This window comes from Stappia sp. G46H5W, from assembly GCF_058448995.1.
Genome location: NZ_JBZFLL010000002.1, coordinates 109,264 through 164,569 on the forward strand (window position 1 = coordinate 109,264; position 55,306 = coordinate 164,569).

53 protein-coding genes and 1 tRNA gene (1 of these 54 cut by a window edge) are annotated in these 55,306 nt (G+C 66.7%); 25 read left to right on the forward strand and 29 right to left on the reverse strand.

Translation table 11 applies throughout. The annotated features are described in order from the left end of the window. Positions 1 to 175: 175 nt before the first annotated feature. The 3 genes from ACVJ6E_RS06145 to ACVJ6E_RS06155 form a co-directional block, all read right to left on the reverse strand. Positions 176 to 892: a pirin family protein gene (locus ACVJ6E_RS06145; RefSeq protein ID WP_120267495.1), complete on the reverse strand. Its 717-nt coding sequence runs from the start codon at positions 890 to 892 to the stop codon at positions 176 to 178. Positions 893 to 924: 32 nt separating this feature from the next. Further along, on the reverse strand, positions 925 to 1,527 hold the full coding sequence (locus ACVJ6E_RS06150) for an alpha/beta hydrolase (protein WP_120267496.1): 603 nt from the start codon (positions 1,525 to 1,527) through the stop codon (positions 925 to 927). Positions 1,528 to 1,600: 73 nt separating this feature from the next. Continuing rightward, complete coding sequence (locus ACVJ6E_RS06155; protein WP_120267497.1) at positions 1,601 to 2,533, reverse strand: VOC family protein; 933 nt, start codon at positions 2,531 to 2,533, stop codon at positions 1,601 to 1,603. 127 nt (positions 2,534 to 2,660) lie between these two features. On the opposite strand from ACVJ6E_RS06155, the gene ACVJ6E_RS06160 reads away from it, so the two are divergent. Next, entirely contained in the window at positions 2,661 to 3,560 is a 900-nt protein-coding gene (locus ACVJ6E_RS06160) for a LysR family transcriptional regulator (RefSeq protein ID WP_120267498.1), read from the forward strand. Positions 3,561 to 3,583: 23 nt separating this feature from the next. Here the strand turns inward: ACVJ6E_RS06160 and ACVJ6E_RS06165 are convergent, their stop codons facing one another. Next, a complete protein-coding gene (locus tag ACVJ6E_RS06165) occupies positions 3,584 to 4,567 on the reverse strand; it encodes an EamA family transporter (RefSeq protein ID WP_158592616.1) in 984 nt (327 codons plus the stop codon). 268 nt (positions 4,568 to 4,835) lie between these two features. Here ACVJ6E_RS06165 and ACVJ6E_RS06170 point away from each other — a divergent pair, with 268 nt between their 5' ends. Beyond that, on the forward strand, positions 4,836 to 5,291 hold the full coding sequence (locus ACVJ6E_RS06170) for a translation initiation factor 2 (RefSeq protein WP_199680993.1): 456 nt from the start codon (positions 4,836 to 4,838) through the stop codon (positions 5,289 to 5,291). 19 nt (positions 5,292 to 5,310) lie between these two features. On the opposite strand, the gene ACVJ6E_RS06175 is transcribed toward ACVJ6E_RS06170, so the two are convergent. The 14 genes from ACVJ6E_RS06175 to ACVJ6E_RS06240 all read right to left on the reverse strand — a co-directional run bounded on the left by ACVJ6E_RS06175 (position 5,311) and on the right by ACVJ6E_RS06240 (position 20,887). Continuing rightward, entirely contained in the window at positions 5,311 to 6,249 is a 939-nt protein-coding gene (locus ACVJ6E_RS06175; protein ID WP_120267500.1) for an NAD(P)H-dependent flavin oxidoreductase, read from the reverse strand. A gap of 34 nt (positions 6,250 to 6,283) precedes the next feature. After that, the gene (locus ACVJ6E_RS06180) at positions 6,284 to 7,078 is read right to left on the reverse strand and encodes an enoyl-CoA hydratase-related protein (RefSeq protein WP_120267501.1); all 795 of its coding nucleotides are present in this window, start codon (positions 7,076 to 7,078) and stop codon (positions 6,284 to 6,286) included. After that, a complete protein-coding gene (locus ACVJ6E_RS06185) occupies positions 7,075 to 8,466 on the reverse strand; it encodes an enoyl-CoA hydratase-related protein (RefSeq protein WP_120267502.1) in 1,392 nt (463 codons plus the stop codon). The genes ACVJ6E_RS06180 and ACVJ6E_RS06185 overlap by 4 nt, the downstream gene beginning before the upstream one ends. Positions 8,467 to 8,477: 11 nt before the next feature. Next, a complete protein-coding gene (locus ACVJ6E_RS06190) occupies positions 8,478 to 9,686 on the reverse strand; it encodes an acetyl-CoA C-acetyltransferase (RefSeq protein ID WP_120267503.1) in 1,209 nt (402 codons plus the stop codon). 41 nt (positions 9,687 to 9,727) lie between these two features. Continuing rightward, positions 9,728 to 11,533, reverse strand: coding sequence for an AMP-binding protein (locus ACVJ6E_RS06195; RefSeq protein WP_120267504.1), 1,806 nt, complete (start codon positions 11,531 to 11,533; stop codon positions 9,728 to 9,730). 11 nt (positions 11,534 to 11,544) lie between these two features. Further along, positions 11,545 to 12,354, reverse strand: a complete 810-nt coding sequence (locus ACVJ6E_RS06200) for an ABC transporter ATP-binding protein (protein WP_120267505.1) — start codon at positions 12,352 to 12,354, stop codon at positions 11,545 to 11,547. Positions 12,355 to 12,359: 5 nt separating this feature from the next. Further along, entirely contained in the window at positions 12,360 to 13,529 is a 1,170-nt protein-coding gene (locus ACVJ6E_RS06205) for an ABC transporter substrate-binding protein (protein WP_120267506.1), read from the reverse strand. Positions 13,530 to 13,565: 36 nt separating this feature from the next. Beyond that, a complete protein-coding gene (locus ACVJ6E_RS06210) occupies positions 13,566 to 14,609 on the reverse strand; it encodes a branched-chain amino acid ABC transporter permease (RefSeq protein ID WP_120267507.1) in 1,044 nt (347 codons plus the stop codon). Between the two features lies 1 nt (position 14,610). Beyond that, positions 14,611 to 15,492 (reverse strand): branched-chain amino acid ABC transporter permease, encoded by an 882-nt coding sequence (locus tag ACVJ6E_RS06215; RefSeq protein ID WP_120267508.1) that lies wholly within the window; start codon positions 15,490 to 15,492, stop codon positions 14,611 to 14,613. Further along, entirely contained in the window at positions 15,489 to 16,370 is an 882-nt protein-coding gene (locus tag ACVJ6E_RS06220) for an ABC transporter ATP-binding protein (RefSeq protein WP_120267509.1), read from the reverse strand. The genes ACVJ6E_RS06215 and ACVJ6E_RS06220 overlap by 4 nt, the downstream gene beginning before the upstream one ends. A 162-nt stretch (positions 16,371 to 16,532) precedes the next feature. Next, positions 16,533 to 17,312: an FCD domain-containing protein gene (locus tag ACVJ6E_RS06225; protein WP_120267510.1), complete on the reverse strand. Its 780-nt coding sequence runs from the start codon at positions 17,310 to 17,312 to the stop codon at positions 16,533 to 16,535. Between the two features lie 291 nt (positions 17,313 to 17,603). After that, positions 17,604 to 19,322 carry an ankyrin repeat domain-containing protein gene (locus tag ACVJ6E_RS06230; protein ID WP_158592617.1) on the reverse strand — a complete coding sequence of 573 codons (1,719 nt, stop codon included), beginning with the start codon at positions 19,320 to 19,322 and terminating at the stop codon, positions 17,604 to 17,606. A 31-nt stretch (positions 19,323 to 19,353) separates the two neighbouring features. After that, positions 19,354 to 20,643, reverse strand: coding sequence for a hypothetical protein (locus ACVJ6E_RS06235; RefSeq protein WP_120267512.1), 1,290 nt, complete (start codon positions 20,641 to 20,643; stop codon positions 19,354 to 19,356). 170 nt (positions 20,644 to 20,813) lie between these two features. Beyond that, positions 20,814 to 20,887 (reverse strand) — tRNA-Gln (locus ACVJ6E_RS06240). Between the two features lie 983 nt (positions 20,888 to 21,870). On the opposite strand from ACVJ6E_RS06240, the gene ACVJ6E_RS06245 reads away from it, so the two are divergent. From ACVJ6E_RS06245 to guaB, 3 genes are all read left to right on the forward strand, one after another. Continuing rightward, positions 21,871 to 22,986 carry a Ppx/GppA phosphatase family protein gene (locus ACVJ6E_RS06245; protein ID WP_491676412.1) on the forward strand — a complete coding sequence of 372 codons (1,116 nt, stop codon included), beginning with the start codon at positions 21,871 to 21,873 and terminating at the stop codon, positions 22,984 to 22,986. Between the two features lie 9 nt (positions 22,987 to 22,995). Continuing rightward, positions 22,996 to 23,694 (forward strand): RlmE family RNA methyltransferase, encoded by a 699-nt coding sequence (locus tag ACVJ6E_RS06250; protein WP_120267514.1) that lies wholly within the window; start codon positions 22,996 to 22,998, stop codon positions 23,692 to 23,694. Positions 23,695 to 23,881: 187 nt separating this feature from the next. Further along, positions 23,882 to 25,384, forward strand: a complete 1,503-nt coding sequence (gene guaB, locus ACVJ6E_RS06255) for an IMP dehydrogenase (protein WP_120267515.1) — start codon at positions 23,882 to 23,884, stop codon at positions 25,382 to 25,384. Between the two features lie 99 nt (positions 25,385 to 25,483). Here guaB and ACVJ6E_RS06260 read toward each other — a convergent pair whose 3' ends face one another. Then, positions 25,484 to 25,720: a hypothetical protein gene (locus tag ACVJ6E_RS06260; RefSeq protein ID WP_120267516.1), complete on the reverse strand. Its 237-nt coding sequence runs from the start codon at positions 25,718 to 25,720 to the stop codon at positions 25,484 to 25,486. 389 nt (positions 25,721 to 26,109) lie between these two features. Here ACVJ6E_RS06260 and ACVJ6E_RS06265 point away from each other — a divergent pair, with 389 nt between their 5' ends. Continuing rightward, a complete protein-coding gene (locus ACVJ6E_RS06265) occupies positions 26,110 to 27,408 on the forward strand; it encodes an RsmB/NOP family class I SAM-dependent RNA methyltransferase (RefSeq protein ID WP_120267517.1) in 1,299 nt (432 codons plus the stop codon). Positions 27,409 to 27,485: 77 nt separating this feature from the next. Here the strand turns inward: ACVJ6E_RS06265 and ACVJ6E_RS06270 are convergent, their stop codons facing one another. Beyond that, entirely contained in the window at positions 27,486 to 28,700 is a 1,215-nt protein-coding gene (locus tag ACVJ6E_RS06270) for a tetratricopeptide repeat protein (RefSeq protein WP_158592618.1), read from the reverse strand. Between the two features lie 245 nt (positions 28,701 to 28,945). Between ACVJ6E_RS06270 and guaA the strand changes: the two genes are divergently transcribed. Then, positions 28,946 to 30,511: a glutamine-hydrolyzing GMP synthase gene (gene guaA, locus ACVJ6E_RS06275; RefSeq protein WP_067216209.1), complete on the forward strand. Its 1,566-nt coding sequence runs from the start codon at positions 28,946 to 28,948 to the stop codon at positions 30,509 to 30,511. A 6-nt stretch (positions 30,512 to 30,517) separates the two neighbouring features. Here guaA and ACVJ6E_RS06280 read toward each other — a convergent pair whose 3' ends face one another. Continuing rightward, positions 30,518 to 31,408: an AraC family transcriptional regulator gene (locus ACVJ6E_RS06280; RefSeq protein WP_491676413.1), complete on the reverse strand. Its 891-nt coding sequence runs from the start codon at positions 31,406 to 31,408 to the stop codon at positions 30,518 to 30,520. A gap of 179 nt (positions 31,409 to 31,587) precedes the next feature. On the opposite strand from ACVJ6E_RS06280, the gene ACVJ6E_RS06285 reads away from it, so the two are divergent. Then, a complete protein-coding gene (locus ACVJ6E_RS06285; protein WP_199680994.1) occupies positions 31,588 to 31,836 on the forward strand; it encodes a hypothetical protein in 249 nt (82 codons plus the stop codon). A 32-nt stretch (positions 31,837 to 31,868) separates the two neighbouring features. Next, on the forward strand, positions 31,869 to 32,273 hold the full coding sequence (locus ACVJ6E_RS06290) for a hypothetical protein (protein WP_120267519.1): 405 nt from the start codon (positions 31,869 to 31,871) through the stop codon (positions 32,271 to 32,273). A 106-nt stretch (positions 32,274 to 32,379) separates the two neighbouring features. On the opposite strand, the gene ACVJ6E_RS06295 is transcribed toward ACVJ6E_RS06290, so the two are convergent. Next, positions 32,380 to 33,840, reverse strand: coding sequence for an MFS transporter (locus ACVJ6E_RS06295; RefSeq protein ID WP_120267520.1), 1,461 nt, complete (start codon positions 33,838 to 33,840; stop codon positions 32,380 to 32,382). 85 nt (positions 33,841 to 33,925) lie between these two features. Between ACVJ6E_RS06295 and ACVJ6E_RS06300 the strand changes: the two genes are divergently transcribed. Continuing rightward, entirely contained in the window at positions 33,926 to 34,768 is an 843-nt protein-coding gene (locus ACVJ6E_RS06300) for an MmyB family transcriptional regulator (RefSeq protein ID WP_120267521.1), read from the forward strand. 21 nt (positions 34,769 to 34,789) lie between these two features. Here the strand turns inward: ACVJ6E_RS06300 and ACVJ6E_RS06305 are convergent, their stop codons facing one another. Further along, the gene (locus ACVJ6E_RS06305) at positions 34,790 to 35,695 is read right to left on the reverse strand and encodes a LysR family transcriptional regulator (protein ID WP_120267522.1); all 906 of its coding nucleotides are present in this window, start codon (positions 35,693 to 35,695) and stop codon (positions 34,790 to 34,792) included. A gap of 160 nt (positions 35,696 to 35,855) precedes the next feature. Here ACVJ6E_RS06305 and ACVJ6E_RS06310 point away from each other — a divergent pair, with 160 nt between their 5' ends. Both ACVJ6E_RS06310 and ACVJ6E_RS06315 read left to right on the forward strand, forming a co-directional pair. Then, positions 35,856 to 36,185, forward strand: a complete 330-nt coding sequence (locus ACVJ6E_RS06310; protein ID WP_120267523.1) for a nuclear transport factor 2 family protein — start codon at positions 35,856 to 35,858, stop codon at positions 36,183 to 36,185. Positions 36,186 to 36,250: 65 nt separating this feature from the next. Continuing rightward, positions 36,251 to 37,018: an SDR family oxidoreductase gene (locus ACVJ6E_RS06315; protein WP_491676442.1), complete on the forward strand. Its 768-nt coding sequence runs from the start codon at positions 36,251 to 36,253 to the stop codon at positions 37,016 to 37,018. A gap of 112 nt (positions 37,019 to 37,130) precedes the next feature. Here ACVJ6E_RS06315 and ACVJ6E_RS06320 read toward each other — a convergent pair whose 3' ends face one another. After that, positions 37,131 to 37,814: a GntR family transcriptional regulator gene (locus ACVJ6E_RS06320; protein WP_120267525.1), complete on the reverse strand. Its 684-nt coding sequence runs from the start codon at positions 37,812 to 37,814 to the stop codon at positions 37,131 to 37,133. Positions 37,815 to 37,963: 149 nt separating this feature from the next. Between ACVJ6E_RS06320 and ACVJ6E_RS06325 the strand changes: the two genes are divergently transcribed. The 4 genes from ACVJ6E_RS06325 (at position 37,964) to ACVJ6E_RS06340 (ending at position 42,862) form a co-directional block, all read left to right on the forward strand. Beyond that, a complete protein-coding gene (locus tag ACVJ6E_RS06325; RefSeq protein WP_147421812.1) occupies positions 37,964 to 39,685 on the forward strand; it encodes a thiamine pyrophosphate-binding protein in 1,722 nt (573 codons plus the stop codon). 79 nt (positions 39,686 to 39,764) lie between these two features. Then, positions 39,765 to 40,751 carry a tripartite tricarboxylate transporter substrate binding protein gene (locus tag ACVJ6E_RS06330; RefSeq protein ID WP_120267527.1) on the forward strand — a complete coding sequence of 329 codons (987 nt, stop codon included), beginning with the start codon at positions 39,765 to 39,767 and terminating at the stop codon, positions 40,749 to 40,751. Positions 40,752 to 40,842: 91 nt separating this feature from the next. After that, positions 40,843 to 41,337, forward strand: a complete 495-nt coding sequence (locus ACVJ6E_RS06335; protein WP_158592619.1) for a tripartite tricarboxylate transporter TctB family protein — start codon at positions 40,843 to 40,845, stop codon at positions 41,335 to 41,337. A 1-nt stretch (position 41,338) separates the two neighbouring features. Further along, entirely contained in the window at positions 41,339 to 42,862 is a 1,524-nt protein-coding gene (locus ACVJ6E_RS06340; RefSeq protein WP_120267529.1) for a tripartite tricarboxylate transporter permease, read from the forward strand. Between the two features lie 153 nt (positions 42,863 to 43,015). On the opposite strand, the gene ACVJ6E_RS06345 is transcribed toward ACVJ6E_RS06340, so the two are convergent. Next, entirely contained in the window at positions 43,016 to 43,936 is a 921-nt protein-coding gene (locus tag ACVJ6E_RS06345) for a LysR substrate-binding domain-containing protein (RefSeq protein WP_120267530.1), read from the reverse strand. A 135-nt stretch (positions 43,937 to 44,071) separates the two neighbouring features. On the opposite strand from ACVJ6E_RS06345, the gene ACVJ6E_RS06350 reads away from it, so the two are divergent. From ACVJ6E_RS06350 to ACVJ6E_RS06380, 7 genes are all read left to right on the forward strand, one after another. Next, positions 44,072 to 44,542, forward strand: coding sequence for a TRAP transporter small permease subunit (locus ACVJ6E_RS06350; RefSeq protein WP_120267531.1), 471 nt, complete (start codon positions 44,072 to 44,074; stop codon positions 44,540 to 44,542). Continuing rightward, positions 44,539 to 45,837 carry a TRAP transporter large permease gene (locus ACVJ6E_RS06355; RefSeq protein ID WP_120267532.1) on the forward strand — a complete coding sequence of 433 codons (1,299 nt, stop codon included), beginning with the start codon at positions 44,539 to 44,541 and terminating at the stop codon, positions 45,835 to 45,837. Before ACVJ6E_RS06350 ends, ACVJ6E_RS06355 begins: the two co-directional genes overlap by 4 nt. Positions 45,838 to 45,892: 55 nt before the next feature. Next, positions 45,893 to 46,882 carry a TRAP transporter substrate-binding protein DctP gene (gene dctP, locus ACVJ6E_RS06360; protein ID WP_120267533.1) on the forward strand — a complete coding sequence of 330 codons (990 nt, stop codon included), beginning with the start codon at positions 45,893 to 45,895 and terminating at the stop codon, positions 46,880 to 46,882. 68 nt (positions 46,883 to 46,950) lie between these two features. Then, positions 46,951 to 48,051: an FAD-dependent oxidoreductase gene (locus ACVJ6E_RS06365; RefSeq protein ID WP_120267534.1), complete on the forward strand. Its 1,101-nt coding sequence runs from the start codon at positions 46,951 to 46,953 to the stop codon at positions 48,049 to 48,051. Then, positions 48,026 to 48,331, forward strand: a complete 306-nt coding sequence (locus ACVJ6E_RS06370) for a (2Fe-2S)-binding protein (protein ID WP_491676414.1) — start codon at positions 48,026 to 48,028, stop codon at positions 48,329 to 48,331. Before ACVJ6E_RS06365 ends, ACVJ6E_RS06370 begins: the two co-directional genes overlap by 26 nt. Continuing rightward, complete coding sequence (locus ACVJ6E_RS06375; RefSeq protein WP_120267535.1) at positions 48,324 to 49,724, forward strand: FAD/NAD(P)-dependent oxidoreductase; 1,401 nt, start codon at positions 48,324 to 48,326, stop codon at positions 49,722 to 49,724. Before ACVJ6E_RS06370 ends, ACVJ6E_RS06375 begins: the two co-directional genes overlap by 8 nt. Continuing rightward, entirely contained in the window at positions 49,721 to 50,062 is a 342-nt protein-coding gene (locus ACVJ6E_RS06380) for a RidA family protein (protein ID WP_067216159.1), read from the forward strand. Before ACVJ6E_RS06375 ends, ACVJ6E_RS06380 begins: the two co-directional genes overlap by 4 nt. Positions 50,063 to 50,118: 56 nt before the next feature. Here the strand turns inward: ACVJ6E_RS06380 and ACVJ6E_RS06385 are convergent, their stop codons facing one another. The 3 genes from ACVJ6E_RS06385 to ACVJ6E_RS06395 form a co-directional block, all read right to left on the reverse strand. Continuing rightward, positions 50,119 to 51,435 (reverse strand): M20/M25/M40 family metallo-hydrolase, encoded by a 1,317-nt coding sequence (locus ACVJ6E_RS06385; protein WP_147421813.1) that lies wholly within the window; start codon positions 51,433 to 51,435, stop codon positions 50,119 to 50,121. 32 nt (positions 51,436 to 51,467) lie between these two features. Then, positions 51,468 to 52,283 (reverse strand): aspartate dehydrogenase domain-containing protein, encoded by an 816-nt coding sequence (locus tag ACVJ6E_RS06390; protein WP_120267537.1) that lies wholly within the window; start codon positions 52,281 to 52,283, stop codon positions 51,468 to 51,470. A gap of 148 nt (positions 52,284 to 52,431) precedes the next feature. Then, a complete protein-coding gene (locus ACVJ6E_RS06395) occupies positions 52,432 to 53,307 on the reverse strand; it encodes an ABC transporter substrate-binding protein (RefSeq protein ID WP_120267538.1) in 876 nt (291 codons plus the stop codon). A gap of 119 nt (positions 53,308 to 53,426) precedes the next feature. On the opposite strand from ACVJ6E_RS06395, the gene ACVJ6E_RS06400 reads away from it, so the two are divergent. After that, positions 53,427 to 54,455 (forward strand): phosphotriesterase family protein, encoded by a 1,029-nt coding sequence (locus tag ACVJ6E_RS06400; RefSeq protein WP_120267539.1) that lies wholly within the window; start codon positions 53,427 to 53,429, stop codon positions 54,453 to 54,455. A 20-nt stretch (positions 54,456 to 54,475) separates the two neighbouring features. Here the strand turns inward: ACVJ6E_RS06400 and ACVJ6E_RS06405 are convergent, their stop codons facing one another. Then, a complete protein-coding gene (locus ACVJ6E_RS06405) occupies positions 54,476 to 55,153 on the reverse strand; it encodes a GntR family transcriptional regulator (RefSeq protein WP_199680995.1) in 678 nt (225 codons plus the stop codon). A gap of 121 nt (positions 55,154 to 55,274) precedes the next feature. On the opposite strand from ACVJ6E_RS06405, the gene ACVJ6E_RS06410 reads away from it, so the two are divergent. Next, on the forward strand, positions 55,275 to 55,306 hold the 5' end (the start) of the coding sequence (locus ACVJ6E_RS06410) for a GntR family transcriptional regulator (protein WP_120267541.1). 613 nt of this gene lie beyond the right edge of the window; 32 of the gene's 645 nt are visible here — the first part of the coding sequence; it begins with the start codon at positions 55,275 to 55,277; its stop codon lies beyond the right edge, outside the window.

A 55,306-nucleotide genomic window follows, 5' to 3' on the forward strand; every position in this document is an offset into this window, starting at 1 on the left:
ACCCCTTTGATTGGGTTGTCGAGGAAGAGTTCCGGTCTTTCCGCCAATTCTGCGAAGTATTTTCCGAGCCTGGGCGACAGGCAACGGGATTTTGCATCGCACACACCTTTGCCGGTGGTGCGTGGCGCCGATCCGGACCGGTCTCCGGCCCGGATCGGCAGTCCCGCAAGGCGGTTCAGGCGGCGGCGCGGCGGGCGCCCATGTCGAACAGCAGGGCGCGGCCGTCGGTCTGCCAGAGGAGATCGCCGATCTCCTCTTCGCCGACCTGCAGCCCGTCTCCGGCAACAAGCCGCTCGCCCTCGACCGTGGCGATGCCTTCCACCATGTGGAGGAAGAGCCTGCGCCCGCCGGCAACGGGAAGCGTGGTGGCATCGCCCGCCAGCGGTGTCGCGATCGACACGCGGGTGTCGGACAGGAGCTTGAGCGGGGCCTCTCCTTCCTTGCCGCTGGCAAGAAGGGACCAGGTCCGGGTGGTCTCCGCCGCCGGCAGGTCGACCTGCTGGTAGGTCGGCGCGCCGCCGGTCGTGTCCGGGATCAGCCAGATCTGCAACACATGGGCGGGCTCGCTGTCTGAGGCGTTCATCTCCGCATGGCGGATGCCGCTTCCCGCCGACATGAGCTGGAGTTCGCCAGCAGCGATCTCCGTCTCGTTGCCGAGCGTGTCGGTGTGGCGCAGCCGGCCCGACAGGACCATGGTGAGGATGTCCATGTCGGAATGGCCGTGCTCGGAAAAGCCGGCGCCGGGAACGACGTGGTCCTCGTTGATCACCCGAAGGGCGGCGTAGCCCATCCGAGTGGGATCGCGGAAGCCGCCGAAGGAGAAGGTGTGCCAGGCGTCGAGCCAGCCGCTCTGCGTGCGGCCCCGGCTCATGTTCTCGTGGATCAGGACCATCGTACCGTCTCCTTTGCAGATGCGGCTGACGGCTATTTCAGGAAGCCCACCAGCGCGTCGATTTCGTTCTGTCGGAGCTCGTGCCCGCCCTCATGGACGGCGAGCGTGATCTCGGCGCCCTGGGCCTTGAACCAGTCGATCAGGGCGCTGGTCGCGGCCGGAGGGCAGATCGGGTCCCGCTGGCCGGCGGAAATCAGCACCCTGCGCCCGGAAAGACCAGGCTGGGGCGCGGGTTCGAACGGGATCAGCGGATGCAGCAGGGCGATCCGGTCGAACAGGTCCGGCCGCAGGAAGGCGACCGAGGCCAGGATGTTGGCGCCGTTGGAGTAGCCGAAGCCGTAGACCGGGCGGCCCGGATGGGCCTTGCGGTGGGCCTCGACGAAGGTGGCCATCGCCTGCGTGCGGCGGGCAAGGTCGTCCATGTCGTAGACGCCTTCGCCGGTGCGGCGGAAGAAGCGCAGCGCTCCGTGCTCCGACACATCGCCGCGCGGGGCAACGAGGCCGGCGCCGGGCAGGGCTTCCTCCACGAAGCGGGCGAACTGATGCTCGTCGCCGCCGGTGCCGTGGAAGGCGAAGACCAGCGGCGCGCCGGGAGCCGGCTCCGTGGTCAGTGCGTGATAGGTATCCGTGGTCATGACGCAAATCCCAGATGGACCGAGGGAGGAGCCTCCCGCACGGCCCTCGGGAGCCGTGCGGGAGCGTGGGATGTCAGTCCCGGATCGGGCTGAGGATCTCCTCGATCTGCGCGCGGAACTGTTCGTAACGGGTCGGCAGCTTCAGCGCCTCGCCGAGATGGGCAGTGTCCTCGTCCCGGTCGAAGCCGGGCTCGTTGGTCGCCACCTCGAAGAGGATGCCGCCGGGGGTGCGGAAGTAGATCGCCCAGAAATAGTCCCGGTCGATCACCGGCGTGACCTGGTATCCCGTGTCGAGCAGGGCCTTGCGGACCTCCAGCTGGGCCGCCCGGTTCTCCACCGCGAAGGCGATGTGATGGACCGAGCCGGCACCCTGGCGGGCATGGCCGGCGGAGGGCGCTTCCTCGATGTCGATGACATCGGCGCCGTTGCCGCCCTCGATGGCGAAGCGGGTCCAGTTGCCGCTCCGCTCCACCTCGCGGTAGTTCATGAAGCGGAGCAGCTCGGCCGTGCCGCCGGCATCCTGCAGGCGGAAGGCCGCGCCGCGGAACCCCTGGATCGCCTCGGCCGAACCGACGCCGCCGGCTGTCCAGCCGAGGCGCTCATCGTCCGTCGTCTCCACCAGAGAAAAGCCGTCGCCGTCCGGTCCCTTGAAGCGCAGGCGCTTCTCGCCGAAAGCCTCGTACTCTTCGAGACCGCCGACGCCGAGGCCGGACAGGCGCTCCTTCCAGTAGGGCAGGGAGCCCTTCGGAACCGCAAAGTAGGTATCGCCCACCTCGCCGACGCCGGGCCGGCCCTGCACGATTTGCGGGAAGGGGAAGTAGGTCATGACTGAGCCCGGCGTGCCGGTCTCGTCGCCGTAATAGAGGTGATAGACCTCCGGGTCATCGAAGTTGACGGTCTTCTTGACGCGCCTCAGGCCGAGGCTGCGGGTGAAGAAGTCGTTGTTTTCCTGGGCATCGCCCGCCATCGAGGTGACGTGATGCAGGCCCTTGATCTGCGTGAGCATGGCGCTTGTCCCTTCTGTCGAAAAGCCGCCGGCTTGTGCCGTTGACGTGAAGATGGGGCAGGAAGGGCCTTTTGAGAATGGAATTAATTTCGCTGAGATTATTGCAGAACATGTAATAATAGTCGGCATGATCGATCTCGATCACATTCGCATCTTCCTGGCGGTCGCCGAGCACAGGAGCTTCGTGGCCGCCGCTAGGCAGCTGTCGATGACGGCGCCGACCGTGACGCGCGCGGTGAGTGCGCTGGAGCAGCAGCTCGGCGTGCAGCTGCTGCTGCGCACCACGCGGCAGGTGTCGCTGACCTCGGCGGGCGCGGTCTATGCCGCGCGCATCGCGCCGTTGCTGGAGGAGTTCCGCCGCACCACCGAGGACCTGCAGGAGCAGCATGGCGACGTGGCCGGCACGATCCGCATCAACGCGCCGATGTCGCTCGGCCAGCAGGTGCTGCCCGACGTGGCGGCGGGCTTCCGCAGCCAGTATCCGCAGGCGTCTCTGTCGATCAGCCTCACCGACCGCTTCATCGACATCGTGTCCGACGACTTCGACCTGGCGATCCGCATTTCCGAGGCGCCGCGCGACAAGTCGACGATCTGGCGCAAGATGTGCCTGGTGCGCCGGGTGATGGTGGCATCGCCGGCCTATCTGGCCTTGCGCGGCGTGCCCGAGACGCCAGATGACCTTTCAGGCCATTCCTGCATCGCCTATGACGAGCGCTCACAAGCCGAGACCTGGGAGCTGCGCCGCGAAGGGCGCACGCGCCGGGTGCGGGCCGGGGGCACGATCGCCGGCAACAACGGCGACCTGCTGGCGCGGCTTGCCGAAAACGGCGAGGGCATCGCCCTGCTGCCGCTGTTCATCGTCGAGGATGCATTGGCGACGGGTCGGCTCGCCCAGGTGCTGACCGATTGGGAGGCGCCCGAAATCTGGCTGACGCTCTACTATCCGCCCTATGAGCGCCTGCCGATGCGGGTTGCGAAATTCTCCGACTTCTTCGAGACCTATGTGACGAAGACGCGGCCTCTCTAGGGAGAGGCTTTCCGCGTCATGTCTCAGGCCTGCGCCATCCGCGCCGACCGTGCCGCCCGCGAGCGGCCCCACAGGACGGCGAGAGAGCCGAGCGTCATGATCAGGCCGAACGCGGTGGTGGGGCTTGCCAATGTCACCGGCGGCAGCCAGCCGGCGGCATAGGCGATGCTCTCCAGCAGCATGCACATGAAGGGGAGCGTGGCCATCGCGGCGAGATAGTTCTCGGTGCGCACCAGATAGATCGCCTTCAGCGAGAAGAACATCGAGGGGCCGCGCAAGGCGATGCCGACGGCTGCGGCAAGGATCCAGAGGAACGGATCGAGGGCAAGAGCGGGATCGGTGAGCCACGGCAGGCTGACGGGCACCAGCTCCCGCAGGCCCGGCAGCCAGGTGGCGGCGAACGCAAGGCCGAGGGCCGAGGCCAACATGACGAGCGCGCTGGCGAGCAGCATGACGCCGGTCAGGCTGGCGCGCTGGCGCATGTCGTTGGTGCGGTTGAGCGGGTGCAATTCGGCAATGGCGGTGGTGGCGACCACGCAGATCTCCGAGCCGGCCATCAGCAGGATCGCCGGATTGTGCCATCCCCCGTCGAGAGTGAAGACCAGCAACACCAGCCCGCCGACGATCAGGGCGTGTCCGGGCAATTCCTGGCGCAAGGGGCGCCGGGACAGGACGAGCCAGAGCATGACAGCGCTGATCGGCACGGAGGTGACGGCGAGAAAGGCGGCGTTCGCGGTGCTGATATGGACGAGGGCCGCGGTGAACAGGGCGGCAGTGACGATGCGCAGCGTGCCGTAGACCCAGGTCCAGGGATTGCGCAGGGCCCCGCCGACGGCAGGCCCACGCCCGGCAACGGCGATCAGAAAGATCCCGCCGGTCAGCATCTGGATGAGCGTGAAAAGCCAGGGATCGAACCCGAAACCGATCAGCAGCATGCGGCTGACCACAAGAACGAGAGCCCAGCCGAACAGGGCCGAGACGAGCACGGTTAAGGACGACGATGTCAAGGCGGGATCCTGCCGCCACGCCGATCCGAACGGTTCGGCAGCGGTCTTGAAAAGAGGGAGGGACGATGGCTGCAGCTGGCGGCGCATGCGCCGAACCTGACTGTGCCGCAGTTTCTCCTGCTTCATCGCCAGCGGCAAGAGGGGCGGCGGCATCCGCGCACCGGCACAAGGCGAAACCTGTGTCATATGCGTGGACAACTACTGATAAATATATCGACTCCTTCCTCCTGCGTGTGTTTCAGTCCCTCCGTATTTTGTGGGGGTAGTAATGAAGGTAATTATTTGTGCTATTGCCTGCGCCGTCCTGGTCTCGGGCTGCGCATCGGTCGTTCGTGGCACCAGCGAAGACGTCATCATCAATGTGGAACCGGGAGATGCGCTGGTCACCACGACGCTTGGACACTCCTGCAAAAAGTCGCCTTGCACGGTCGAGGTGAGCCGCAAGAAAACCTTCATGGTGCGAGCGGAGAAGGAGGGCTACAAGCCGGGGCAGGTCTTCGTCGACACCAAGGTGAGCGGTGGAGGGGCCGCAGGCCTTGCTGGCAACATCCTGCTGGGCGGCGTGGTCGGTGTCGGTGTCGACGCCATTTCCGGCGCGACGCTCGACCACACGCCGAATCCGGTCAACATCACGCTGGTCCCGGTGGATGCCGAGGGCGAGAGCACCAACATTACCAAGCCGGAGCCGCCGGTGACGAAGCCCAAGGCCGTTCCCGTTTCGTGAGGGGCGGTGTGCCCTTGCCTCAGGCGTAGGGGTCCGAGGCAAGGGCGGCGCAGGCAGCGCGGTATTCGGCGCGCAGGCGCTCGCACAGCTCGGCCGCAGGCGGCAGGTCGGTGATCGTCCCGGTGCCCTGGCCGGCGGACCAGATGTTCTTCCAGACCTTCGCCTCGCTGCCCATGTCGAGCGAGCCCGCATGCTGCAGGTTGTCCGGGTCGAGGCCGGCGCGCTCGATGCTCGGGCGCAGGAAGTTGGCGTTCACGCCGCTGATCGCAGGCGTGTAGAGGATGTCGGCTGCGGTCGCATCCAGGATCATCTGCTTGTAGTCGTCGACGATCATCGCTTCCGCGGTGGCGAGGAAGCGGGTGCCCAGATAGGCGAGGTCCGCGCCCATCGCGCGGGCGGCGGCAATCTGCGCGCCGGTGTTGATGGCGCCGGCCAGAATGATGGCGCCGTCGTAGAAGGCGCGGATTTCCGAGACCAGCGCGAAGGGGCTCATGGTGCCGGCATGACCGCCCGCGCCGGCACAGACCGCGATGATGCCGTCGACGCCGGCTTCGGCCGCCTTGCGCGCATGGCGCGGGTTGATGACGTCATGGAAGACGAGGCCGCCATAGGAGTGGACGGCGGAGACGACATCGGGATTGGCGCCGAGCGAGGTGATGACCAGGGGCACCTTCCGCTCGACGGTCACTGCAAGATCGGCCTCCAGCCGCTTGTTGCTGCGGTGGACGATCAGGTTGACGCCGTAGGGGGCGGCATCGTCATGGCCGGACAGACGATCCTCGATCTCGCTGAGCCATTCGCCGTAGCCTTCGCTCGTGCGCTGGTTGAGCGCCGGGAAGGTGCCGATTACGCCGGCGCGGCAGGTGGCGACGACAAGGTCGGGGCCGGAGGCGAGGAACATCGGCGAGGCGATCGCCGGAACCTTGAGGCGGCCGTCGAATGATTTCGGCATGGTCATGCGGGATCCCTCCGGTATCTGCCGGGCGTGCCGGTCACTCGCCGCGGAACTGCGGCTGGCGCTTTTCGAGGAAGGCCGAGACGCCCTCGCGGAAATCGCGGGTCCCGGTCATGCGGATGAAGGAGGCGCGTTCGGCCTCCAGATGGGCGGCGAAGGGACGGTCCAGCGCGCCGTCGACGAGGGCGCGGACCGCGCCTTGCGCCTGTGTCGGGCCGCTGGCAACGCGCGTTGCCAGGGCGAGGGTCTCGGCGTCGAGCTCCTCGGCCGGAACCACCTTGTTGACGATGCCCGCCGCCTGGGCCTCCTCGGCGCTGAGGGCATCGCCGAGCAGCAGCAGTTCCATCGCCTTGGCGCGGCCGACCTTGCGCGGCAGCGCCCATGTGCCGCCGCAGTCGGGCGAGGCGCCGATGCGATCATAGGCGACGACAAAGCGCGCGCCGGCCTCGGCGACCACGAGATCGGCGCCAAGCACCAGGCTGAAGCCGGCGCCGGCCGCCACGCCGCGCACGGCCGCGAGCACCGGGGCGGGGGATTCGCGCAAGGCCGTCAGGGCCGGATGCAGGGCATCGAGCAGGTCGTGGACGACCTCGGCGGCGCGGTCCGGGTCGGTGCCGAAAGCCGCGACATCGCCGCCGGCGACGAAGGCGCGGCCTGTACCTGTAAGGACGATGCAGCGAACGCCCTTGGTCGTGGTGACCTTGCGCACCGCCTGCAGGAAGGCACGCGCCGTCGGCACGTCGAGCGCGTTCAGCACCTTCGGCCGGTTGATGGTGATGGTGGCGATGCCGGTTGAGGCATCGATCTCGGCAAGAACCGGTTCGTCGCTCATGCGGCGGCCTCCTTCGTGGAATGGAACCGGCCGCCGTCCCGGGCCATGGCGGCAAGGCCGACCGGGACCTCCAGCTTGTCGGCACGGCAGGCCGCGACGAATTCCGCCGCCCCTTGCGTGTCGATCAGGCTCAGTGGCCCGCCGGTCCATACGGGAAAGCCTGCCGCGTCGATGGCGTGGACATCGGCCTCCAGCGCCGAGGCGACGTCGCCTCGGTCGAGCGTTGCGACGGCAGCAAGGGCCATGGCGCGCAGCAGCCGCATGCCGGCGGGGCGCAGGGACGCGCGCGCGCTCGCATCGTCGGTGGCCGCAAGCGGGGCATCGGTCGGCAAGGCGGGCAGGGCGGACAGGCCGACGACCTCGGCGGCATTGCGGATGAAGGCGGGACTCATGCCCTCAGCCTGCATGCGAAGCGCCTCGGCGTCGAGCGCGTTTCGGCAGGCGTTGGCAAGGGGGCCGTCCTTGTCCGCGCGCGCCCGTCCCTCGCGGGCCAGCGCCTGGCGGGCGAAGAACTGGGTGCGGATAATCGCCTGCGCAACATCGCCGTGGACGAGATGGCCGAAATACTGGCGCTCCACCTTGAGCGCCTTGTCGATGGGCAGCCGCAGACCCTCGTAGACGCACGAGAGGATCGCCTCCAGCGCCGGATAGTTGCGGTGGCCGCTTGCGCGAACCTTTGCATTGGCGAAGAGGAAGACGTTCGATGCGGCCTCGGAGGTCACGGGCGGGCCCGGCGGGGCGAAGCCCCTGGCGTCCCATGGGGCGGCGGCCGGAACCCGGCCTTCGGTGAGCGCGCGCCGTGCCGCGGCGACCAGATCCTCCGGTTCGGCCAGCTCGTCGAGAATGCCGAGCGACAGGGCCTCGTCGGCGGACAGGCGGCGCCCCTCCAGCAGCAGGGGCAGGGCCGCCTCGATGCCGATGACGCGGGGCAGGCGCTGGGTGCCGCCGGCGCCCGGCAGGATGCCGAGCGTGACCTCGGGCAGGCCGAAGACGGCCTTGGGATTGCGCGCGGCGATCCGGTGGTGGCAGGCGAGCATCAGCTCCAGCCCGCCGCCGAGCGCGGTGCCGCTGGCCGCTGCAACGACCGGCTTGCCGCAGGTTTCCAGCGCGCGGAAGGCATCGGTCATGGCGCGAATGCGCTCGGATGCGGTGGCCGGCGAGGTGCCCGGACCGGTCATGCCGTTCATGATCGCAAGGTCGGCGCCGGCGATGAAGCTGTCCTTGCCGGACGCGACGATGATGCCGGTGACCTGCGGATCGGCGGCGAGGCGGGCGATCTCCTCGCGCAGGGCCTCGGTGAAGGCCCAGTCGATGACGTTCATCGAGCGGCCCGGCATGTCGATGATGAGAAGGGCGATGCCGCCGCTATCGATCTCGCTTGTCAGCATGGGGCCTCTCCTCAGATCCGCTCGATGATGGTGGCCACGCCCATGCCGGCGCCCACGCACAGGGTGACGAGGGCGGTCTGGCGATCCGTCCGCTCCAGCTCGTCCAGCGCGGTGCCGAGGATCATCGCACCGGTTGCCCCCAGCGGGTGGCCCATGGCGATGGCGCCTCCGTTGACGTTGACGATCTCCGGGTCGAGGTCGAGCGCCTCGATGAAGCGCATGGCGACGGCCGCGAAGGCCTCGTTGATCTCGAAAAGATCGATGTCGGCGGCGGTCATGCCGGCCCGCTTCAGCGCCTTTTCCGCCGCAAAGGAAGGCGCTGTGAGCATGATGGTCGGCTCGGAGCCGATTTCGGCGAAGGCGCGGATGCGGGCACGCGGGACCAGGCCGGCGCGCGCTCCCGCCTCGCGCGTGCCGAGCAGCACGGCCGAGGCGCCGTCGACGATGCCGGACGAATTGCCGGCATGGTGGACGTGGCGGATTTCGGCAAAGCCGGGATAGCGCTCCAGCGCCACCGCGTCGAAGCCGGCCTTTTCGCCGAGCCCGGCGAAGGACGGCTTCAACCGGCCAAGGTCCTCGACGGTGGAATTGCCGCGAATGGTCTCGTCGCGGGCGAGCAGCACCTCGCCGACCCGGTCGCGCACGGGAACGATGCTGCGGGCGAAGCGGTCCTGCGACCAGGCCTGTGCGGCGCGGCGGTGGCTTTCCACCGCATAGGCGTCGAGCTGTTCGCGGGAGTAGCCCCATTTGGTGGCGATGAGATCGGCGGAAATGCCCTGCGGCACGAAGGTGGTGGCGGCCGCGACCTGCGGGTCGGCGCCCCAGGCGCCGCCGTCGGAAAGGATCGGGATGCGCGACATGGATTCGACGCCCCCGGCGACCATCATGTCGGCCTGGCCGGCCATCACCTTGGCGGCGGCCATGTTGCAGGCCTCGAGCCCCGAGGCGCAGAAGCGGTTGATCTGGACGCCCGCGGTCTCTTCCGCATAGCCGGCGGCGATGGCGGCAACGCGCGGTAGGCACTGGCCCTGTTCGCCGACGGGCATGACGATGCCCATCACCACGTCGTCGACAAGGGCCGTGTCCAGCGCGTTGCGCTCGCGCACCGCCTCCAGGACGGTGGTGGCGAGGCGGATCGGCGTCACCTCGTGCAGGGCGCCGTCCGGCTTTCCCCTGCCGCGCGGCGTGCGCAGGTGGTCGTAGATCAGGGCGTCGGGCATGTCGGGGTGTCGGGCTCCGTTGGATCCGGGGCGGGGAGGCGTCAGCCGGTCGGATAGAGGCTGGCGATCTCGCCCGCATACTTGGTCTGGATGCTGGAGCGACGCACCTTCATGGTCGCGGTGACCTCGTCGTCGTCGTGGTCCAGCTCCTTGGTCAGCAGGTGGAAGCGGCGGATGTGGGAGACCTGGGCCAACTGGTCGTTGGCGGCGCGGATCTCCGTGTCGACCAGCTCACGCACCGCCGCGTTCTCGGCAAGGCTGCGGAAGTTGGTGTAGGACAGGCCCTTCTCCTCCGCCCATTTGGCGACGGTCTCGAAGTCGATCTGGATGAGCGCCGCCACGTATTTGCGGGCCTCGCCGATGACGATGCATTCCTTGATGTAGGGGCTGCCCTTGACCGTGTTCTCGATCTCCGAGGGGCTGAGGTTCTTGCCGCCGGCGGTGATCATGATGTCCTTGAGGCGGTCGACGATGCGGAACTCGCCGTTCTCCACCTCGACTACGTCGCCGGTATGGAGCCAGCCGTCGCGCAGCGAGCTCTCTGTGGCGGCCGGGTTCTTGTAGTAGCCGACGAAGACGGTATCGCCCTTCAGCTGCAGCTCGCCGTGTTCGCCGACGCGCGCCTCGACGCCCTTGGCGGCCGGGCCGACCGACCCCGGAACGAGGTGGTCCAGCGTCTGGCCGAGGGCGACGCCGCTCGATTCCGTCATGCCGTAGACCTCGACCAACGGCACACCGATGGTGCGGAAGAAGCGGACGATGCGCGGGGAGATGGGCGCGGCGCCCGTCATGGCGATATGGGTCCGGCGCAGGCCGATATAATTTTGCAGCGCGCGGAAGACCAACAGGTAGCAGAGCGCGAAGGTGATCCGCTCGCTCACGCTGCGCTCGGCTCGGGACTTTTCGGCGAAGGGCTCGCAGGCGCGATAGGCCCATTCGTAGAGCGCCCGTCGGTAGCCGCCGGCCTCCAGCATGCGGATATGGATCGAGGAATGCAGCTTCTCCCAGATCCTGGGCACGCCGAGGAAGGAGGAGGGGGCGACCTCGCGCAGGTCCTCCTGGACGGTGCGCAGGGACTCGCCGAAGCAGATCCGTGAGCCGAGGTAGATCGGCGCCATCACCGTGACCATCTGCTCGGCGACGTGGCAGAGCGGCAGGTAGGAGAGGTGCACGGTCTCGGCGTCGAGATCGATGCGGTCGGCGATCGCGATCGCCTGGGCGCGCAGGTTGCGATAGGACAGCATCGCGCCCTTGGGCTTTCCGGTCGAACCCGAGGTGTAGATCATCAGGGCGATGTCATCGAGGGTGCGGTCGGCGGAGACCTTGCGCTGCGAGGCCTGAGCGCCCGAGCGGCGGGCATGCCCCATCGCCTCCATGGCGGCGAAGGAGATGACGAAGTCCTCCGAATAGCCGCGAAGGCCCTTGGTCTCGATGACGACGACGCGGCGCAGCTTCGGCAGCTGGTCGCGCACCTCGATCACCTTGTCGAGCTGCTCCTGGTCCTCGCAGACGATGATCTCGCTGTCGGAATGCTCCAGCACATAGCCGACCTCGTTGGCCGGGCTGGTCGGATAGACGCCGATGGCGACGCCGCCGACGACATTGACGCCGAGCTGCGCCAGCACCCACTCCACCCGGTTCTCGGACAGGATGGCGACATGGCCGCCTTCGCCGAGCCCGAGCGCCAGCAGGCCCTCGCCGACATCGCAGGCACGCTCGTGATACTGGCGCCAGGTGAGGGGATTCCAGATGCCGAAATCCTTCTGCAGGACGGCCACCCGGTCGGGTGTCGCCTCGGCATGGGCGCGCAGCATCTGCGGCAGGGTGAGTTGGGGAAAGTCGGCCATGTCGTCTCGCCTCAGGACAGCCAGCGCTTGCGGCGCTTGTAGTGCTTGATGTCGCGGTAGCTCTTGGTGCCCTCGCTGCCGCTGGCGCCGAGGTAGAACTCGCGCACGTCGTCGTCCTTCACCAGCCGTTCGGTCGGCCCGTCGAGCACGATCTTGCCGGTCTCCATGATGTAGCCGTAATGGGCGACGGCGAAGGCAACGGCGGCGTTCTGCTCGACCAGGAGCATGGAAACGCCGAGATCGCGGTTGATCGAGGCGATGATGGTGAAGATCTCCTCGACGAGAACGGGCGAGAGCCCTAGCGACGGCTCGTCCAGGAGGATCAGCGACGGCTGGGCGATGAGCGCCCGCCCGATCGCCAGCATCTGCTGCTCGCCGCCCGACAGGTAGCCGGCGCGCCCGTTCCGCCGCTCGAACAGACGCGGGAAGTACTGGTAGACGAGGTCGAAGGGCGTCGGCTTGAGCCCGCGCCCGGACAGGGCGAAGGTCGCCGCCGTCAGGTTTTCCTCGACCGTCAGGTCCTCGAAGATGCGGCGCCCCTCCATGACGTGGAAGAGGCCGCGCCGCACCAGGGCGTGGGGCGCCAGGCGAGAGATGTCGTCGCCGTCGAAGCGGATGGCTCCGGCCGTGACGGCACCGTTCTCCAGCGCCAGAAGGTTCGACACCGCCTTCAGCGTCGTCGATTTTCCCGCGCCGTTGGAGCCGAGCAGGGTGACGATCTTGCCCCGCCCGACACTCAGTGACAGGCCGCGGAGCACCTGCACGGTCTTGTTGTAGACGACCTCGATGTTGTTGATGTCGAGGAGGATGTCCGCGGCCATCTCACTTACTCCTGAACGCTGATCCAGTCGGACGCCGGCTTCATCTGCTGAGCGCTGGCGTCGTAGCGGTAGATGCGGCCGACCGGGATCGAGTTGCCCGGGATCGAGATCGGCACGCCGATGATGCCGCCGGTGTCGAAGTTCTCGATGGAGTTGAGCGCGGCCTTCAGGTTGGCGCCGTTGAGCTCCTTGCCGGCCTCCAGCGCGCGCTTGGCCGCCTCGGTGAACAGCATGGCGGTCAGGAAGCCCTGCATGTACGGGGTCGACTGGTACTCGGGACGCATCTCGCGGATCCGGTCCATCATCGGCGCGTTGTCGGCGTCGTCGTAGTAGTAGCGATAGGGCATGACGCCCATGAAGCCGTCGGCAGCCTCGCCGACCTTGGCCCAGATGCTGGAGTCCATCGACCAGAACGTGCCCATGAACTTGGTTTCCAGGCCGAGCTGCTTGGCCTGGCTCATGAATTCGGGCAGCGGCGCCAGCACGTAGCCGTGGAAGATGGTGTAGTCCGGACGGGCGCGGCGCAGCTTCAGCACCTCGGTGGAGACGTCGACGGCGGTCGGCGGGGTGATGATCTCCTCGACGACCTCAAGGCCCAGTTCGCCGGCGCGCGCCTTGGTGGCGGCGATCGGGTCGCGGCCGAACTCGGTGTCCGAGTTGACCAGCACGATGCGGGCGCCCGGCTTCTCCTTGGCGATGTATTCCAGCAGGATGCCGGTCATTTCCGAATAGTCGGGGCCGGCCATGAACTGGTGCGGGAAGGCCTTGGGATCGTTCAGCTCGGTCGCGAAGGACGCGCCGGCCATGATCATCGAGCCCCGGCGGTCAATCTCGCCGTTGATGGTCTTCGCGAAGCCGGTGGAGTCGCCGTAGTAGAGGTGGATCTCGTCCTGGCTGGTCAGCTTGTTGAACACGGCGACGGAGGCGTCGACCTTGTAGCCGGTGTCCTCGTAGGCGAGGCGGACCTTGCGGCCCTGGATGCCGCCGGCCTCGTTGACGATCTTGATGTAGTCCTGCATGCCGGCCTCGATGCCGACGCCCGCGAAGGCGAAGACGCCGGTGAGCGGGATCGAGCCGCCGATGACGATGTCGTCGGCCGCAACGGCCGGAAGCGCGGTGGCAATGGCTGCCGATGCCGACAGGGCAAGCAGCGTTCTCCTGGTAAAGCTAAGCATTGTTTCCTCCGGTTTTATCGCGTGACTTTTGTTCATTCACTTCTTGAAGGGCCAGAGATGGAAGTAACGCCGGGATCTCTGGACGATTTCGGCAAGTCCCTTCGGCTCGAAAATGAGAAAGCCGACGATGAGGAGGCCGAAAACGATGGTGCGAACCGGCGAGAGCATCGCCGCCGCATTGGGAAGAACGGGGGTGAGCCAGTCGATGCCGAAGCGCAGCAGTTCCGGGACGAGGGTCATGAAGATGGCGCCGAGAATGCCGCCGAGGATTGTGCCCATGCCGCCGACGATGATCGCGGCGAGGAAGAAGATCGAATAGACGAACGGGAAGCTCTCCGGCGTCACGACGCGGAAGAAGTAGGCCCACATGCCGCCGGCAACGCCCGCATAGAAGGACGAGATCGCAAAGCTCATCAGCTTGTAGCGCAGCAGCGAGATGCCCAGCACCTCGGCCGAGATGTCGCGATCGCGGATGGCGATGAAGGCGCGCCCGACGCGGGTGCGGAAGAGATTGGCCGCGCCCAGCACCATCAGCGCGGTGATCGGCACGAAGACGAAATAGAGCTGGGAGTAGTCCGTCAGCGGCGTGCCGAAGAAGCTCGCCGGTGTCAGCGTCAGGCCGCTGTTGCCGTTGGTCACGCTCTCCCAGTTGACGAAGATGAAATGCAGGATGAACGAGGCGGCGATGGTGGCGATGGCCAGGTAGAGGCCCTTGACCCGAAGGCTCGGGATGCCGACCAGGATGCCGACCGCCGCGGCAATGATGCCGCCGGCGACGAGGTTCAGCAGGAAGGGCGTGCCGAGGTTCAGCTGCATCCAGCCGACCGTGTAGGCGCCGACCGCCATGAAGGCGGCCTGGCCGAGGCTGACGAGGCCTGTATAGCCGGTCAGGATGTTGAGGCCGGTGGCGCTCGCCACGTTGATGGCCACGAGGCAGGCGAGATAGAGCCAGTAATTGTCGAGCACGAAGGGCGCGATGCAAAGGCTCAGGGCGAACAGGGCCATCCACACGCGCTGCGGCCGGGTGGTCAGCAGCGCCTCGTCGGCCTGGTAGCTGTGCTTGGCGGTTCCGATCTGCATGTCAGAGACGCTCGATTTCTGTCGTGCCGAACAAGCCGTAGGGACGGATCATCAAGGCGACGAGGAGGAGGCCGAATGTGGTGACGAGCTTGTATTCGCCGCCGAGATAGGTCCCGGCCCAGGCCTCGATGAGGCCGATGACGAGGCCGCCGACAAGGGCTCCGGCGACGGAGTCGAGACCGCCGACGATGACCACGACCAGCGCGGACAGGCCGAAGACGCCCATGGCCGGCGAGATGCCGCCGATGGAACCGAGCAGGACGCCGGCGCCGGCGGCAGTGCCGCAGCCGATCACCCAGGCGAGCGAGAAGACGCCCGGCACGTTGATGCCACAGGAATACGCCGCGGCCTGGTCGGTTGCCGTCGCCCGCAGCGCGACGCCGCCGCGCCAGAAGCGGAAAAGGGCGAGAAAGACCGCGATCACCACGGCGGCAACCGCGAAGGCGATGGCGATCTTGCGCGAGACATAGGCCTCGCCGATGAAGATCGGCGCATTGCCCATGAAGGCGGGCAGAGCGCGCGGATCGGTGCCCCAGACGAGTTCGACGAGGCCGACCAGGACCGAGCCGAGGCCGATCGTCACCATGAAGACGGCGATCGGGCTCTCGCCGAGCATCGGACGGATCAACCCGCGCTCGACCACCGCGCCGACGAGGCCGCCGCCGGCGATGGCGAGCGGGATCGCCGCCCAGGCCGGCAGGCCGAGACCGGCGGCGAAGGCGAAGAAGAGATAGCCGCCGAGCATCAACAGCTCGCCGACGGCAAGGTTGATCACCCGCGTCGCCTTGTAGATCAGCACGAAGGCGAGTGCCGTCAGCGACAGCAGGGCGCCGGAGCCGAGACCGGCCAGCGTCACCTCGGTGAAGAAGAGAAGGTCGCTCATGCCACGTCCTCGCGCGTTTCGCGCTCTGCAGCGGCCGTGCCGCCAGCTGCGCCGGCCTCGCCCTTGAGCCGGGCCATCAGTGCGGCGGGATCGCCGCTGCCGAGATAGGCTTCCGTCACATGCGGGTCCGCCTGCACTTCTTGCGGCAGGCCGCTGGCGATGACCTCGCCGAAATTCAGCACGACCACATGGTCGGAGATGTCCATGACCATGCCCATGTCGTGCTCGACCATCAGGATCGTGGTGCCCCATTCCTCCTTCACGTCGAGGATGAAGCGGGCCATGTCCTCGGTTTCCTCGCGGTTCATGCCGGCGACCGGCTCGTCGAGGAGCAGAATGCGCGGGCGCATGGCCAGCGCGCGGGCCAGCTCGACCCGCTTCTGCAGGCCGTAGGACAGCGAGGCGACCGGCATGTTGCGGATGTGGTCGATCTCCAGGAAGTCGATGATGCGGCGCTCGATCTCGGCGCGCAGCTCCATCTCCTCGCGCTGGGCCGGCCCCCAATAGGCGAGGGCCTGCAACAGGCCGGTCTTCATGTGGGCGTGGCGGCCGAGCTTGATGTTGTCGAGCACGGTCATGCCGCGGAAGAGCGCGATGTTCTGGAAGGTGCGGGCGAAGCCGAGGGCGGCGCGCTCGGGCGGATGCATCCGCGTCACGTCGCGCCCGTCGAAGCGCACGCTCCCCTGCTGCGGCTTGTAGAAGCCCGAGATGCAGTTGAACATGGAGGTCTTGCCGGCGCCGTTCGGGCCGATCAGCGCCGTGATTGAGCCGGGCTCGGCCGAGAAGGACACGCCGCGCAGAGCCTTGAGGCCGCCGAAGGACAGCGAGAGGCCCTCGACCTCCAGGCGCGCGGCGCCGGTCTCGTGGGGCGCGGTCATCGGTGCCCCTTCCTGGTGCCTGCAACGGCAACCTGGCGGCGCACGGGCGCGATGGAGCCGGCCGCCAGCGGCCGGTCATGCAGAACCTGCGACATGTTCCTCCCAGTCCTTTGTCTTTCCGGTCGCGACCGGCGGCCCCCTCCAGAGCCGGAAAACCTCAATTCACGATGCGTATTGTCTCACCCCCGACAGACGCTCGAAGATGCTCTCCACCGGCTCGTCGATGTCGCGGCCGGCCCGCTCGAAGCCGCGCTTCCAGTCGACCACATGCCGCCGCATCCACAGGCGCGCTTCCTCCTTGTCGCGCGCGGCGACGGCATCGATCAGCCGTCGGTGGGCAGCGACCATGCGGCCGGCGCCTTGCGGCACCCGGCGGCAGATCAGCTCCGAGGTGGGAAAGAACAGGAGTGCGGCCGGCTCGCGCGCCAGTTCCAGCACCCGGTTGCGCGAGGCCTTGGCCATCAGCGCATGAAATTCCGTGTCGAGACCGGCAAGGCGCACCGGATCGTCCAGCGCCGCCTCGGCCATCGCCTGGTTGGCCTCCAGCGCGGCGAGGTCCTCTTCCGTTGCCTCGTCGACGGCGCTTTCGATCACCCCGAGCTCGAGGATCACGGCCGCCTCGAACAGCTCGCGAAAGGTCACCTGGTGCAGGACCAGGGCGCGGCTCATGCGGTCGGACAGCTTGCGGTAGTGGGGGAGGCAGACATAGAGCTTGCGGCCGGCCTCGCGCTGGACCAGTCCCGCCTGCTCCAGCAGGCGGATGCCCTCGCGCACTGTCGAGCGGTTGACGCCGAACTGGCGCACCAGCTCTGCCTCGGTGCCGATCTCGTCGCCCGGGCGCAGGCGCCCGGCCATGATCTCGCGCTCGATCGCCTCCGCGACCATCTGGTAGGCGGAGGGCACCTTGATCTTTTCGAAGCGACCCGGCTCCGCCATCGACATTGCTGAACGTCTCCTCCCGGACGGTTGCGGCACGCATCTTGGCGGCGCGCCTTGTCAGTTCGTCCCTTTGTCGGACAAAGGTTGGCACAAGCAGGTTTTGACCGTCAAGCGGATATTTCTTGCCCCTCTCGCCTCCGAATTTCCGCCAATGAGCTGCTGCTCGGTGACGATTCCGCGCTTTGCCGGTTTGTCGGACAAACGAAATCTAGCCGCGTCACGCGGCCATGGTCCGGCCGCGTCGCACGCTCGAAGGCAGGGGAAAATCCGAAGGCGACGCAGCGTCGGCTGCGATCAGCGCTCCCAGGCCTCGCTCGCATCCTGGACGGGCGAGCTCGCCGCCGGCCCCTGCGGTGCAGGCGCGTCCTCGTCGATGCGGAGGAGCCGGGAGCGCTGCTCGGCCGGGCCATCGTCCGACGCGTCGAGAATGACGGAGCTGGAAGCCGAATCGAGAATGATCGGCGCAGGATCCTGCGGCAGGCACGGGAGAGGTCGAGACGGGCTGAGACTGGCGCCGGCAACGGGGCGCACCTCGATCCGCGACCCGGCGGACAGGTTCAGCCTGACCTCGTGCTGGATCCGAGGCCGCTCGCCGTTGAAACTCAGCGTGAGCGAGTTGCCGCGCACATGGGCCAAGAAAAAGCCGCCGGCTATATAGGTATGGAAATACTGGTAAAATCCGGAACCGTCCGGCTGCTGGCTCAGCTGCAGCCGCCGCTGATGGCCCTCGCTGGCATCCTGATAGGTGACGGTGATCTTGTCGCCGGCTGCACGGCCGCGGTCGTCGATACCTTCGGCGAAGTAGACGGGCTTCGGCGCGGACCCGAATTTCTGGCCATAGGCGGTCTCTCCCGAGATGCCTCGACCGACCTCGCCGTAAGGAGAGGATCGGTCTCCGCCCGCCAAGGCCTCTTGCGCCCGCGCGGCTGCGGTCGCGGAGCGCTGGACGAGCCGTTCGAAGAGCGGCTGGAAGTAATAGTGCAACGCAATCAGGCTCTGGTCGCCGAGAACCCCGTCGATTGTGCCCTGGTAAAGCCCCTTGTCGCGCAGCGCCGACTGCAGGGCACGCCAGGCCGCAGCATCTCCCCTCCGCGGATAGGGGAGGTCGATTTCCAGCGGCGGCAGGTCGTTGGCCGGGAAATGCTTGTCCTGGAAGGCATCGCTGTAGCCGAGCCTGCTTGCCACCGCGCGATATCGCGGCATGTCGTGGGCAAGGTTCCTGGCATGCGAGAGGGCGCATACAAGTTCGTCGGCGCGGCTCTCCTCCCGTTTGGCGCCGCCCACCAGAGCCGCGACGACCGCATCGAGCTTGCCATCCACGGTCGGCAGAGGGCCGTCCTCCTCGCCTGCCGCTCCTGCAGTCACAAGATGACGGACGATGTCCGCGTGGCCGCCGAGAGCCGCGATCATCAGCGGCGTCCAGCCGTTGGCGGCCCGCGCGGAAACATTTGCGCCATGGTCGAGCGCGAAGCGGACGCTGTCGAGGTCGCCGAATTCCGCTGCCTTGAGCAGGATCGTGTCGGCGGCATCCGGGGAGAGCTGCAGGGAGGGCGGGGGAGGCTCAGGGCCGAAATCCTCCAGCCCGGCGACCTCGGCAAGGACCCTGACGGAGTAGCCGTCCTCGGTGATCCCTTCGAGACTGGCGCCGAGTTCCCGGAGCTTCAGCGCATTGTCGGTGCGGGCCTGCTGCAGTGCCCGCATGACCGGCGTGTAGCCCTCGGCGTCCTTCAGGTTCAGATCGACGCCTTGAGCTGCAAGGAAAGCCAGCGTGTCCGGTGAGCCGCGCATGGCGGCGATGGTCGCGAGGTTGGTGCCCGCATGCTCCACCGCGGCGAGATCCAGTCCGGCCTCGGCGAGCTGTTTCAGGGTGTCGAGGTCGTCGGCACGGGCGGCAGCCATCACCGCCGCATCGGTTCTGGAGATGCTTTCCTGAGCGGTGAGGATACCGGTTCCGACCTGCGGGCAGGTCATCAACAACACGGACAGGGAAACCGTCCGCAGGGCATTGGTCATCCTTCGCATACCGCTCCCCCTGTCCACCGCCTCAGAAGACGCCGCATGTCCGGCTGCCGCAATTGTTCCTGCTGCCGTTGGAGCCGGAATTCCGCCTGTCCGGCTTGCTTCTGCTCGTTGGGGTATCGCGCCCCTGCAGGCAGTTGGTCCAGCTCAGATGCGGATTTGCCTGGCAGTACTCGTAGCGGGATCCGCCGGGGTGCCCGCTGCTCCCGCCGCCCGAAGCCGTGCCGGACCGCGTTCCGCCCGCGCCGTTGCCGCGTTGGCGCGCGGCCTCCTGTTCTGCGGCCCTCCGGCGTGCTTCGTCCTGCCGTCGGCGCTCGTCCAGCACCTGGAACGCGGCATTCGCAAGCGCTCGCTGCTGCGGCAGAAGCGCCTCGAGTTCTCGCGACACCCTTGCGCGCTCTGCGTTTCCCCGCTCCGTTTCCGCCCGCTCCACTTCGCTGGTGATCCAGCGGGTCACGGCGTCGAGGCTATCGGCGGGCAGGGTGCCATTGGCCTGCGCTTCGACGATCTGCGTCATCAGTACCGAGTACGCGCTGTCCATCGGGGGCGTGCCGCCGGCCGCTTGCAGGTCCTGCATGGCCTCGATCCGCTGCAACTGGGTCGTTCGGCTGTGGAGCGCACGGTCCAGCTGCGAGGCGGAGCGGCGAGGATTGGCGGCGCTGTAGCCTCGCGTGTTCGGCGGGCTGTGGAGCTGGAAGCTGGAGGTCGCTCCTTCCAGATAGGCGAGGGCTGCGGCCTGGATGTCCTGCATCCGAGCCGTGCCGTGCTTGACGAAGGCGCGCGAGAGCTTTTCGGCGCCGCCCGGGCCGGGCAATCCGCGCGCGTGGCGCAGCCGGTCGGACACCTCCAGCGGCAAGGCCTGCCCGTCGCGCAGCGCGGCATAGGGCTCCTGCTTGTGGCCGGCTCTGGCGCCTGCCTCGTTCAGAAAGCGCTGGGCGTCCTTGCGGGCCTGTTCTTCGGCTTCGCGGCGACGCGCTTCGGCGGCCTCCCGAATCTTCCAGTTCTCGAGGGTCTGCCGGCATTGCGCCTCGATGCGGGCCATCTGGTCCCTCAAGGTGCAGGTCTGCTGGTAGATCGGCAGGCATGCATTCGGGCCATAATGTCCGCATGCGCTCGTCCAGCCCAACTGGCTGTGCGACTGCTCGCATTGGCTGGCGCGGGCGTCGATCGCGTCCAGCCTTGCCTTGAAGGGATAGGCGGGGGTGTAGAGGTTGCAATCGGAGCTGCTGCGCGGCGACAGATAGTCCGCCGATGCGGGAGCCGCCGCAAATGCCAGCAGGGCGCCGGCGAGAATGCCCAGGACTTCGCGTTTCACCGGGCATCCTCCGGAGCGGACAATGTCACGTAGAGCAACAGACCCGCTTGCAGCCTAGCCGGGCAAAGGGCTTCTCTCAAGCGTCAACGCGCTCACGCAAGTGTGCATTGCTGCAAGTGCAGGGAAATGACCCTCAGGGCAGGCGCTGTGGTGATATCCGGGAGAGAAGTTGGCTGGGGAACCTGGATTCGAACCAGGACTAACGGAGTCAGAGTCCGCGGGTCTACCGTTAACCTATTCCCCAATGCCGTTGGATGCCTTATCCGGATATGGCCGGAAATCAAGGATTTTCAAGGTGCCGAGGCCTTTTGGGCCGCTTTGTCCCTGAAATCCTGCCGGAAGGTTTTCGGTAAAAACCGTCCGTCGCCCACCGCGAAGCGGCAGCGCATCCATGGGCGGCTTTTTATGAATGCGTGCCTGCGCTGTCAAGCATGGATGCCGGCTCAGCGAAAATTTGATCGCGCGTGCCTGTGTATATCCGCTCGCTTCATTCCCATATCGCAGGGAACGCCGCCATTGGCAGGTCACCGGCTCTCGTCGAGGAATGCGGGGGCTCGCAAGTTGCGGGCTGCGGATATGGTGGTAAACTCTACCTAACGACAATGCGTTTCCGGGCGGCGGCTGCAAGCAGGCTGCCGCAGGGAAAGCAGAGGCACCTGAGGGTGCCGGCAAGGACAGACTGTGAGCGAATCGGGACAGATGAGGCCGGGCAACGACCGGCTGCATCCCGGCTCGACACCGGGACAGGACGACGCGAGAGGCGCCGGCACAGAGCCCGCCAAGCGCAAGCGGTCCCGGAAGAGACGCAGGCCGAAGAATGCCGGGAGCATTCAGGCCGGGGTCTCCGGACAGGGTGCGGGACGCGCCGCCGGAGATCGGGATGCGGATGGACAGGCAGCCGACGTGCCCATCAAGGGCGGCGCGGACAGCAAGACTGCGTCCGCCGGCAGCCGGAAGCGGAGCCGCAAGCGCCACCGCCCCAACCGGGCCGAGCGCCGTGCGGGCGCTGCCCGTACCGACGGACATTCGACGGCGGAAGCACAGCCGCCTGCAAGCGGGCCGCAGCCAACCGCGGGCCGCCCTGGGGAGGTGGTGCGCGCAGCAAGAGCGCAGGCGGGCGATACAAACGAGCGCCGTTCGCGCCCCATTTCCGATTGCGAGAAGGCCGTCAGGCCCGCTGCAGCGCGAGCGCCGGGAACGGAACCTGTCGGTCGCGATCGCCGGGAGGTGGCGGCGAGCGGGCACGGATCACCTTGCGCTTCCGGTTCGCCGCGACATGTCTCCCGCGATGTACCGGACGTCTCCGACGAGGCGCAGGGACGCCTCTACGCGGCACTCGACCTCGGCACCAACAATTGCCGCCTGCTGGTGGCGCGCCCAGAGCAGCGCGGCTTTCGGGTCGTCGATGCCTATTCGCGCATCGTCCGGCTGGGCGAGGGGCTCGGCCATACCAACCGCCTGAGCGATGCGGCGATGGAGCGGGCGATGGAGGCGCTGGCCTGTTGCCGGGACAAGCTGGAGGATCGCGGCGTCGAGCGGTTCCGCCTGATTGCGACCGAGGCGTGCCGGGCGGCCGAAAACGGCCCGCAATTCATCGAGCGCGTGCGGCAGGAGACCGGGCTTGCGCTGGAGATCGCTTCGCGGGAAACCGAAGCGCGTCTGGCTGTGGCAGGCTGCGCCTCGCTCGTGTGCCCGGATGCCAATGGTGTTGTGCTGTTCGACATCGGCGGCGGGTCCTCGGAGATCGTCTGGCTGGACCTGCGCAACCGCTGCGGTGCGCGGGGCGTGGCGCTCACCCGCTTCATCCGGGCGTGGATCTCGCTGCCTGTCGGTGTCGTCAACCTTGCAGAGCGTCACGGCGGGCGCCATGTCACTGCCGATACGTTCGAGGCCATGGTCAACGACGCGCGCGCGCATCTGGAGGCCTTCACGCTGGGGCGCGAGCTGAGCGCCGCCATCTGCGACGGCAAGGTGCACATGCTCGGCACCTCCGGCACCGTCACCACGCTGGCCGGCGTGCATTTCGGCCTGAAGCGCTACGACCGGCGCCGGGTCGACGGCGCGTGGATGGACAACGAAGACGTCACCGCGATGATTGAGCGGCTGCGCGCGATGCCCTATGAGGAGCGCGTCGACAACCCGTGCATCGGCGCCGACCGGGCCGATCTGGTGCTGGCCGGCTGTGCGATCCTCGAGGCGATCCGGCGGCGCTGGCCCTGTCAGCGGCTGCGTGTCGCCGATCGGGGCTTGCGCGAAGGCATCCTGATGGAGCTGATGGCCGCCGACAATGTCTGGCGCCGCAAGCCGCCGCACCGACAGCGCCCGCGCGGGCGCACGAGATAGGACAAGGCAATGACCACTTCGGGCCGCGGACGCGGCGACCGCGGCATGTTCGAGCGGGTGAAGACCGCGCGCAAGCGGTCGAACTCCTCCACCCGCTGGCTGCAGCGCCAGCTCAACGACCCTTATGTCCGCCGGTCGAAGATCGACGGCTATCGCTCGCGTGCGGCCTACAAGCTGCTGGAGATCGACGAGAAGCACAAGCTGCTGAAGCCGGGGCAGCGGATAGTCGACCTGGGCGCAGCGCCTGGCGGCTGGTGCCAGGTGGCAGCGGCCAAGACCGGCTCGACCGACGCCGATCCGCTGATCGTCGGTATCGACTATCTTGAGGTCGAGCCGCTTCCCGGCGTCGTGCTGCTGCTGAAGGATTTTCTCGACGACGACGCACCCGAGGCCCTGTTGCAGGCGCTCGGCGGCCATGCGCCGGACCTTGTGATCTCCGACATGGCGGCGCCGACCACCGGGCACCGACAGACGGATCACCTGCGCACGACTCACCTGTTCGAGGTCGCCGCTCTCTTTGCCCGCGAGAATCTGGCGCCGGGCGGCGCCTTCCTGTCGAAGGTGTTTCGCGGCGGTGCGGAGAACGACCAGCTTTCCGAACTGAAGCGCGACTACCAGACGGTGCATCACATCAAGCCTCCGGCGAGCCGCAAGGAAAGCCCGGAACTCTATGTGCTTGCGAAGGGTTTTCGCGGCCGCAAGGACTGAGACGAGGCGCCGGCCGTACCGGCTCCTGGAAGAAAAGCTCGCGGAAGGACCGCTCCTTCCGCGATCCCGCTTCCCTTCCCGTCGCACGCGTGTTAATGACCCGCGCCAACTTCTCCCATCTGCGATCGCTCTTCCGGACGCCTCCCGACCGGACGAGGTTCGTTTTTCCTGAAAGGGGAATTGGCCTATGCCCGCATTCTACCAGTCCATTCACGGTACGGAGGCTCTGACCTTCGACGACGTCCTGCTGATGCCGGGCCATTCCGAGGTCCTGCCGGCGGAAACGGACCTGCGCACCCGCATCACGCGCGAGCTCGAGCTGAACCTGCCGATCCTGTCGAGCGCGATGGACACCGTCACGGAAGGGCGTCTCGCCATCGCCATGGCCCAGGCCGGCGGCATCGGCGTCATTCACCGCAACCTGACCGTCGACCAGCAGGCCGAGCAGGTCCGCCAGGTGAAGAAGTTCGAGTCCGGCATGGTGGTGAACCCGCTGGTGATCGGCCCGGACGCGACGCTTCAGCAGGCGCTGGACCTGATGCAGCGCTTCGGCATCTCCGGCGTGCCGGTGGTGGAGAACGGCGGCGCCGGCGGCCAGCATGTCGGTCGTCTGGTCGGCATCCTGACCAACCGCGATGTGCGTTTTGCCTCCGATCCGGCGCAGCGCGTTGCCGAGCTGATGACCCGCGAAGGACTGGTGACCGTGCGCGACACGGTCAGCCAGGCGGAAGCCAAGCGCCTGCTGCACGCCCATCGCATCGAGAAGCTGCTTGTCGTCGATGATCGCCAGAACTGCGTTGGCCTGATCACCGTGAAGGACATGGAGAAGGCGCAGCTCAACCCCAATGCCTCGAAGGACGAGCAGGGCCGCCTGCGGGTCGCGGCTGCGACGAGCGTCGGGCCGGAGGGCTTCGAGCGGGCGGAACGGCTGATGGATGCGGGCGTCGACCTGCTGGTCGTCGACACCGCCCATGGCCATTCCGAGCGCGTGCTGGAGATGGTGCGCCGGGTCAAGGCGCAGTCCAACGCGGTGCAGGTGCTGGCCGGCAACGTCGCCACGGGCGACGGCACGCGGGCGCTGATCGACGCGGGCGCGGATGCGGTGAAGGTCGGCATCGGGCCCGGCTCGATCTGCACCACACGCATCGTTGCCGGCGTCGGCGTTCCCCAGCTGACGGCGATCATGGAAGCCTGTGCGGCGGCCGAGAAGGATGGCGTTCCGGTCATCGCCGACGGCGGCATCAAGTTCTCCGGCGATCTGGCCAAGGCGCTGGCCGCCGGCGCGTCCGGAGCCATGGTCGGCTCGCTGCTCGCCGGTACGGACGAGAGCCCGGGCGAGGTCTATCTGCACCAGGGCCGCTCCTACAAGGCGTATCGCGGCATGGGCTCGGTGGGCGCGATGGCCCGCGGCTCCGCAGACCGCTATTTCCAGGCCGAGGTGCGCGACACCCTGAAGCTGGTGCCGGAAGGCATCGAGGGCCAGGTGCCCTACAAGGGACCGCTCGCCAGCGTGCTGCACCAGCTCGGCGGCGGCCTGCGCGCGGCGATGGGCTATGTCGGAGCTCGCAGCATTCCCGACCTTCAGGAGAAGGCGCGGTTCGTGCGCATCTCCGGCGCGGGCCTGCGCGAAAGCCATGCCCACGACGTGACCATCACCCGCGAGAGCCCCAACTATCCCGGCGGCGTCTGAGCGCGGGACGGCTGACAGCTGACACGAAAAAAGCAGCGGGCGGGAGACATCTCCCGCCCGCTGCCGTTTCCGGCATCTCTTGCCCTGAACGCCGGTCGATCAGCTCGCGCCAGCTTCCGCGGCCGCGACAGGCGCGGCGCGGCGCCGCCCCCCGCGACGGGGCGCGCGCGGCTCCCGCGACATCTCCAGAAGGCGATGGGCGCAGGCGACGAGGAGCTCTGGGGCCTCCGCTGTCATGTCCTGCGCGGCATATGCGAAATACGCCTTCCAGGCGCGAATTTCCTTTTCGGGATCCGTTGTGGGGTTTGCTGATGGCTGGTTGATGTCTTTGCGCATGGCATCCTCCCTCGGTCGGCAAGATTTGGCGCTGGAGGACGTTATGGAAGCGTTATTTCTATTCTACTGATTGACACGTATTGGTTGAGTTAAAGGTGTTTTCTGTAAATAATAACAAGTCATTCCTACCTGAGGTTGATCATTAATACAATCCCTGCGGGAAGATGACCGGGAAATCAGCAGGGCACACGCCAACCCGGAAAGGCGCCCAGAGATTGGCAATCCGAGATGGATCGGCTAAAGCAGCCGAAAGGGCGCAGTGCCGACCGATGGGGCGGTGACGGGCTTGCCGGCAGATTTTGTGCGTCGCGCCACAGGGCAGCGGCTGCGCGTCGCGGGCAAATTCGCGACAGGCCGGCGCGCATGGATGGATTTCGAGGGCACGGAAGATGAAGGACGGAGGCCGCCTTGCGGCGGCAATCGAGATTCTCGGCGACGTCGAGCACGCGCGGCGCCCGGTGCAGGATGCGCTGCGCGACTGGGGACGGCAGCATCGCTTCGCGGGATCGGGTGATCGACTGGTCATCGCCAATCTCGTGTTCGACGCGCTGCGGCGGCGGCTGTCGCTGGCTGCGACGATGCAGGACGACAGCCCGCGCGCGCTGGTGTTCGCCACCTATGCGCGGATCTGGGGCTTTGGCGTGGAGGGCCTTCTTGCGGTCCTCGACGGCGACCGTTTTGCTCCCGAACCGCTGAGCGAGGACGAGGTCCTGCGGCTCGGAGCCGAGGCTCCCGCGGACATGGCTCCGCATGTGGCGGCCGATATTCCCGAATGGCTCTGGCCGCAGTTCCACGAGGCTTTCGGCGATGCCGCGATCGAGGAGGGCAGGGCGCTTGCCGCTCGCGCGCCCATCGATCTGCGCGTCAACCTGCTGAAGGGCGACCGAGAGCGCATGCTGCGCAAGCTCTCGCACCTGTCCTTGCACGAGACGGTGATCTCGCCGGTGGGGCTGAGGATCGAGCCGCCGCTCGGAAAGGAGCGCGCGCCGCATGTCCAGGCGGAGGAGGGCTTCCGCAAGGGCTGGTTCGAGCTGCAGGACGAGGCGAGCCAGGTCGCTGCGCTCGTTGCCGCATCGGTCGAGCCGGCGCAGGTGCTGGACTACTGCGCGGGCGGTGGCGGCAAGACGCTGGCGCTGGCCGGTGCCATGGGCAATCGCGGGCAGATCTATGCCCATGATGCCAGCAAGCTGCGCCTTGCGCCGATTTTCGAGCGGCTGCAGCGGGCCGGCGCGCGCAACGTTCAGGTTCGCGATCCGGACGCCACATCACTTGCCGATCTGGAAGGGCGGATGGATCTCGTCTTCGTCGACGTGCCGTGCTCGGGTACTGGCGTTTGGCGCAGGCGGCCCGATTCCAAGTGGCGCATCACGCCCAATGCGCTGGCCGCGCGCGTGCGCGAACAGCGCGAGGTGCTGGCTGCCGCAAGCCGGCACGTGCGTCCGGGCGGGCACCTTCTCTATGCGACCTGCTCGCTGCTGCCTTGCGAAAATGGCGAGCAGGTGCGGGCGTTCCTGGCCGAGGCGGGTGAATTCGAGACGGTTTCGCTCGAGCCGCGCTGGACGGAGCTTTTCGGTGATGCCGCGCCGCGTCCGCGCTTCGAGGAGCCCGGCTTTGCGACGCTGAGCCCTGCGCGCACCGCGACGGACGGCTTCTTCATCGCTCTGCTGCGGCGGCGCGAAGAGGGCTGAGCCGAAAGTGTGAGCGATATCTGATGCGAGAGGCTGCCTGCGGGCAGTCTCTTTCGTTTCGGTAAGGCTGTGCGCCGTCAGATGCCGGGAAAGAGCGGCAGGTTCTCCGGCTCGCGCGCGGGCTCCTCTTGCTCTGCAGCTTCGCTGTCCGCGTGGCTGATCTCGCCGCCTTCGCCTGCTTCCGCAACGGTCTCGGGGAACGTGTCGTCCGCCGCGGGCTGTTCCTCGGCGTGATGCTGGCGTTCGGCCAGCAGCCGTTCGGCACGTTCTGCAGCTTCCTGCGCCCGCACCACCGCCTGCTGTTCGAGCTGGGGCACCAGCACGTCGAGATCGCGCCAGACCCCGGTCGGGACGCGGTCGCGCTGGCCGGAGGCCATCAGCACGCTGCGGGCCTGCAGGCCGGCTCCGGCTGCGGCCAGGGCGGTGCCGAGCGCGTTGCCGGCGGCGCGGTTGTCGGCATCCAGTTCCCAGGCAGCGCGTGCGTTGGACAGGGCGCCGGCGAGATCGCCGGCCTTGCGGCAGGCATGGCTGAGCTGGATCGGGTGCTCCGGATTGTCGGGCTCCAGTTCCTGGGCATCGGCAAAGGCCTCGATTGCCTCGCTCCAGCGCTCGCCGGCAAGGTGGATGGAGCCGAGCAGGGCCATGATCTCGGCATCGGCGGCACCACGCGCCACCGCGTGGGTGGCCGCGTCCAGCGCCTCATCGTGTCTGGCCTGGCGGAACAGGGTCCGGGCCAGACCCTTCAGGGCCGGGACATAGGTCTCGTCGAGGCGCAGGGCATGGCGATATTGGGCGATGGCGGCCGCGACATTGCCGAGCGGCGCCTGGGCATCGGCATCCAGCGTCAGCGCGGCGGCGCTTTCCGGCATGGCCTTGAGCAGGCGGCGGGCATGGGGAGCGGCCTCGGCATGGCGTCCGGAGCGGATCAGGATCGTCGACAGGCCGTAAAGTGCATTGCGGTTGTCGCGGTCGAAGTCGAGCACGGCCAGGAACGCCTCGCGGGCCTGGTCGTAGCGCCCCAGCAGCAGCAGGGCATTGCCCAGATTGGCGCGGGCAGGGCCATGCTCGGGGCGGGTGAACACCACCTGGCGCAGCAAGGTCACCGCCTCTTCGAGGTCGCCCTTGCGCATCATCGCGGTGCCGGCGCGGTAGCGGGCCTCGAAATCCTCCGGATCGCGGGTCATCAGCGCACGGTAGATGTCGAGGGCGCCGTTGAAGTCGCCGGCGGATTCGCGTGCGGCGGCCGCGATGAGAGCATCTGAGGCTTCGGGCGGCGAAAGGAATGAGGCCATGGATCGGGTGGGCTCCTGAGCCGCGCTAGTGCCATTGCGGTCCGACAGCGGCGATTCGGCCGCGCGGTCTTCAAGGCAGGTCATTGCGGGAGCGTAGGGTGCTTCGTCCAGATGGTCAAAGTTCCTGCGCCCGTTCCCGCAGTTATCCGCAGCCGTCCGGCAAGATTGCGGCATTGCGACAAATGCAGGGCTGAGGGCACAAGATTCCTGTTCAAAACCCGCCACGCTTTGGCTATTAGCTGCCCATGACCGACCAGCTCCTCATCATCGATTTCGGCTCGCAGGTAACCCAGCTCATCGCGCGGCGTCTGCGCGAGTTGAACGTCTACTGCGAGATCCATCCCTTCCAGAACGTCACCGACGATTTTCTGGCCGAGTTCCGGCCGAAGGCGGTGATCTTCTCCGGCGGCCCGGATTCGGTGACCCGCCAGGGATCGCCGCGCCCGCCGGCCTCCGTCTACGAGCTCGGCGTGCCGATCCTCGGCATCTGCTACGGACAGCAGGTGATGATGCAGGATCTCGGCGGCCAGGTCGAAGGCGGCAAGATCTCCGGCGGCGGCGGCACGGCGGAGTTCGGCCGGGCCTATGTCACGCCGACCGAGCAGCGGCTGCCCTTCCTCGACGGCTGGTTCGACGGCGGGCGCGAGCAGGTCTGGATGAGCCATGGCGACCATGTCAGCCGGCTGGCCCCGGGTTTCGAGGTGTTCGGCACTTCGCCCAATGCGCCCTTCGCCATCACCGCCGATCCGCAGCGCCAGTTCTTTGCCGTGCAGTTCCACCCGGAAGTGCACCACACGCCGAACGGCAAGCGCCTCTACGAGAACTTCGTGAAGCTGGCCGGCTTTACCGGCGACTGGACGATGGGCGCCTATCGCGAGGAGGCGATCCGCAAGATCCGCGAGCAGGTGGGCGACAAGAAGGTCATCTGCGGCCTGTCCGGCGGCGTCGACAGCTCGGTGGCGGCGGTGCTGATCCATGAGGCGATCGGCGACCAGCTCACCTGCGTTTTCGTCGATCACGGCCTGCTGCGCCTCGGCGAGGCGGAAGAGGTCGTGACCATGTTCCGCGACCACTACAACATCCGCCTGATCCATGCCGACGAACAGGAGCTGTTCTTGTCGGCGCTGGAGGGCGTCAGCGATCCGGAAGTGAAGCGCAAGACCATCGGCAAGCTGTTCATCGACGTGTTCCAGAAGCATGCGAACAGCATCGAGGGCGCCGAGTTCCTGGCGCAGGGAACGCTGTATCCGGACGTGATCGAGAGCGTTTCCTTCTCGGGCGGTCCGTCGGTGACGATCAAGAGCCACCACAATGTCGGCGGCCTGCCGGAAAAGATGGGGCTGAAGCTGGTCGAGCCCCTGCGCGAATTGTTCAAGGACGAGGTGAGGGCGCTCGGGCGCGAGCTCGGCCTTCCCGACAGCTTCATCGGCCGTCATCCGTTCCCCGGACCCGGCCTTGCGATCCGCTGCCCGGGCGAGATCACGCGGGCGAAGCTCGACATCCTGCGCAAGGCGGATGCGGTCTATATCGACCAGATCCGCCGTCACGGGCTCTACGACGAGATCTGGCAGGCCTTCGTTGCGATCCTGCCGGTGCGCACCGTCGGCGTGATGGGCGACGGGCGGACCTACGACTATGCCTGCGCCCTGCGTGCGGTGACTTCGGTCGACGGCATGACGGCGGATTACTATCCCTTCACCCACGAATTCCTCGGCGAGACCGCGACGCGGATCATCAACGAGGTCGAGGGCATCAATCGGGTGACCTATGACATCACCTCCAAGCCCCCCGGAACCATCGAGTGGGAATGAGGGATACTAACGGCGGCAATAGCGTGATTTCGGCGGCGGGCCTGACCTCGGGATAGGAACGGCCTCCTGCCGTTCCAAGAGATAGCGGCCGGGCGGCTTGCCGACCATCTTGCGAAACATGGTCACGAAACTGCTGGCGCTCTCATAGCCGAGGTCGAGTGCGACGGTCTGGACCGTCTGGCCGGCGCTCAGCCGCCGAAGGGCGAGGATGACGTGCAACTGGCGACGCCAGCGGCCGAAACTCATGCCGATCTCCTCCATCAACATGCGGCTGAGACTGCGCTCGCTGAGCGCGACCCGGCAGGCCCACTCGGCAACCGTCGCATGATCCGCCGGCGATGAGACCAGAAGCCCGGCAAGATGTTTCAGGCGCGGGTCAGAGGGGATCGGAAGGCAGAGTTCCTCGACTGGGGCCTTGGCCAGTTCGTCCAGAAGGACAGAAACGACACGGCCGTCCGGGCCGTCGATCTCGTAGCGCTCCGGAAGCTCGCTGGCCCTGACCAGCAGATGTTGCAGCAAACCCGAAACCGCGATCGTACAACATTTGACCGGCAGGTTCGCAGCCGCATCCGGCGCGACGAAAAGGCAGATGCACTCCACCTCGCCCGAACCGAATGCGGCATGCGGCAAACTGCCGGGAATCCAGATGGCGCACTGCGGCGGCACGATCCAGACGCCGTCATCAACCTCGCAGTTGATGACGCCGCGGGCGGAATAGAGCAGCTGCGCCTTTTCATGACGGTGGCGCTTTGATCGCTCCATGCTCTCCAGGCTGCCGACACCATTGACCGCGACGAGATCGCGGGGGACCTCATCGACATACGAAGACCAATCTCCACGGAGATCCAGATGCACGGGGGCCTCGCTGCGACACTCAATTTGGCCGAAATGAAACATATAATGTCTACATTGCGCAATGACGCCATTCGCAGATCTATCTATCCATCTATCGTCGGTGGCAAGGCTCCGGCCCGCGTGGGCGCCGCCCCCGAACGAGATTGCGGATGGATGGACCTGAGATGGACGAAAAGAGACAAAGCCGACTTCCGCTCGTTTGGCTTGTCACAGCGGTTGGCGTGACAATCTACGGTACGATCCAGATTTTCTCCTACCTGAACGTCTCCGTCGTGGCGCACGGGGCGATGCCTTCGCTCAATTTCACCGCCGCGCAAGTATGGGCGATCTCGGCCTTCTATGGTGCCTGGGTAATCCCGGCTCTGCTGGCGCTGATCGATCGGCCGGCCGCCAATCGGGCGTCTCTCATCTTCGGCGGGGTTCTCGTCGTCTTGACCACGCTGTCGTGGCGGCGCCTTCGGACCGCATGATCTGCATGAATGACCGACAAAGGACGCAACCCATGCCAATGGACAACTCCAATTTTCCCTTCGTCTGGATGAGTTATGCAGACGCCCCCGATCATGACCACGATGAAGACTTCGCGTCGTTTGAAGAGAATCTGAAGCGGGGAGAGCCGTTCGTGGTGCTGACGGATTCCGTCCCGAGCGAAGACCATGAGCATTCGCCGGAGGACAGAAAGCGTACGGCGTTGTGGATGAAGAAGAACAAGGCTGGCCTGCGCAAGCTCGTGCTGGCGATGATCATCGTCGAGCCGAGCGCGGCCAAGCGTCTCGCGTTCAAGGCGTTCGGCATCACCTTCGCAAAGTTCTGGGGTTACCCAATGATGCTTGCCCCGTCACGCGACGAGGCCATGGCGATCGCGCGAAAACTGCTGTCGGATCACGCTGGGTCGACCGCTACCTGACGAAAACGTGACGGTACATTCTTGGTTCGCAACGGGTTTCATCCACGCCGCCGAAGATGGCTCCTGAGAGCCGCCCCCCGCGCAAGCGCATGGTGGTTCGCTTGCTTCATCCGGCTTTCTTTCTTGTGATCCAGACAATGAGGGCAGCCGCGACAAGGACGGCGGCGAGGTTGTAGAGCATCGCGCCGGAGAAGGCGCCGGCATAGCGGCCTGCTTGGCCTATGCCTTCGCCGGCATCGCTGGCGAGAATACCGACGAAGAAGATGCCGACAACGGAAACGCCGAAGGCTCCGCCGACCTGTTGCATGGTGGAGATGAAGCCGGCGGCCATTCCGGCATGGTTTTCCTCGACATAGCCGATGACCAGATTGAGCAGCGGGGTCATCGAGAGGCCCTGGCCGAAGCCGAACAGCACCAGCGGCGGCAAGAGCGCGAGCGCTTCGGCGCTGCGTTCCAGACCGGATGCGGTGACGATCAGCCAGCCGATCCCGGCCGCGTAAACGAGTGCGCCGCCCGCGATCGCCCTGTTTCCGAAACGCGTCGCCAGCTTCGGGGCCACCAGCGAGGCGACGACGAAGCCGACGCTTGCCGGTGCGAACAGCGTGCCGGCTGCGAAAGGTGTCAGGCCAAGGCCGGACTGCACCAGCAGGGCGAAGCACAGGAACAGCGACGTCGATGTCGAATAGACCAGCAGCACAACCACGGAGCCTGCGGAAAACCCGGCGTTGCGGAACAAGGCGAGGTCGATGGCGGGATCGCCGCCGCGTCGTGCAAGCAGATGCTGCCAGGCGAGAAACGCGGCCAGCAGTACCAGCGAGGTGGCCATGCTGGCCCAAGTCCACAGCGGCCAGCCGATATTGGGGCCTTCGAGCAGCGGCAGGAGCAGAAGCAGCAGCCCGGCCGTTGCAAGCCCGATCCCCGGCCAATCGACGTTCATGGCCCTGGAAGACCTCGATTCCGGAATGACGCGCGCCACCAGCAGGGCGAGGATGCCGATCGGCAGGTTGATGAGGAAGATGATCCGCCAGCCGAGCCCGAACAGATCGCTCTCGACGATAAGACCGCCGAGGACCTGTCCGGCGATTGCCGCCATTCCGAGCGTCATGCCGAGAAGACCGAAGGCCCGGCGACGGCCCGCCTCGTCATACATGACGCGCAGCAGCGCATAGACCTGCGGAAACAGGATCGCTCCGGTCGCGCCTTGCAGAAGGCGGGCCACAATAAGACTCGTAGCGTCGGGAGCGAGGCCGCAGAGCAAGGAGGTGAGCGCAAATCCAGCCATGCCGAGCGCGAACAGGCGCCGCCGGCCATGGCGGTCGCCAAGCCGTCCGCCGGCGATCAGCAGCACGCCGAAGGTCAGCTCGTATCCGGCGATGACGAAGCCGATTTCGGCGAAGCTCACGCCAAGGTCGGCCTGCATCGACGGTATGGCGACATTGACGACGAACAGGTCGAAAACGGTGATGAACCCGCCGAGCAACAGGATGGCTAGCGCCAGAGCCGAAGGGCGGGTTTCCTGTGCGGCTCGAGGGGGGCAGGGGGTGGTGGGGGGGGTATCGATGGTCATGACAACTCCAGTTTCTTGAAGTCGCATGCCACAGCCAATAACGTGTTACTATGGAACAAGTTATGGTGTTACTGGGAGCAATGCGATGGACAGCCGGCTGGATCGTACGCGCTCCGAACTGGCGGATTTCCTGAGGCGGCGGCGGGAGAGCCTGTCCCCGCTCGACGTCGGTTTGCCAGTCGGGAAAAGGCGGCGGACGCCGGGGCTTCGCCGCGAGGAGGTCGCCGCGCTCGCCGGTGTCGGCATCACCTGGTACACGTGGCTGGAGCAGGGCCGTGCCATCACGGTCTCCGCCGCTTTTCTCGACAATGTGTCCCGCGTTCTCAAACTGGATGAAATCGAGCGGAGGCACCTGTTCCTGCTCGCCCACCAGCGCCCGCCCGCCGTGGCGGGGCAGGCCTGGTGCGAGTTGCCCCCGCTGGTGCGGCGGTTGCTCGACGACCTCACGCGGCGCCCTTCCTATGTGCTGAACCTGCGCTGGGACGTGATCGGGTGGAACGCTGCGGCCGAGCAGCTGTTCGGGTTCGAGCGGCGAGATCCCGGTGAGCGGAACATGCTCTGGATGCTGTTCGCCGATGACCGGCTGAACAGCCGGATCGTGGAATGGGCGGTCCAGGCCCCGCAGGTTCTGGCGAGTTTCAGGCGGGATTTTGCCAGGGCCCCGGAGGACGAAAGCATGGTCGCGCTGGTTGGGGCGCTGGAAGAGGTCTCCCCCTCGTTCAAGGCGCTGTGGAACCAGCACGACGTGCATGGGCGCTGCGAAGGCCGCCGGAGCTTCATGATCGAGGGCAGGGGCGCGGTTACCTTCGATCACTCGTCCTTCGTCGTGGATGAGGATAAGCACCTGCGGCTCGTGTTCTACGCGGAGGCCGAAAGCGAGCAGCCTCGGTCGATGCGCGGAGAAAGCGCCGAGGCCTGCCGTGTCTAGAGCCTGCCCATCTTCGCGGACCTAACTCGCCGGTTCGGCGGCCAGACTTCTGGCCATCTCGACAAGGGCCCTGAACGCGGCGGAGGGGTTTTTGCGGCCCGGATAGTACAGGCAAAGCGGCGGTTGCCGGGGCGTCCAGTCCTCCAGCAACCGCACCAGCCGGCCGGCCGCGAGGTCCTGCTGCACGTCCTCTTCCATGAAGAAGCCGATGCCGGTTCCCTCCAGCACAGCCATGCGCGCAAGGCTCGCTTCATCGAGCGTCAGGCGGCCCTTCACGTCGATCTGGACGGGCTTTTCGTCCTTCTCGAACTTCCAGCGGAAAAGGCTGCCGTCGGGCAGCCGGACGCGCACGCATTCGTGCCGCAGAAGGTCCGTCGGGACGCGCGGTCTTTCCCGCTCCTTCATATAGTCCGGCGAAGCGACGACGGCGAAACGGCGTTCCGGGCCCAGCCTGACCGCGATCATGTCGCTGGGAACAAGATCGGCACTGCGCAGCCCGAGGTCGAAACCTTCGGCGACGATATCGACCAGCCGGCCTTCGGTGACGATATCGACCTGCACCTGCGGATAGCGCTGCAGGAACCTGAGGATGAGCGGGGACAGGATCGCGCGGGCGGCGGTGGCGAAGGTGTTGATCCGCAGCACTCCTGAAGGCGTGTCCTGCTGCGAGCGGACAGCATCCATCGCGCCGTGAATGTCCTGGAGGGCCGGTCCGACCCGTTCGACGAAATTCCTCCCCGCGTCGGTCAGCGACACGCTTCTCGTCGTGCGGTTGAACAGGCGCACTCCGAGTTCGCGCTCCAGCTTGGCGATCGTGTTGCTGAGCGCCGTCGTCGACATGCCGAGGTCCAGCGCCGCGGCGCGAAACGAGGCGCGACGAGCGATTGCGAGCACGGCGTCCAGTTCGATCAGGCTGTGTCGGGTCATTGTCCCGTTTTTCGAGATTTAACGTCCCTCTTTATCCCGCTTATCGGGGAGCCGGTCCATCCATAAGTTGGTGCGACAAGCGCCGGCAGGCCGGGCGGGGTCCGCACCCTTGGGCCCCGTGCTTGCCGCCGCCGGAACAGGGGAATGAAAGGACACGGTTATGACCATCGATCTTCCCTCGGTTGTCGCGACATATTTCGCGGCCGACAGAGACAATGAAGTCGACGCGATGCTGGGCTGTTTTGCCCGTGACGCCGTCGTCAGGGACGAGCGCAGGACGCATTCGGGCCTTGAGGAAATCCGGCGCTGGAAGGCCGATGCCTCGGCGAAATACAGCTACACCTGCGTGCCGTTCTCCTGCGCCAGAGATGGCGAGCGGACAGTGGTGACCAGTCATCTGGAAGGCAACTTTCCGGGCAGTCCCGTCGACCTGCGTTATTTCTTTCTCCTCAGGGAAGGAAAGATCGCGGAGCTGGAGATCGTCCCGTGAGCGGCCGTCCGCCGGTCGCCGCCGGCCAGAGGCAGGCATCAGCACGTTCGGACGCGCCCCCGTTCCTGAGCCTTGAGGGCAAGCGGGCGCTGATAACCTCCGGCACGCGCGGGGCAGGGGCCGCAACCGTCGAGTTGTTTCGCCAGCTTGGTGCGCAGGTCCTGACCTCTGCCAGAAACAGGACCGAGGGGCAGTCCGACGACGGGTTCTTCGCGGCAGACCTGACCACCGCGCAGGGATGCGCAAGCCTGGCTGCTGCAGCACGCGAGCGGATGGGCGGGGTGGATCTCCTCGTGCACATGCTCGGCGGCTCCTCTGCCCCCGCGGGCGGCTTTCTTGCTCTCACCGATGAGGAGTGGGGCCGGGAGCTGAACCTCAACCTGATGCCGGCGGTCCGCCTCGACCGGGAGCTGGTGCCGGACATGGTGTCGCGCGGCAGCGGCGTCGTCATCCACGTGACGTCGATCCAACGGGAACTGCCCCTGCCGGAGGCGACGACCGCCTATGCGGCGGCGAAGGCTGCCCTGTCGACCTACAGCAAGGCTCTTTCGAAGGAAGTCTCTCCGCGCGGGGTGCGGGTCGTGCGGGTGTCGCCGGGCTGGATCGAGACCGAGGCCTCCGTGCATCTGGCTGAGCGGCTGGCGGCGGAACAGGGTGTCGGGGTCGAGGAGGGCAAGAGGCTGATCATGGCCTCGCTCGGCGGCATCCCGCTCGGCCGGCCGTCAACGCCGCTGGAGGTCGCCAATCTGGTCGCCTTCCTCGCGTCCGAACGGGCCGGCAGCATCACGGGCACCGAATATGTGATCGACGGGGGCACCGTGCCGACGGTGTGAGAGCTGCGCTGCAGGACGGGCGGATGGGGAGATCCCGTCCGCCCTTTTTCTCGGGTTCGTCCGGTGGCGATCTCGGCGCGCGGGCAAGGCCGGCTGCGGCCGAGCGAGGGCGTCAGGGTGCGTAGAGCTGCGCGAAGGCGTTGCGCACATTCTCGGTGATCGATTCCAGGCGCCGTTCGATATGGGCGGCCATTTCGGCCCGCGCGGCGTCCGCGTCGCCGCGCTTCACGGCTTCCAGGATCCGCTGGTGCGGGTCCGTGGTCACGCTGTCGGGCCCGTCGCGCTCGCACAGCGTCTTGAGGTCGATCAGGCGGACGTAGTGAATGCGTCCGTTCATATTCTCCAGCATCCGCACCATCTCGGCATTGCCGGAGAGCGCGGTCAGCCGCGTGTGGAACTCCTCGTCCAGCCGCACGAGATCGACGGGCGACGTGCCGGGCTGATAGTCGACACGGGACTCGTTGAGGAACGTTTCCAGTGCCGCGACATCCTCGGGCTTGGCCCGCAGGGCCGCGAGCTTGGCCGCCTCGCACTCGATGGCGGCGCGGGCCTCGTAGAGGTCCATGATCTCGGCTGGCGTCAGCGAGCGGCAGAAGAAGCCCTGGCCGCTGCGGAAGGTCAGAAACCCTTCGGCGACCAGACGGTTGAGCGCCTCGCGCAAGGGAGTTCGGCTGGTGTCGAGCTTCTTGGCCAGCTCGCTCTCGTTCAGGCGTGAATCCGGCTTGAACCGGTAATTCGCCGCCATTTCCTTGAGCTCCCGGTACGTCCGCTCAACACTTCCTTCGGTTCTTGTCATTTTTTCAATGAGTTCCACTTCCCGCGCCGTCCCTGCAAATCACTCTAGCCATCGGTCCCGAAAAAACAATTGAATTGTGTTTTGTTCTGTGTATCGTCCTGTATACAGAATGGAATGCAAGATCGCGCGCGGCGACGAGAGAGGCTTTCGTGACACAGACGATGAATGGCGCTCAGGTCATCCTGAAGATGCTGGAGCTGCATGGCGTCCGGCATGTCTTCGGCCTTCCGGGGGAGACGACCATCGGTTGGTACAAGGAATGGCAGGAGCACTCGAACATCGAATACGTGCTCACCCGCGACGAGCGGACCGCGTCCTTCGCCGCGGAGGCCTATGCCAAGATCACCGGCCGTCCTTGCGTGCTGGAGGCCCCGAGCCCGGGCGTCACCCATTGCACGCCGGGCATCACCGAGGCCTATCTCAGCTCGGTTCCGGTGATCTATTTCAGCTCCGACATTCCCATCAACCAGGACAAGAAGCACGGCCTGACCGGCGTCGACCAGACGGCGCTCTATGCCGCCATCTGCAAGGAATCCTTCGTCCTCACCAAGGTGGCGGAGATCCCGTTCCTGCTGCGCCGCGCCTTCCGCGTCGCCACCTCCGGCCGCCCGGCGCCGGTGCATATCCGCGTGCCGATCAACGTCTTCCATGAGGAGGCGGAGATCACCGACCTTTATGCCGAGCCGGAGTACCAGTTCTTCCCCGCCCACCGTCCGGTCGCCGATCACAGCCGGATCCGTGCCGCAATCGATGTGCTGCTGGCCGCAAAGAAGCCGGTCATCGTCTGCGGACAGGGCGCGCTCATCTCCAAGGCGACGCAGGCCGTGCTCGACCTTGCCGAGTTGCTGCAGATCCCCGTCGGAACCACCACGCCCGCCAAGGGCGTGATCCCCGAGACCCACCCGCTGTCGCTGCGGGTGATCGGTGCGCGCGGCGGCATGGAGTATTCCAACTCCTATGTCCGCGAGGCCGACACGGTCTTCTTCATCGGTTCGAACACCGATTCCAGCGGTACCGACCACTGGAAGCTCTACGGCGACCCGAAGACCAAGACCTTCCTGCACCTCGACATCGCCGAGGCGCATGTGGGCAACAACTTCCCGCTGAAGGTCGGCATGGTGGGGGATGCGCGTGCCACGCTCGAATACATGGTCGAGCTGATCCGCGCCGAGCATCCGGCCGTCAAGCGCGACAAGATCGACCTCACGGACATGAAGCGCACCGCGCTCGATGCGGTGTTCAACTCCAACATGCCGATGCCGGAAGGCACCGTCTCGCCGGTCAAGCTGACGCAGGTGCTGGACCGCATCCTGCCTGCCGATGCCATCGTCACCGCCGAGCCGGGCGTGAGCGCCATCTATCCGTCTGCGCTGATGTCGGTGCGCGAGGCGGGGCGCCGCTACATCACCAACTACTCGATGGGCTCGCTCGGCTATTCGGTTCCGGCCGGCATCGGCGCGGCCTTCGCCTCGGACGGGCCGGTGATCTCCTTCACCGGCGACGGCTCGCTGGCCTTCGTGCTCGGCGATTTCGAGACCATCCGCCGTAGCGGCAAGAACATCACCGTCATCCTGACCCGCAACGACACCTATGGCTGGATCCGCGGCGAGGCGATCCTGCTCGACAATGTCGATGCGCCCTGGACCACCGATTTCGGTGCCGTCGATTACGTGAAGGTCGCGGAAGGCTTCGGCTTCAAGGCGGCGCGGATCACCTCGGAGGACCAGATCGAGGCGGTGCTCAGCGAGGCGATCGCCAATCCGGGCGCCAACTTCATCGAGATGATGGTGCCCTCGCAGGACAAGATCGTCCCCTTCGTGCCGGCCTGGGTCCGCTCGGCCAAGGAGCGGAAGCTGCCGTATTTCGCCTGACCCAGAGGCGGGCAGGGCCTGCCATCCCCTTTTTCACCGGGCTTTCAATCAACATCAGCAAACCAGAGGGAATGAGCTCATGAAATTCGCTAACCTGTCCAAGGCCCTGATCGTGGCCGCGGCGATGTCGCTGCCGTTCGCGCCGGCGGCCGGCGCCCAGGACTATCCCAGCAAGGACCTCGTTCACATCATGCCGTGGAGCGCTGGCGGTGGCACGGACACCGTCATGCGGACCTTCATGAGCTTTGCCGAGAAGTCGCTCGGCGTCGGCATCAACACGCAGAACATCACCGGTGCGCAGAGCGGCGTCGGCACGCTGCGCCTGATGAAGTCGCGTCCCGACGGCTACACCATCGGCTCGCTGACCTGGGACAGCGTGATCACCGTGCCGTATTACGATCTGGTGCCGGGCTTCGATACCAAGCAGCTCGCCTATCTCGGCTCGGTCACCGTCCACCCGACGGCGATCGTGGTGCGTGCGGACTCGCCCTGGCAGACGCTCCAGGAGTTCGTCGAGGCCGCCAAGGCCGCGCCGGGCACGCTGAAGATCTCGAATGTCGGCACCGGAGGTGTCTGGCACCTGCCGGCGCTCGACTTCGCCAGCCAGGCGGGCATCGAGGTGCAGCACATCCCGTATCCGGGCGGTTCGGCCGCGCAGCGCGAGGCTCTGCTTTCCGGCGAGACCGAGGCGGCCTCCATCAGCATCTCCGCCGCCTATGCGGCCATCGACAGCGGCCAGGCCCGTGTGCTCAGCGTGATGGCCGACAAGCGCGATCCGAACTTCCCCGAGGTCCCGACCTTCAAGGAAGCCGGCTATGACGTCGTGTGGGGCGGCTTCCGCCTGGTCGGCACCCAGGCCGAGGTCGATCCGGCGATCCGCAAGACCCTTGAGGAAGGCTTTGCCGCCGTCTTCGAGATGCCCGAGTTCCAGGCGACCGCCAAGGAGACGGGCATGGGCGCGGTGTGGATGAACGCGGACGAGACCGCGGCCTATGTCGAGCAGTCGCAGAAGAAGGCGTTCGCGCTGATCGACCAGCTGATCGCCGACGGCTTGCTGCAGAAGTAAGGCCTAGTCGGGCGGGGCCGAGTGGTCCCGCCCGATTTGTGTTCCTGATCCGCCTTGGGACTGCGTCTTGCCGGCGCAGGAGGGTATGCCAATGACGCGACGTGTCACTGGGCAGGTGCTGTTTGCATTTGTCCTGCTCGGATTGAACACGGTCTATGCCAGCCAGGTGCTGGTCATGCCGTTCCCCTTTGTGACCGGCGAGCCGGGCCCGGCCTTCATGCCGATGCTGCTATGCGGCTTCGTCTATGTCGCGGTTCTGAAGATCCTGGTCGACGAATTCCGCAGCCCCGAGCCGGTGCCAGATGCCGAACGCGCTCTGAGCGCGATCCCTCGGGTCGGCATTGTCGGCCCGTTGGTGGCCATCGCCCTGATCAGCCTGTTCGTGATCGTGTTCTTCTACGCCGGCTATATCGTCGCCGCCGCGCTCTACACCTTCGCGATCTCCCTGTTCTTCAACTACGAACAAAGCGGCAGTTGGGCCCGGTCGGTGATCTTTGCCGTCCTGACCTCCGCCGCGATCACGGTGTTCGGCTGGCTGTTCTTCGTGAAGCTGTTCGGGCTCTACCTGCCGATGTGGGAGTTGTGAGATGTTTGGACAGCTTGCCGACGGTTTCCTGGCGCTCACCGACCCCGTAACCTTCCTCTATCTCATCGGCGGTTTTCTGCTGGGCATCGTCTTCGGTGCCATTCCCGGTCTAACCGCGACGCTCGCCATCGCCCTGCTGCTGCCCTTCACCTTCGGGATGAAGGTCGCCGATGCGTTGGTGATGGTGGCGGGCATCTACATGGCCGGCATTTATGCGGGCTCGATCACGGGCATCACGCTGAACATCCCGGGCGCACCGTCCGGGGCGATCACCACGATCGAGGGCAACGCCCTGATGAAGCGCGGCGAAGGGGTGCAGGCGCTAGGCGTCAGCGCGCTGTCCTCCGCCATCGGCGGGCTGATCGGCACCGTGGTGCTGATCTCGCTGGCCCAGCCCGTCAGCAGTCTGGCCCTTCTGTTCCGCACGCCGGATAAGTTCTCGCTCGTTCTGCTGGCCATCGTCACCGTGACCATCGTCTCGCAAGGGTCGCTGTTGAAGGCGATGGTCGCCATGGCCATCGGTCTGATGATCTCGACCGTCGGCATGGATCCGATGGCGCCGGTCGGGCGCTTCGATTTCGGCAGCTACCATCTGATCGAGGGCGTCGGATTGCTGCCGGCGGTGATCGGCCTGTTCGCCATCTGCGAGATGATCGCGCAGTCCGGCATGCCGGCGAAGCTGGTGCAGGGCGTGTCTGCCGCGCAAGTGTCGCGGCCGCGTCGGCGCGACTTCATTCCCCGCCGCGAGCATCTGCGCCAGATCGGCGTGTGGAACTCGGTCAAGAGCTCGGTCATCGGCGTCGTGATCGGCATGTTGCCGGGCGGCGGCGCGTCGATGGCCTCCTTCATCGCCTATGCCGATGCCAAGCGTGGCTCGAAGCATCCCGAACAGTACGGCAAGGGCTCCTATGAGGGGCTGGCGGCTTCCGAAAGCGCCAACAACGCCATGTGCGGAGGCGCGGTCATTCCGCTGCTGACCATGGGCATTCCGGGCGATGCAGTGACCGCGATCATCTTCGGCGTGCTGCTGATCCACGGCCTGGTTCCCGGGCCGGCGCTGCTGGGCGCGAATTTCCCGCTGATCGCGCCGATGTTCGCCGCGCTCTTCGTCGCCTCGATCTTCGTCTTCGTGTCGGTGCTGGCCTTCGGTCCGGTCTATCTGCGCCTGTCGCAGATCAACCGGGGTTTTCTCTATGCCTTCATCGGCCTGATCTCGATGGTCGGCGTCTATGCCTCGTCCTTCTCGATCTTCCAGATGTGGATGGCGCTGGCCATCGGCGTGCTCGCCTACTTCCTGCGCCGCTTCGGCTATCCGGTCGTCCCGGCGCTGATGGGCGTGATCCTCGGGCCTTATTTCGAGGAGTTCCTGCGCCGCTCGCTGATCGTCTCCGAAGGCGATCCGACGATCTTCCTGCGCAGCCCGGCAAGCGTCATCCTGCTGTTGATGACGGCGGCCTTCGTCTGGTTCCTGCGGATCCGGCCAGCGCGCCTTGCTGCTGCAGCTCAAAAGGGGGAGGGGGCGTAACAGCCCGCTTTCCCGGCCGTGGCTTCCCCTGGCCATGGCGTCCCCCGGCCGTGATGGCCCCATGTGCCGGGGGACAGTTCCTTGCCGCAGCGCCCTGCTGCCTGCATCCCGCGCAGCGGCTCATGTCCGGTCCGACCGCTCGTGCCCGGCGGCTTACCAGTCCCGCCTTGCGGCGAGCTCGGCCAACTGGCCGGTCAGCTCCGCGGCGAATTCCTGCACCAGCATGGAGAGCGGACGGTTGGCGGGCGTCATCAGCGACAGGTCGAGCTTCACTTCCGGTTCGAACGGGCGGAAGACGATGCTGCTGGCTCGTCCGAACGTTTCCTCATGGCTGATGGCGGTGAAGCTGTCGCAGATCGCGCAGCACAACCCTTCCGAGACGAGCTGTAGCGCGGGCAGGAAGGTGCGCAGCTCGAAGCGGCGGTTGAGCCGGACGCCCGCATCGCGAAACGCACGATAGGTCTGCACCGCGGTGACGTGATCGTCGTACAGCATCGCGAGCGGCCGCCCGTCGAGAGCCGCCGGAGTGATCACCTTGCGGGCGGTCAGCGGATCGTCCACGGGCATTGCGCAAAGCCCGGGAAAGGCGAAATTCTGTGCGCGGATCGTGCGTCGCGGCTCGGACGTTTCGGCAAGGCCGATGTCATATTGCTGCGAGGCGATCCAGTCGGTGATGACCACCGAGGACTGCATCATCAGCGACACCTCGACCTGCGGCCGCTCGCGCAGGAAGCCGGCCACCACCTTGGGCATGAAGAAGCCGGATGCCGCCGGATTGCAGGCGATCCGGAGCTTGCCCTTTTCCAGATTGCCGATTTCCTGGAGCGTGCGCGCCGAATGCGACAGCCGTTCCAGCACGAACTCCGCTTCTTCCAGGAAGTAGTGGGCCTCGGGCCGGGCGATCAGCCGGCCGCGCTCGCGTTCGAACAGCGGAAAGCCGATCTCCCGTTCCAGGCCGGAGATCATGGCACTGACCGCCGGCTGCGTCCGGCCGAGGGAGCGCCCCGCCTCGGAGACCGAGCCGGTGCGCATTACCTCGACGAATGTCTGCAACTGGCGGAACGACAGGTTCATGTCCGACCTATAGACCCACTCTATGGATATAGCAGTAATTCTAATTTGATTTTATGCCATAGCAAATCCGACAATGGCAACTGCAATGGAGGTTGCTGTGGCGCTCGCAAGACCGTCATGAGAGGGAGGAGTGTTTTGGACAGGTTTGCAAAATACCTGCTGACCACGCTGATATGCATCGTGGCCCTTGGCCAGTTTGCTCAGGCGCTCACGCGTTATGTCTTCCAGGTTCCTGTGATGGGGCTCGAGGAGACGATGATGTATCCGACGCTCTGGCTCTACATCCTGGGCGCGGTCAATGCTTCGCGGGAGAACAGCCATATCCGGGCCAACGTTCTCGAGATCTTCCTCAAGACGAAGCGACAGCACACGATCCTCGCCATTATCGGCGAGATCCTCAGCCTGATCATCGGCCTCTGGCTGCTTTACTGGGCCTGGGACTTCACCCGCTACGCCTGGCGCGTGTGGAAGGAGAGCCCGACCCTCTACATCCCGACCTTCTATTCGGATGTGGCGCTGGTGATCGGCCTTGCGTTGATGATGCTCTATACGGTGATCCACATGGTCGGCCATGTCCGCGCCCTGGCAGGGGAGGCGGCACGATGATCGAGATCGCGTTGCTGGCCATTGCCGCCCTCGTCGTCACGCTGTCCTTCGGCGTTCCGCTGCCCTGGTGCTTCGGCGCCGCGCTGATGGTGATGTACTATCTCGGCGACGTCACCATGAAGGGCATGGTGCTTTGGGGCTTCCAGCAGCTGGGAAATCCCGTCCTGCTGGCTATTCCGCTCTTCGTGCTTGCCGGCGCGGTGATGTCGGAAAGTGGCATCGCGGCCTCGTTGCTGCGCTTCGTCAACGCCTTTGTCGGCCATGTGCGCGGCGGCCTCGGCATCGTTGCGGCAGTGAGCTGCGCCGTGATCGGTGCGATCTCCGGCTCCGGCCTGACCGGCATCTCGGCGATCGGCCCGCTCCTGATTCCGGAGATGGAAAAGCGCGGCTACCCGCGCGAATACGCAACGGCGCTGATCGCCAACTCCTCGATCCTCGGCCTCTTGATCCCGCCATCCCTCAGCATGATCCTGTTCGGCTGGGTGACCGAGACCTCGATCCTCGCCTGCTTCCTGGCAACGCTCGGGCCGGGCCTCTTGATCATGTTCAACTTCTCGGTCGTGAACCTGTGGATGTCGCGCAAGTTCAACCTGGTGCTGGATGAAAAGCCGGCGCTCGGGGAGCTTGCCGGCGAGGTGGCGCGGCGCGGTGTCCACGCCTTCCCGGCGATGCTGATGCCGGTGATCATTCTCGGCGGCATCTATGGCGGCATCGTCACGCCGACAGAGGCGGCGGCGCTCGCGGTGATCTACGCCGTGCCGGTCGGCTTCCTCGTCTACAAGGGGCTGAAGCTCGAGAACTTCCTGTTCGCCGGCAAGGAAGCGGCCACCGCGGTCGGCGCGATCATGCTGATGATCCTGTTCTCGATGATCGTCGGCCAGATGTTCGTCTACGAGGGCATCCCGCAGCAGATCGTCCAGGCGATCTTCGGCATCACCGAGAACAAGGTCCTGCTGCTGATCCTGATCAACCTGCTGCTCTTCCTGATCGGCATGGTGGTCAACGACACGACGGCCATTCTCCTCGTCGCCCCGCTCCTGATGCCGTTGATGCAGGCGATGGACGTCTCGCCCGTGCAGTTCGCCGCGATCATGGGAGTGAACACGGCCATGGGCGGTGTGACGCCGCCCTATGCCTCGATCCTCTATCTCGGTGCGCGCATCGGCAAGGTGAAGGTCACCAAGGTGATCCCGCCGGCGATGATGCTGATCGTCACGGGATACCTGCCGGTCGTCTTCCTGACCTCGTTCTGGCCGGACCTGTCGCTCTACCTGCCGAGGCTATTCGGCTACTGACCCCGACAACAACAAGAAGAAACCCGACCTTTTAGAAACCCAAAGAGGAGGTACCATGAAACACGTTCTGCACATCACTGCCGCCGCAGTATTGCTGGCCACCGCCGGTCTTGCCCAGGCCGCAGACCTGAAGATGAGCCATGTCCGTCCGCAGGGCACGACCATCGACACCGAGCTGAAGGTCTTCGCCGATGCGATCCGCGAGGCGAGCGCCGGGGAGGTCAATATCCAGATCTTCGCCGCCTCTGCGCTCGGCGACTACACCACCGTGCAGGAGCGCGTGTCGGTCGGGGCCATCGACATGTCCGTCCAGCCGGCGGCGACCGCTGCTGACCGTCGGATGCAGATTGCCTCCCTGCCGTTCCTCGCCTCCAACTGGGAGGAAGCGCGCAAGGTCTACGGCCGCGGCGGGGCGATGCACGCCACCATGGCGGAGCTCTTTGCCGGGCAGGACATCACGATGCTGGCGGCCTATCCGGTCTATTTCGGCGGCATTGCCCTCAACCGCGACGCGGTGACGCCCGGCACGACCGAGGCCAAGGGCATCAAGGTGCGCGTTCCCGGCATCAAGAGCTTCCAGCTCACCGGCGAGGCGCTCGGCTACATTCCCTCGCCGATCCCGTTCTCGGAAGCCTTCACCGCGATCCAGACCGGCGTGGTCGACGGGGTGATCGGTTCGGGCGCGGAGGGTTACTATTCCTCCTTCCGCGATGTGACCAAGACCTACATTCCTGCCAACACCCATTTCGAGGTCTGGTTCATGATCATCTCGACCGAGGTGTTCGAGGGCCTTAACCCCGACGTCCAGGCGGCCATGCAGCGTGTCGCGACCGAGTTCGAGACCCTGCGCTGGACCGTTGCCGAGCAGGACCAGGCGAAGAACGAGAAGCGGCTGGCTGACGAGCTCGGCACCAATGTGGTGGAGCTCTCCGACGAGCAACTGTCGGCGATGGCCGAGACGGTGCGCGAGGCGGTGTGGCCCGAGGTGCTGAAGGACATCGGCGAGGACTGGGCGCGTTCCGTTCTCGACAGCGCCCGCAACTGACCTTGCCTCTTGCCTGCCGGGCGGCGTCGCGCTGCCCGGCATCCTTTTCAATCTGATCGGACATCGTCATGGATTCTGACTACGCCATCATCGGTGGGGGCGTCGTGGGCCTTTCCGTTGCCTGGGGCCTGCTGGGGCGCGGGCGCTCGGTCACCGTGATCGACGGCGACGACGGCAGCTTTCGCGCCAGCCGCGGCAATTTCGGTCTCGTCTGGGTGCAGTCGAAGGGCATGAACCAGCCGCGCTATGCCAGCTGGTCGCAAAGCTCGGCCGCCGCCTGGCGCGACTTTGCCGACGAGCTGCGCGAGGGCACGGGCGAGGATCCCGCGCTTCAGCAGAACGGCGGCTACGATCTGCATTTTTCCGAGGAAACGCTGGCCGAGACCGTCGCGCGCTACGAGGTGCTGAAGGCGAAGCTCGGCGGCAATTATCCTTACGAGGTGCTCGGCCACAACGAACTGCGGATGGAGGAGCCGGCAATCGGGCCGAAGGTCGTCGGCGCGATCCTGCATCACCAGGACGGCCACGCCAATCCGCTGAAGCTGCTGCGGGCGCTGGCCGCTGATGTCCGGCGCCGGGGCGGGCGGGTGCTCAACGGCAAGAGCGTGCAGTCCATCACCCGCAACGACGTGTTCCGCATCGAGTGCACAGACGGCACCATCGTGGAGGCGGCGCGCACGGTGCTCTCCGCCGGCCTCGGCTCTGCGGTGCTGGGGCCGCAGATGGGCTTTCGCGCGCCGATCCGGCCGCAGCGCGGCCAGGTGCTGATCACCGAGAAACTGCCGAAGATCTTCAACCGCCCCTCGCTGATCGCCCGCCAGGTGGACGAGGGCGGCGTCCAGATCGGCGTGACCAACGAGGAAGTCGGCCACAACGACACGGTGACGGTGGACGGCATGGCGGGGATCGCCGCGCAGGCCATCACCGCCTATCCGGTTCTGGCGAAGGCCCAGCTGGTGCGCTCCTGGGGCGCGTTGCGGGTGCTGTCGCCCGATGGGCTGCCGATCTACCAGCAAAGCCGCGAGATGCCCGGCGCCTATCTCGTGACCTGTCACAGCGGAGTGACGCTTGCCGCCGCCCATGCCCGTTTCCTGCCCGACTGGCTGGAAGGCACGGCGCAGGCCCCCGACCTGGAGGTGTTCAGTGAAGACCGCTTCGACCTTTCGTGAGCTGGAGCCGGAGAGGGCAAGGGTCCGCGTCCGCTTTTCCGGCCAGGACCTGATGCTGCGCGAGGGCGGAAATCTTGCCGCCGAGCTGCTGGCCGCCGGCGTCACCCCGTTTCGCCGCACGCCCGTTTCCGGCGCACCGCGCGCCCCGTTCTGCATGATGGGCGCCTGCTTCGACTGCCTGGTGGAGATCGATGGCGTCACCCGCCAGGCCTGTATGTGCGAGGTCGATCCCGGCATGGAGATCGCGATGCCGGCCGCGGGGAGGGACGGGGATGCGTGAGGCCGATCTTGTCATCCTGGGCGCGGGACCCGCGGGCATGGCCGCTGCCCGGACGGCGGCGGAGGCCGGCCTTGCGGTGGTGCTGCTCGACGAGCAGCCGCGCGCCGGCGGCCAGATCTACCGCGATGTGGAGCGGGCGGGAGAGAGCCGCGCCGCGATCCTCGGGGCCGACTATCTCAAGGGTGCGGAGCTCGTCCGCGACCTGCCGCATCCGAATATCCGCCATCTGACAGGCGCCACCGCCTGGCAGGTGGAGGAAAGCCGCCGCGTCGCCTTCACGCTCGACGGCGAGGCGGAGCTGGTCGAGGGGCGCCGGCTGCTGATCGCGACCGGTGCGCTGGAGCGGCCGATGCCGATCCCGGGCTGGACGCTGCCCGGTGTGATGAGCGCGGGTGCCGCGCAGATCCTGCTCAAGCAGTCGGGCATCGTCTGCGAGGAAGCAGTGCTCGCCGGCTGCGGGCCGCTTCTGTATCTCGTGGCGGCGCAGATGTGCCGGGCCGGCACGCCGCCGCTCGCCCTGGTCGAGACGCAGACCTTTTCCGACCGGCTGGCCGCGCTGCGCCACATCGGCGGTGCATTGCGCGGCTGGCGGGCGCTTACCAAGGGGCTCGGCTTGCTGGCCGAGTTGCGCCGCGCCGGCGTGCGCCGCTACACCGCTGCGAGCGAACTTGCTGTCGAAGGAGCCTCGCGGGCACAGGCGCTCAGCTTTGCCGCCGGCGGACGCACCCATCGCATCGATTGTTCGACCGTGCTGCTGCATCACGGCGTCGTGCCCAACACCCAGGTCGCCCGCTCCATCGGCGTTCCGCACCGCTGGGACGATGCTCAGCGTGCCTTCTTGCCCGAGCGCGCCCCCTGGGGCCGCGCGGCGGGACTGGAGACAGTCTTCATCGCGGGCGATGGCGGCGGCATCGGCGGGGCCGGGGCGGCCGCGCTTTCCGGCCGGCTCGCTGCGCTGGCCATTGCCTGCGACCTCGGCCGCCTGAGCCCTGGCGAGCGGGATCGCGCCGCGCGCCCCTTGCAGGCGGCACTGTCGCGCGAGCTGGCGGTGCGTCCGTTCCTCGATAGTGCCTATCCGCCCTTTGCCGGCGCGCGGCTTCCGGGGGATGACACGCTGGTGTGTCGCTGCGAGGAGGTGACGGCGGGCGACATCAGGCGCTATGCCTCCATCGGGTGCCTCGGTCCCAACCAGACCAAGGCCTTCGGCCGCGTCGGCATGGGACCGTGCCAGGGGCGCTATTGCGGATTGACCGTGACGGAGCTGCTGGCCGACGCGAACGGGCGCACCCAGGACGAGACCGGATACTACCGCATCCGGCCGCCGTTGAAGCCGGTGACATTGGGCGAACTGGCGGCATTGGCCGCCCCGCAAAGCAAGGAGACTACGGAATGATCGAACGCATCGATGTGGCGACGCGCATGAGCAAGATCGTCAAGCACAACGGCGTTGTCTATCTGTGCGGCCAGGTCGGCGAGGGCGAAACCGTCGCGGACCAGACCCGCGAGTGCCTTGCCCGGGTCGAGGCGCTTCTCGATCGCGCCGGCTCCTCGCGCGAGAAGATGCTGCAGGCCATCGTCTGGCTGGCGGACATGAACGACTTCGCCGAGATGAACTCGGTCTGGGATGCCTGGGTGCCGGCCGGCTGCGCGCCCGCCCGTGCCTGCGGCGAGGCCAAGCTCGCCCGCGCCGACCTCAAGGTCGAGATCATCGTCACCGCCGCCTGCGACTGACGGGTTCTGCGGCGGCGGGCATGCCTCGCCGCCGCAATCATCTTCTACAAGCGGCCTCAGGCCTGCAGTTTCGAAACCCCGCACCACTGCGCGATGATGCCGGCAACCGCGCCGACGAAGCGCACGTGATCCTCAGTGTCGACCCATTCGTCGACGCCGTCGTTCTGGCTGAGATCGCCGCACAGCGGGCCGATGCCGATGGTCGGGATGTCCTTCTGGATCATCGGGTTGCGGATGTCGCTGCCCGTGTGCATCGGGTTCACATGCGCTTCCAGACCGCAGACCCCGCGGATCGCTTCATGGGCGGCGAGCAGCAGCGGATGGTCGCCCGGCACTTCGGCGCCTGTCGTGCCGCTGTCCCAGACGATGCGTGGCGGGTTTTCCGAAAGCCAGGGATCGCTTGCGGCAGCCTCGGCTACCGCCGCCTCGATCTGCGCGCAGACGTTCGAAAGCTTCTCCGGCGGCGGGAAGGCGAGAGCAGCGCCGAGCGTGCAGCTGGTCGCAAGACGGGCGAGCCGCTTCGGATCGCCGGCCGAGATGTAGGACATCATGATGTTGGTCGAGCGGCCGACCTCGCCATGCAGCGCGGGGTGGTGCACCGCTTCGCCGCGCCGGGCGTCGAGCCGCTTCAAGGCGTCCCAGATGACGAAGGCCTTGTCGATGGCGTTGACGCCCAGATGCCCGAAGGCGGTCTGCAGCGGCTCGGTGGTCGGCGGCTGCCGTCCCTCGACGATCACCCGAAACTCGACCTGACCGGAGGCTAGCGCCTTGATCTCCCGCAGCCCGACACCGGACTCGGCCGGGTGCAGGTAGAGCGCCGCGTCCGCCGTCATTCCCTCCTGCATCAGCCGCGACACGCCGCGCGCATGGCGCTTGCTTGGCGTGCTGGCGATCAGCACATCGCCGTCGGGGCGCAGGCCGAGCGAGGCGAGCAGCTCCAGCGCCTGCAGGCCGGCGGCGACGCCGGAGAGATCGTCGGCCACGCCCCAGCCGTAGAGCCGGCCGTCCTCCACCTCGCCGGCGAACGGGTCGTGCCGCCAGCGGTCGGTGCCCTTGACCGGCTCGCCGTCGGGATGGGCGAAAAGGATCAGGCTGCGTCCGCGCCCCGCGCCCTTGCAGCGTGCGATGATGCTGGTGCGGGCCTGCGGATCGATGGCCGCCTCGCCGGCGAACTCCTCGATCATGCGCACATCCGCCGGATTGTAGGAGCTGGCCTCGACGGTGCAGCCGAGCGCCTCGGCGGTCTCGGCGAACAGGGTCTGCACCGCCGCCTCGCCGTCCTTTCCGGCGCGGACATAGGTCCGCAGCCCGTCGAGGATGCGCGCACGCTCGCGCGCCGAAGCGTCGGCGATGTCCTGCAGGATCGATGTCACGGTGGTCTCCCTGTCGGTCTTTTTGTCCGCCGTCACGTTGCAATGGCCGCCGAACGGCGCTGCAAGAGGCGCATGACGCTGAACGTTGTGTAGTCGAGCGGGTCCTGGTGAACGGGGGCGTCCCGTCCGTCGACGCGCAAATGCACGGGCCCGGAGGCGGAGTGGGCCTCAAGCTCGAACCAGGCCTGGCTAACGGTTGGGTCGGCGAGCAGCGTCACCTGGGTGTCGTCGAGGCCGAGACCGGCCAGCGCGACGCCGATGGTGACATTGAGATGGCCGGGAAACTGCGCGGCGATCTCGCGGGCGCTTGCCTCCAGAAAGACGGTCGGTTCGCGCAGGCCCTTGAGAGCGATGAAGCGGTCCGCCCCCATCATCTGCCAGCGCTCCAGCGGATAGCCGATGCGCATGGCGACGCGGGCAAGGCCGTTCTCGCGGGCGGCGGTCAGGAAGCCGATGGAGCCGAGCGCGCCCGCCGGCACCTCGATGCGCCCCGGGCCCTTGGCGGCAGCCTGCTTCAGAAGGGTTTCCGCATCGCAGTCGGCAAAGGCGCCGAGCGACAGCGGCAGGATATCGCAGCCGGAGGCGAGCAGGGCGGGCGCCGCCTCGACCAGCGTTGCGGCCGAGGCGCATTCCACCGCGACGGTCGGCCGGGCTTTCAGGAAACTGTCGAGGTCGGTGCAGATCGCAGCATCGGGAGCGAGGGCGGCCGCGTCCGCCACCTGGCGCTCGCGCACGAGAAGGGCTGCAAGTTGCGGTCCTTCGCTCGCATCGCGGAAGCGGGCGGCAAGTCGTCTGCCGATGGGCCCGAAGCCGATGACCCCGAGCCTGTCCCGGGGGCGGGTGCTCATCACGATGTCCAGACCGTATCAGGTAAAGGGGGGCGGCGGCGGTGATGGGGCACCGCCTGCCGCAGGACCTGCCGGGCGCAGGGCACCTGGCAGGTCCGGGAGAGTGTTGCGCGTCAGAGCGTCTGTCTGGCCGCGCGCCGGTCCGGGGTTAAGCCGGTCCGGGGCCGCTGATCGCGAACTTCTCTTCCTCGATGGTCAGCACGCCGTAGCGGGTGAACAGCTCGTCGTAGAAGCCGCTGGCGCGCAGGTCGTTCAGCACGCCGACGACCGATTCCGCCAGCGTCTTGTCGGTAAAGGCGAAGGTCGCGGTCTGCGGGAACAGGCCGGCGATGGCGCGGGTGAAGTCGTCGCGGTCCTCGAGGAACTTCGCGGTCGCGTCGATCGAGGTCGCCGCGTCGACCTGGCCGGCGCGCAGGGCCTGGAAGGCTTCCGAGAAGTTGTTGAACACGCGGACGGTGATGCCCTCGAGGCCGGCATTCTTGAGCATGGTGTCGACTTCGCGGGTGCGGCGCTCCTCGATGCCGCCGAGCTCCACGCCGACGGACAGGCCGGCCAGCTCTTCCCACTTGGTGATGTTCTTCGGGTTGCCCTTGGGAACGAGGAAGCTCACGGCGGCGCGCTCGTAGGGCACCATGTACATCAGCTTCGAGCGCTCTTCGGTCCAGAAGATGCCGGTGTTGATCATGTCCCAACGGCCGGCGGCCAGGCCCGGCACCATCGCCGCGAACTCGACCTTGATGTATTCCGGCGTCAGGCCGAGCTTGGAGGCGATTTCCTTGCCGAGCTCGATGCGCATGCCCTGCACTTCGCCCTTGTCGTCGACGAACTGGAGCGGGGGCAGCGTCGGGTTGGTGCTCATCACGAGCGTGCCCGGCTTGATGATGTGCGGGGGGGCGAGTGCCGGCTGCGCAAAGGCAGCGCGGCCGCCAAGGGCAAGGCCAGCGCCAGTGGCCGCGGCGCCCAGAAGCACGCTGCGACGCGAAATTCCGGCGCTCAGGATGCGATCGAATCCATTGTTTTTCATGAGGTTATCTTCCGCTCTGGTTGGTTTGATGAGGCCTGTTTTTATATTGTATTAGGACGGTATACCATTTATATGCGGTCTGCAAGCGGTCAAAATCAACGGAACTCGGAGAGAGTGGCATGGCGCGTGCGGGGACGGTTCAGACAGTGTGCGGACCGGTCGCGCCGGAGGCGCTCGGCTACACGTTGATGCACGAGCACCTGCTGTGCGACCTGACCCCGCCGGCGCGTCGAAACGCGGGCCTGCCAGAGGTCGAGATCACGCTGGAAAACGCCTTCGACGTCACCTACCGGCCGAACGACTATCACGGCAATCACCGGCTCCAGGACCTTGCCGTCGCGACCTCCGAGACCCGCCGCTTCGCGCAGGCGGGCGGCGGCGCCATCGTCGAGATGACCACCGGCGGGCTTTGCCCGGATCCCAAGGGGCTTGCGGCGATCTCGGCCGAGACCGGCGTGCATGTGGTGCTCGGCGCCGGCTTCTATACGGAAGGCTATCAGGACGAGGCGACGCTGGCGCTGCCGCAGGAGGCGCTCGCCGATATCGTCACGGCGCAGGTCGAGGAAGGAGCCTGGGGCACGGATATCCGCTGTGGGATCATCGGCGAGATCGGCTGCTCCTGGCCGCTGACCCCGTTCGAGCGACGTTCGCTCGCGGCCGGGGCCATTGCCCAGCAGCGCACCGGCGCGGCGATCACCGTCCATCCCGGCCGCCATCCCGATGCCCCGCACGAGATCCTCGATGTGCTTCAGGCCGCAGGCGCCGACCTTTCCCGCGTCATCATCGACCACATGGACCGCACCTATGACAACGTGGAGCAGGTCGTCGCGCTGGCGCGGCGCGGCTGCGTCGTGGAATACGACTTCTTCGGCATTGAGCAGTCGCAATACTGGATGGCGGTGGCCGACCTTCCGACCGACTACATGCGCATCCATGCGGTGCGGCGGCTGTTCGAGGAAGGGCTCGGCGGCAATGTCGTCCTGTCGCATGACATCTGCACCCGTTCGCGCCTGCAGTGCCATGGCGGCCACGGCTATGCGCACATGCTGCGCAACGTCATTCCCCTGATGCGCGACCGGGGCTTTGTGCAATCCGAGATCGATCTGCTGCTGAAGGAAACGCCGGCGCGGCTGCTGACGCTGGTGTGAGGCGGGCGAGGGGCCGTACTTCAGTCGGTCATGTTGAGGTGCTTGCGGGCGAAGTCGATCAGGCTGACGATGTGGTTGGCCACCGTCCGGCGCACGTCGTCGGCGTCCTGCCGCTGAAGCGCGTCGATGATCATCAGGTGCTCCGTCGAATCCGGCGTCAGGCGATCCTTCAGCTGGCCGATCTCGAACAGCCGCGTCGTGGCGCGCAGGTTGCGCAGCACCTGGGCCATCACGTCGTTGCCGCAATGGTCGATGATCAGCCCGTGCAGATGGTCGTCCGAGAACCAGTGCGCATCCGTGTGGTAGCTAGTCGTGCCCATCAGGTCGTCGATCTCGTGGCGGACCTCGATCAGCTTGCGGCTGGGGATGGTTCCCATCGCCTGCACGGCCGCTTCCGGCTCGATCAGCAGGCGCAGCTTCAGGCTCTGGATGTACTCGCCGATATCGACATGGCGCACCACGTAGTTGCGCCCGTCGCCCTTGTGGACGAGGCCTTCGCCTTCCAGCCGCTGCAGGGCTTCGCGCAAGGGGGTGCGCGAGACGCCCAGCGTCTCGGCGAGCCGGGCCTCGACGATGACATGGCCTCCGCCGAGCTTGCGGTGGCGAATCATGTCCGACACGGCGTTGTAGGCCAGCGCCGCGAGGCTGTGGCTTCCGCGGGCGGACGCGCCGCCGCTGTTTTCCTCCGTAACGCTCACTTGGCTTGCCCCTCCGAAGGCGTGGTATTGCGCGGGCTCGACCTCATGCGAAATGCTTTCCTTGGCAAGAGGCATGCGTCATAGCAGTCATGATCGTCAAATAGTGAAGTGGAGACGGCACATGGCCGAACAGGAAACCGGCACGGAGACGAG

Excerpts from the sequence above, each read along its gene's own strand:
- ACVJ6E_RS06335 (WP_158592619.1), top strand. The coding sequence starts at position 40,843 with ATGACGCGACGTGTCACTGGGCAGGTGCTGTTTGCATTTGTCCTGCTC.
- ACVJ6E_RS06295 (WP_120267520.1), bottom strand. The coding sequence starts at position 33,840 with ATGACCATCGATACCCCCCCCACCACCCCCTGCCCCCCTCGAGCCGCA.
- ACVJ6E_RS06145 (WP_120267495.1), bottom strand. The coding sequence starts at position 892 with ATGGTCCTGATCCACGAGAACATGAGCCGGGGCCGCACGCAGAGCGGC.
- ACVJ6E_RS06305 (WP_120267522.1), bottom strand. The coding sequence starts at position 35,695 with ATGACCCGACACAGCCTGATCGAACTGGACGCCGTGCTCGCAATCGCT.
- ACVJ6E_RS06160 (WP_120267498.1), top strand. The coding sequence starts at position 2,661 with ATGATCGATCTCGATCACATTCGCATCTTCCTGGCGGTCGCCGAGCAC.
- guaB (WP_120267515.1), top strand. The coding sequence starts at position 23,882 with ATGCCCGCATTCTACCAGTCCATTCACGGTACGGAGGCTCTGACCTTC.
- ACVJ6E_RS06300 (WP_120267521.1), top strand. The coding sequence starts at position 33,926 with ATGGACAGCCGGCTGGATCGTACGCGCTCCGAACTGGCGGATTTCCTG.
- ACVJ6E_RS06220 (WP_120267509.1), bottom strand. The coding sequence starts at position 16,370 with ATGACCGCGCCCCACGAGACCGGCGCCGCGCGCCTGGAGGTCGAGGGC.
- dctP (WP_120267533.1), top strand. The coding sequence starts at position 45,893 with ATGAAACACGTTCTGCACATCACTGCCGCCGCAGTATTGCTGGCCACC.
- ACVJ6E_RS06380 (WP_067216159.1), top strand. The coding sequence starts at position 49,721 with ATGATCGAACGCATCGATGTGGCGACGCGCATGAGCAAGATCGTCAAG.
- ACVJ6E_RS06345 (WP_120267530.1), bottom strand. The coding sequence starts at position 43,936 with ATGAACCTGTCGTTCCGCCAGTTGCAGACATTCGTCGAGGTAATGCGC.
- ACVJ6E_RS06150 (WP_120267496.1), bottom strand. The coding sequence starts at position 1,527 with ATGACCACGGATACCTATCACGCACTGACCACGGAGCCGGCTCCCGGC.
- ACVJ6E_RS06365 (WP_120267534.1), top strand. The coding sequence starts at position 46,951 with ATGGATTCTGACTACGCCATCATCGGTGGGGGCGTCGTGGGCCTTTCC.
- ACVJ6E_RS06200 (WP_120267505.1), bottom strand. The coding sequence starts at position 12,354 with ATGGCCGCGGACATCCTCCTCGACATCAACAACATCGAGGTCGTCTAC.
- ACVJ6E_RS06210 (WP_120267507.1), bottom strand. The coding sequence starts at position 14,609 with ATGCAGATCGGAACCGCCAAGCACAGCTACCAGGCCGACGAGGCGCTG.
- ACVJ6E_RS06340 (WP_120267529.1), top strand. The coding sequence starts at position 41,339 with ATGTTTGGACAGCTTGCCGACGGTTTCCTGGCGCTCACCGACCCCGTA.
- ACVJ6E_RS06395 (WP_120267538.1), bottom strand. The coding sequence starts at position 53,307 with ATGAAAAACAATGGATTCGATCGCATCCTGAGCGCCGGAATTTCGCGT.
- ACVJ6E_RS06280 (WP_491676413.1), bottom strand. The coding sequence starts at position 31,408 with ATGTTTCATTTCGGCCAAATTGAGTGTCGCAGCGAGGCCCCCGTGCAT.
- ACVJ6E_RS06290 (WP_120267519.1), top strand. The coding sequence starts at position 31,869 with ATGCCAATGGACAACTCCAATTTTCCCTTCGTCTGGATGAGTTATGCA.
- ACVJ6E_RS06310 (WP_120267523.1), top strand. The coding sequence starts at position 35,856 with ATGACCATCGATCTTCCCTCGGTTGTCGCGACATATTTCGCGGCCGAC.
- ACVJ6E_RS06155 (WP_120267497.1), bottom strand. The coding sequence starts at position 2,533 with ATGCTCACGCAGATCAAGGGCCTGCATCACGTCACCTCGATGGCGGGC.
- ACVJ6E_RS06330 (WP_120267527.1), top strand. The coding sequence starts at position 39,765 with ATGAAATTCGCTAACCTGTCCAAGGCCCTGATCGTGGCCGCGGCGATG.
- ACVJ6E_RS06180 (WP_120267501.1), bottom strand. The coding sequence starts at position 7,078 with ATGAGCGACGAACCGGTTCTTGCCGAGATCGATGCCTCAACCGGCATC.
- ACVJ6E_RS06185 (WP_120267502.1), bottom strand. The coding sequence starts at position 8,466 with ATGCTGACAAGCGAGATCGATAGCGGCGGCATCGCCCTTCTCATCATC.
- ACVJ6E_RS06205 (WP_120267506.1), bottom strand. The coding sequence starts at position 13,529 with ATGCTTAGCTTTACCAGGAGAACGCTGCTTGCCCTGTCGGCATCGGCA.
- ACVJ6E_RS06215 (WP_120267508.1), bottom strand. The coding sequence starts at position 15,492 with ATGAGCGACCTTCTCTTCTTCACCGAGGTGACGCTGGCCGGTCTCGGC.
- ACVJ6E_RS06230 (WP_158592617.1), bottom strand. The coding sequence starts at position 19,322 with ATGACCAATGCCCTGCGGACGGTTTCCCTGTCCGTGTTGTTGATGACC.
- ACVJ6E_RS06375 (WP_120267535.1), top strand. The coding sequence starts at position 48,324 with ATGCGTGAGGCCGATCTTGTCATCCTGGGCGCGGGACCCGCGGGCATG.
- ACVJ6E_RS06195 (WP_120267504.1), bottom strand. The coding sequence starts at position 11,533 with ATGGCCGACTTTCCCCAACTCACCCTGCCGCAGATGCTGCGCGCCCAT.
- ACVJ6E_RS06170 (WP_199680993.1), top strand. The coding sequence starts at position 4,836 with ATGAAGGTAATTATTTGTGCTATTGCCTGCGCCGTCCTGGTCTCGGGC.
- ACVJ6E_RS06260 (WP_120267516.1), bottom strand. The coding sequence starts at position 25,720 with ATGCGCAAAGACATCAACCAGCCATCAGCAAACCCCACAACGGATCCC.
- ACVJ6E_RS06225 (WP_120267510.1), bottom strand. The coding sequence starts at position 17,312 with ATGTCGATGGCGGAGCCGGGTCGCTTCGAAAAGATCAAGGTGCCCTCC.
- ACVJ6E_RS06265 (WP_120267517.1), top strand. The coding sequence starts at position 26,110 with ATGAAGGACGGAGGCCGCCTTGCGGCGGCAATCGAGATTCTCGGCGAC.
- ACVJ6E_RS06355 (WP_120267532.1), top strand. The coding sequence starts at position 44,539 with ATGATCGAGATCGCGTTGCTGGCCATTGCCGCCCTCGTCGTCACGCTG.
- ACVJ6E_RS06190 (WP_120267503.1), bottom strand. The coding sequence starts at position 9,686 with ATGCCCGACGCCCTGATCTACGACCACCTGCGCACGCCGCGCGGCAGG.
- ACVJ6E_RS06270 (WP_158592618.1), bottom strand. The coding sequence starts at position 28,700 with ATGGCCTCATTCCTTTCGCCGCCCGAAGCCTCAGATGCTCTCATCGCG.
- ACVJ6E_RS06320 (WP_120267525.1), bottom strand. The coding sequence starts at position 37,814 with ATGACAAGAACCGAAGGAAGTGTTGAGCGGACGTACCGGGAGCTCAAG.
- ACVJ6E_RS06400 (WP_120267539.1), top strand. The coding sequence starts at position 53,427 with ATGGCGCGTGCGGGGACGGTTCAGACAGTGTGCGGACCGGTCGCGCCG.
- ACVJ6E_RS06390 (WP_120267537.1), bottom strand. The coding sequence starts at position 52,283 with ATGAGCACCCGCCCCCGGGACAGGCTCGGGGTCATCGGCTTCGGGCCC.
- ACVJ6E_RS06250 (WP_120267514.1), top strand. The coding sequence starts at position 22,996 with ATGACCACTTCGGGCCGCGGACGCGGCGACCGCGGCATGTTCGAGCGG.
- ACVJ6E_RS06175 (WP_120267500.1), bottom strand. The coding sequence starts at position 6,249 with ATGACCATGCCGAAATCATTCGACGGCCGCCTCAAGGTTCCGGCGATC.
- guaA (WP_067216209.1), top strand. The coding sequence starts at position 28,946 with ATGACCGACCAGCTCCTCATCATCGATTTCGGCTCGCAGGTAACCCAG.